At 34.8% G+C, this 57,671-nt stretch carries 41 protein-coding genes, 2 tRNA genes and 1 pseudogene (2 of these 44 running past the window's edge); 14 read left to right on the forward strand and 30 right to left on the reverse strand.

Going from position 1 to position 57,671, the window contains the following annotated elements:
- The 16 genes from JI750_RS01855 to JI750_RS01930 all read right to left on the reverse strand — a co-directional run.
- On the reverse strand, positions 1 to 1,561 hold the 5' portion of the coding sequence (locus tag JI750_RS01855) for an NADP-dependent malic enzyme (RefSeq protein WP_201998593.1). 731 nt of this gene lie to the left of the window's left edge; 1,561 of the gene's 2,292 nt are visible here — the first part of the coding sequence; the start codon lies at positions 1,559 to 1,561; the stop codon falls past the left edge of the window.
- Positions 1,562 to 1,715: 154 nt separating this feature from the next.
- Positions 1,716 to 2,141: a CBS domain-containing protein gene (locus JI750_RS01860; RefSeq protein ID WP_111364849.1), complete on the reverse strand. Its 426-nt coding sequence runs from the start codon at positions 2,139 to 2,141 to the stop codon at positions 1,716 to 1,718.
- 288 nt (positions 2,142 to 2,429) lie between these two features.
- Complete coding sequence (locus tag JI750_RS01865) at positions 2,430 to 4,442, reverse strand: OmpA family protein (RefSeq protein ID WP_201998594.1); 2,013 nt, start codon at positions 4,440 to 4,442, stop codon at positions 2,430 to 2,432.
- An 8-nt stretch (positions 4,443 to 4,450) separates the two neighbouring features.
- Positions 4,451 to 5,362: a PorP/SprF family type IX secretion system membrane protein gene (locus JI750_RS01870; protein WP_201998596.1), complete on the reverse strand. Its 912-nt coding sequence runs from the start codon at positions 5,360 to 5,362 to the stop codon at positions 4,451 to 4,453.
- Positions 5,363 to 5,409: 47 nt separating this feature from the next.
- Complete coding sequence (locus JI750_RS01875) at positions 5,410 to 13,560, reverse strand: T9SS type B sorting domain-containing protein (RefSeq protein WP_201998598.1); 8,151 nt, start codon at positions 13,558 to 13,560, stop codon at positions 5,410 to 5,412.
- A gap of 517 nt (positions 13,561 to 14,077) precedes the next feature.
- The gene (queG, locus tag JI750_RS01880) at positions 14,078 to 15,001 is read right to left on the reverse strand and encodes a tRNA epoxyqueuosine(34) reductase QueG (protein ID WP_201998599.1); all 924 of its coding nucleotides are present in this window, start codon (positions 14,999 to 15,001) and stop codon (positions 14,078 to 14,080) included.
- Positions 15,001 to 16,347, reverse strand: a complete 1,347-nt coding sequence (locus JI750_RS01885; protein ID WP_201998601.1) for a cytochrome P450 — start codon at positions 16,345 to 16,347, stop codon at positions 15,001 to 15,003. The genes queG and JI750_RS01885 overlap by 1 nt, the downstream gene beginning before the upstream one ends.
- Positions 16,348 to 16,357: 10 nt before the next feature.
- Entirely contained in the window at positions 16,358 to 17,380 is a 1,023-nt protein-coding gene (gene ruvB / locus JI750_RS01890; protein ID WP_201998603.1) for a Holliday junction branch migration DNA helicase RuvB, read from the reverse strand.
- A 107-nt stretch (positions 17,381 to 17,487) separates the two neighbouring features.
- Positions 17,488 to 19,290, reverse strand: coding sequence for a cytochrome c oxidase subunit I (locus JI750_RS01895; RefSeq protein WP_111368034.1), 1,803 nt, complete (start codon positions 19,288 to 19,290; stop codon positions 17,488 to 17,490).
- A 30-nt stretch (positions 19,291 to 19,320) separates the two neighbouring features.
- Complete coding sequence (locus tag JI750_RS01900) at positions 19,321 to 20,511, reverse strand: cytochrome c oxidase subunit II (protein ID WP_111368032.1); 1,191 nt, start codon at positions 20,509 to 20,511, stop codon at positions 19,321 to 19,323.
- Between the two features lie 19 nt (positions 20,512 to 20,530).
- The gene (locus JI750_RS01905) at positions 20,531 to 21,925 is read right to left on the reverse strand and encodes a quinol:cytochrome C oxidoreductase (protein WP_201998605.1); all 1,395 of its coding nucleotides are present in this window, start codon (positions 21,923 to 21,925) and stop codon (positions 20,531 to 20,533) included.
- A 27-nt stretch (positions 21,926 to 21,952) separates the two neighbouring features.
- The gene (locus JI750_RS01910; RefSeq protein WP_111379237.1) at positions 21,953 to 22,498 is read right to left on the reverse strand and encodes a c-type cytochrome; all 546 of its coding nucleotides are present in this window, start codon (positions 22,496 to 22,498) and stop codon (positions 21,953 to 21,955) included.
- Between the two features lie 8 nt (positions 22,499 to 22,506).
- Positions 22,507 to 23,031, reverse strand: a complete 525-nt coding sequence (locus tag JI750_RS01915) for a DUF3341 domain-containing protein (RefSeq protein ID WP_008466841.1) — start codon at positions 23,029 to 23,031, stop codon at positions 22,507 to 22,509.
- Positions 23,024 to 24,427, reverse strand: coding sequence for an NrfD/PsrC family molybdoenzyme membrane anchor subunit (gene nrfD / locus JI750_RS01920; RefSeq protein ID WP_008466839.1), 1,404 nt, complete (start codon positions 24,425 to 24,427; stop codon positions 23,024 to 23,026). The genes JI750_RS01915 and nrfD overlap by 8 nt, the downstream gene beginning before the upstream one ends.
- A 34-nt stretch (positions 24,428 to 24,461) precedes the next feature.
- Entirely contained in the window at positions 24,462 to 27,512 is a 3,051-nt protein-coding gene (locus JI750_RS01925) for a TAT-variant-translocated molybdopterin oxidoreductase (RefSeq protein WP_201998607.1), read from the reverse strand.
- Positions 27,513 to 27,544: 32 nt separating this feature from the next.
- Positions 27,545 to 28,879, reverse strand: a complete 1,335-nt coding sequence (locus JI750_RS01930; protein WP_201999755.1) for a c-type cytochrome — start codon at positions 28,877 to 28,879, stop codon at positions 27,545 to 27,547.
- Between the two features lie 220 nt (positions 28,880 to 29,099).
- On the opposite strand from JI750_RS01930, the gene JI750_RS01935 reads away from it, so the two are divergent.
- Positions 29,100 to 29,489 carry an SPOR domain-containing protein gene (locus JI750_RS01935; protein ID WP_201998610.1) on the forward strand — a complete coding sequence of 130 codons (390 nt, stop codon included), beginning with the start codon at positions 29,100 to 29,102 and terminating at the stop codon, positions 29,487 to 29,489.
- Between the two features lie 139 nt (positions 29,490 to 29,628).
- On the opposite strand, the pseudogene JI750_RS22160 reads toward JI750_RS01935, so the two are convergent.
- The 5 genes and pseudogenes from JI750_RS22160 to rimP form a co-directional block, all read right to left on the reverse strand.
- Positions 29,629 to 29,949, reverse strand: a pseudogene (locus JI750_RS22160) (DUF4920 domain-containing protein); the annotation flags it as partial.
- 27 nt (positions 29,950 to 29,976) lie between these two features.
- The gene (locus JI750_RS22165) at positions 29,977 to 30,138 is read right to left on the reverse strand and encodes a hypothetical protein (RefSeq protein WP_369410000.1); all 162 of its coding nucleotides are present in this window, start codon (positions 30,136 to 30,138) and stop codon (positions 29,977 to 29,979) included.
- Between the two features lie 147 nt (positions 30,139 to 30,285).
- On the reverse strand, positions 30,286 to 33,159 hold the full coding sequence (infB, locus tag JI750_RS01945) for a translation initiation factor IF-2 (RefSeq protein ID WP_201998612.1): 2,874 nt from the start codon (positions 33,157 to 33,159) through the stop codon (positions 30,286 to 30,288).
- A gap of 58 nt (positions 33,160 to 33,217) precedes the next feature.
- Positions 33,218 to 34,471 carry a transcription termination factor NusA gene (nusA, locus tag JI750_RS01950; protein ID WP_201998614.1) on the reverse strand — a complete coding sequence of 418 codons (1,254 nt, stop codon included), beginning with the start codon at positions 34,469 to 34,471 and terminating at the stop codon, positions 33,218 to 33,220.
- A gap of 19 nt (positions 34,472 to 34,490) precedes the next feature.
- The gene (gene rimP, locus JI750_RS01955) at positions 34,491 to 34,955 is read right to left on the reverse strand and encodes a ribosome assembly cofactor RimP (RefSeq protein WP_167365417.1); all 465 of its coding nucleotides are present in this window, start codon (positions 34,953 to 34,955) and stop codon (positions 34,491 to 34,493) included.
- Positions 34,956 to 35,129: 174 nt separating this feature from the next.
- On the opposite strand from rimP, the gene JI750_RS01960 reads away from it, so the two are divergent.
- From JI750_RS01960 to JI750_RS01970, 3 genes are all read left to right on the forward strand, one after another.
- Positions 35,130 to 35,954 carry a universal stress protein gene (locus JI750_RS01960; protein WP_201998615.1) on the forward strand — a complete coding sequence of 275 codons (825 nt, stop codon included), beginning with the start codon at positions 35,130 to 35,132 and terminating at the stop codon, positions 35,952 to 35,954.
- 155 nt (positions 35,955 to 36,109) lie between these two features.
- Positions 36,110 to 37,531 (forward strand): aldehyde dehydrogenase family protein, encoded by a 1,422-nt coding sequence (locus JI750_RS01965; RefSeq protein WP_201998616.1) that lies wholly within the window; start codon positions 36,110 to 36,112, stop codon positions 37,529 to 37,531.
- 61 nt (positions 37,532 to 37,592) lie between these two features.
- Complete coding sequence (locus tag JI750_RS01970; protein WP_201998617.1) at positions 37,593 to 38,399, forward strand: AraC family transcriptional regulator; 807 nt, start codon at positions 37,593 to 37,595, stop codon at positions 38,397 to 38,399.
- 65 nt (positions 38,400 to 38,464) lie between these two features.
- Here JI750_RS01970 and JI750_RS01975 read toward each other — a convergent pair.
- Together JI750_RS01975 and JI750_RS01980 are read right to left on the reverse strand one after the other, a co-directional pair.
- Positions 38,465 to 38,535 (reverse strand) — tRNA-Gln (locus tag JI750_RS01975).
- Between the two features lie 109 nt (positions 38,536 to 38,644).
- Positions 38,645 to 38,715: transfer RNA gene (locus tag JI750_RS01980), tRNA-Gln, on the reverse strand.
- A gap of 246 nt (positions 38,716 to 38,961) precedes the next feature.
- On the opposite strand from JI750_RS01980, the gene JI750_RS01985 reads away from it, so the two are divergent.
- Both JI750_RS01985 and JI750_RS01990 read left to right on the forward strand, forming a co-directional pair.
- Positions 38,962 to 42,240, forward strand: a complete 3,279-nt coding sequence (locus JI750_RS01985) for a glycosyltransferase family 117 protein (RefSeq protein WP_201998618.1) — start codon at positions 38,962 to 38,964, stop codon at positions 42,238 to 42,240.
- A 100-nt stretch (positions 42,241 to 42,340) separates the two neighbouring features.
- Positions 42,341 to 42,982 (forward strand): polysaccharide deacetylase family protein, encoded by a 642-nt coding sequence (locus tag JI750_RS01990; protein WP_111368015.1) that lies wholly within the window; start codon positions 42,341 to 42,343, stop codon positions 42,980 to 42,982.
- A gap of 25 nt (positions 42,983 to 43,007) precedes the next feature.
- On the opposite strand, the gene JI750_RS01995 is transcribed toward JI750_RS01990, so the two are convergent.
- From JI750_RS01995 to JI750_RS02020, 6 genes are all read right to left on the reverse strand, one after another.
- Positions 43,008 to 43,310, reverse strand: a complete 303-nt coding sequence (locus tag JI750_RS01995; RefSeq protein ID WP_008466807.1) for a thioredoxin family protein — start codon at positions 43,308 to 43,310, stop codon at positions 43,008 to 43,010.
- A 73-nt stretch (positions 43,311 to 43,383) separates the two neighbouring features.
- Positions 43,384 to 44,619 (reverse strand): metallophosphoesterase, encoded by a 1,236-nt coding sequence (locus JI750_RS02000; protein ID WP_201998619.1) that lies wholly within the window; start codon positions 44,617 to 44,619, stop codon positions 43,384 to 43,386.
- 164 nt (positions 44,620 to 44,783) lie between these two features.
- Positions 44,784 to 44,972, reverse strand: a complete 189-nt coding sequence (locus JI750_RS02005) for a hypothetical protein (RefSeq protein ID WP_201998620.1) — start codon at positions 44,970 to 44,972, stop codon at positions 44,784 to 44,786.
- A 104-nt stretch (positions 44,973 to 45,076) separates the two neighbouring features.
- Positions 45,077 to 46,405, reverse strand: a complete 1,329-nt coding sequence (locus JI750_RS02010; RefSeq protein ID WP_369410001.1) for a sensor histidine kinase — start codon at positions 46,403 to 46,405, stop codon at positions 45,077 to 45,079.
- 10 nt (positions 46,406 to 46,415) lie between these two features.
- Positions 46,416 to 47,090, reverse strand: a complete 675-nt coding sequence (locus JI750_RS02015; RefSeq protein WP_201998622.1) for a response regulator transcription factor — start codon at positions 47,088 to 47,090, stop codon at positions 46,416 to 46,418.
- Between the two features lie 185 nt (positions 47,091 to 47,275).
- Positions 47,276 to 47,488, reverse strand: coding sequence for a hypothetical protein (locus tag JI750_RS02020; RefSeq protein ID WP_201998624.1), 213 nt, complete (start codon positions 47,486 to 47,488; stop codon positions 47,276 to 47,278).
- Between the two features lie 325 nt (positions 47,489 to 47,813).
- Here JI750_RS02020 and polA point away from each other — a divergent pair, with 325 nt between their 5' ends.
- Both polA and JI750_RS02030 read left to right on the forward strand, forming a co-directional pair.
- Positions 47,814 to 50,654, forward strand: coding sequence for a DNA polymerase I (polA, locus tag JI750_RS02025; protein WP_201998626.1), 2,841 nt, complete (start codon positions 47,814 to 47,816; stop codon positions 50,652 to 50,654).
- A gap of 138 nt (positions 50,655 to 50,792) precedes the next feature.
- Positions 50,793 to 51,911 carry a hypothetical protein gene (locus JI750_RS02030; protein ID WP_201998627.1) on the forward strand — a complete coding sequence of 373 codons (1,119 nt, stop codon included), beginning with the start codon at positions 50,793 to 50,795 and terminating at the stop codon, positions 51,909 to 51,911.
- Between the two features lie 33 nt (positions 51,912 to 51,944).
- On the opposite strand, the gene JI750_RS02035 is transcribed toward JI750_RS02030, so the two are convergent.
- Entirely contained in the window at positions 51,945 to 52,970 is a 1,026-nt protein-coding gene (locus tag JI750_RS02035) for a LacI family DNA-binding transcriptional regulator (protein ID WP_201998628.1), read from the reverse strand.
- A 210-nt stretch (positions 52,971 to 53,180) separates the two neighbouring features.
- Here JI750_RS02035 and JI750_RS02040 point away from each other — a divergent pair, with 210 nt between their 5' ends.
- The 6 genes from JI750_RS02040 to tsf all read left to right on the forward strand — a co-directional run.
- Positions 53,181 to 53,927 carry a ferritin-like domain-containing protein gene (locus tag JI750_RS02040; protein ID WP_201998630.1) on the forward strand — a complete coding sequence of 249 codons (747 nt, stop codon included), beginning with the start codon at positions 53,181 to 53,183 and terminating at the stop codon, positions 53,925 to 53,927.
- Positions 53,928 to 53,952: 25 nt separating this feature from the next.
- Positions 53,953 to 54,765, forward strand: a complete 813-nt coding sequence (locus JI750_RS02045; protein WP_201998632.1) for a ferritin-like domain-containing protein — start codon at positions 53,953 to 53,955, stop codon at positions 54,763 to 54,765.
- Positions 54,766 to 54,960: 195 nt separating this feature from the next.
- A complete protein-coding gene (rplM, locus tag JI750_RS02050) occupies positions 54,961 to 55,416 on the forward strand; it encodes a 50S ribosomal protein L13 (protein ID WP_201998634.1) in 456 nt (151 codons plus the stop codon).
- Positions 55,416 to 55,802: a 30S ribosomal protein S9 gene (gene rpsI, locus JI750_RS02055; protein WP_008466792.1), complete on the forward strand. Its 387-nt coding sequence runs from the start codon at positions 55,416 to 55,418 to the stop codon at positions 55,800 to 55,802. The genes rplM and rpsI overlap by 1 nt, the downstream gene beginning before the upstream one ends.
- Before the next feature lie 176 nt (positions 55,803 to 55,978).
- Positions 55,979 to 56,743 (forward strand): 30S ribosomal protein S2, encoded by a 765-nt coding sequence (gene rpsB, locus JI750_RS02060; RefSeq protein ID WP_012023686.1) that lies wholly within the window; start codon positions 55,979 to 55,981, stop codon positions 56,741 to 56,743.
- Between the two features lie 140 nt (positions 56,744 to 56,883).
- Positions 56,884 to 57,671, forward strand: partial view of a translation elongation factor Ts gene (gene tsf, locus JI750_RS02065; RefSeq protein WP_132990828.1) — the 5' portion only. It continues 175 nt past the right edge of the window; 788 of the gene's 963 nt are visible here — the first part of the coding sequence; its start codon is at positions 56,884 to 56,886; its stop codon lies off the right edge, out of view.

Raw genomic sequence — 57,671 nt, forward strand, 5'->3', positions numbered from 1 at the left:
CACCTCTTCTTCCTCTTGCTTCCCAAAATGATTTAGCAAATCTATTACGTCTTTCTGCTTCTTCATCTGTTTTAGGATCAATGATTTCAAGATCAGCATCAAAACCTAATTCTTGTTTCAATTCTAAAATCACTTCTTTGTTTCCTAACAAAATTGGGAATCCGATTCCGTCTTCGTAAACAATTTGAGCTGCTTTTAAAACGTTTAATTGATCTGCTTCTGCAAAAACAATTCTTTTTGGATCTAACTTAGCACGGTTTGTAATCAAACGCACCATTTTGTTATCGTTACCCATACGTTCGCGCAACACATCTTCGTAAGCTGCCCAATCTGTAATAGGATTTTTTGCTACTCCAGATTCCATTGCTGCTCTTGCAACTGCAGGCGCTACAACCGTAATCAATCTAGGGTCGAATGGCTTAGGAATGATATATTCTTGGCCAAAACCTAGTTTTGTTGCACCGTAAGCTACGTTTACTTGCTCTGGAACTGGTTCTTTTGCCAAAATAGCTAAAGCTTTTACAGCCGCCATTTTCATTTCTTCGTTTATTTTTGTCGCTCTTACGTCTAGCGCTCCTCTAAAGATATAAGGGAAACCTAATACGTTATTTACCTGATTAGGAAAATCTGAACGTCCCGTAGCCATAATAACATCTTTACGAGTTTCTACAGCCAAATTATAGTCGATTTCCGGATTTGGATTTGCCATTGCAAAAACAATAGGATTATTTGCCATTGTCAATAACATTTCTGGCGAAAGAATGTCTCCAGAAGATAATCCGATGAAAACATCAGCACCTTTTACGGCTTCGTCTAAAGGAATTTTAGTACCATCAATAGCATACTTTAACTGTAAATCTGATAAAGACGGATTGTCTTTTGTTAAAAGTCCTTTACTGTTGTACATTAAAATGTTCTCTACTTTTACTCCAAGCGAAACATATAAATCTGTACAAGCAATAGCAGCAGATCCTGCACCAGAAACTACCATTTTTACATCTTCTGCCTTTTTTCCTGCCAATTCAAGTGCATTGATTAAAGCTGCAGAAGAGATAATTGCCGTTCCGTGCTGATCGTCGTGCATTACTGGAATATCCAATTCTTCGATCAATCTTCTTTCGATTTCAAAAGATTCTGGAGCTTTGATATCTTCTAGATTGATACCTCCAAAAGTTGGAGCAATATTTTTTACAGTCTGAATGAATTCTTCAACATTTTCTGTATCAATTTCGATATCAAAAACATCAATATCTGAGAAAATTTTAAACAATAAACCTTTTCCTTCCATTACAGGTTTTCCTGCTTCTGGACCAATATTTCCAAGACCTAAAACAGCTGTACCGTTTGAAATTACGGCTACTAAATTTCCTTTTGCTGTATATTTATAAACATCTTCTTTGTTTGCTGCGATTTCTAAACATGGTTCTGCAACTCCTGGCGAATAAGCCAATGATAAGTCTCTTTGGGTTGCATATTTTTTTGTTGGAACTACCTGAATTTTTCCTGGAGTTGGCTCTGCGTGATACAGTAACGCTTCTCTTCTTTTACTCTCTTTGTTCATTGTTTTTAGCTTTTATTCTAGCTTACAAAGATATAAGTCTTGTTTTAAAATGGCGTCTTTTTAGCATTTTCTTTTCCTAAAATCTATTCGAATAAATAAAAAAAGTCCAATAGAAATTGGACTCGTTTGAATTTTTATCGTTTTTAGGTGTGCTTTATTGAGAAATATAAGAATTCAAATGGTTAATTGTGTCTTTCTGAATTTCTATAATTGCCTTCACTACATCACTGATTGAAATGACTCCAACCACATTTCCGTCTTCTAAAACAGGGAGGTGTCTTATTCTTTTTTCGCTCATAAGTTCCATACAATCTTCAAGATTATCTGAAAGTTTTACTGTAAAAACATGACTTTCCATAATCTCATGAACAAAAGTTTCTTTTGAAGATTTATCTTTCAGTACAATTTTTCGAGCATAATCTCTCTCCGATAATATTCCTTTTAAAATATTATCATCCATAACTAAAATTGCCCCAATGTTTTTTTCTCCCATAACTTTTAACGCATCATAAACCGTTAAATTGGAGAAAATAGAATAAACATTTCTTCCTTTTGCTTTAAGTATTTGATCTACAGTCATAATGAAAAATTTTTAGATTTATAAAGTTAAAACAAAAACCAACACAATTGGCAACGAAATCGATTTTTTAAAACATAATCAATTCATTTTAAACATAATACATCAAAATTTATATTTTCAAAATTATAGTGTAAAAAACAAAATCGTTTGGAATGCTTTTTTGATAAAAATTAGATTTTTTAACTATAAGTATTTCGTTACTCTGTAATTTAAAAAATACTTTATAACTAAAAAAACCCCTTTTCTAAAATTTAGAAAAGGGGTTTTATAATTTATAAAGAAGATGTTTTACAGTGATACAATAATAAACTCGCTTCGTCTATTTTGCATGTGCTGTTTTTCTGTACATTTTACTCCGTCTGCACATTTGTTTACTAATTGCGTTTCTCCATAACCTTTGGCACTTAATCTATCTTCGCTGATTCCTTTTTGAACTAACCAGTTTTTGGTTGATTGTGCTCTTTTTTCTGAAAGAATCTGATTGCTTTCTGAAGAAGAACGGCTGTCGGTATGCGAACGAATATCTAATTTCATGGTTGGATATTCATTTAAAAGATTCACCACTTTCATCAACTGTGGTTCTGATGTTTTCTTGATTGTTGCTTTACCTAAATCAAAGAAATTCATAGGCAGATTTAACAGTTTTGCAATATCTACTCCTACTCTTATAGAACCCACTTTTACTGGACTGATTGTCGTTTTTTTAATGGCTACAGTTTTTGCCACAAGAGGCTTAAACACTTTATTTAATGCGATAAGTTGAGTTGTTTCTCCTTTTTCTTTAAGAATTGTTACCACAACTTCTTTGGCATTATAATCGTTTTTAGCCGTTCTAATGGTGTATTTTTTACCACATCTTAAGTCAGGAAAAATGTAGTTCCCTTTTTCGTCTGTAGTAATTGTTCCAACTGGATCAAATTTTTCATTAAACAAAGTCAGAGAAGTATTGGCTAATATCTCATTTGTTTCTGCATCTGTAACTGTTCCAGATAAATTTTGTTCACAGATTAATCTTCTAGTTTCTGTAAATCTGTAAATATCATCTAAACCTAGTCCGTTTTCTCTGTTTGAAGAAAAGTAACCGCTTCTGCTTTTACTGTTAATACTGAAGGCAAAATCGTCTTGTTTACCATTTACAGGTTCTCCAACATTTAGAACATCATCATAAGTTCCGTTAGCTTTAATACGAGAAGCAAAAATGTCTAATCCACCTAAACCTGGACGTCCGTCTGTAGCAAAATATAATTCGTTATCTCCCGAAATAAAAGGAAAAGTTTCTCTTCCTTCTGTATTGATTGCTGATCCTAGATTTTCCGGTGTCCCAAAAGTTCCGTCTTGATTGATTACAACTTTGTAAATATCAGACTGACCGAACGTTCCTGGCATATCTGATGCAAAGTATAATGTTTTTTCGTCAACACTTAAAGCTGGATGTGCCGTACTATATTGGTCGCTATTGAACGGAAGTTCTTTTACATTCTGCCATATATTATCGATAAGCTCAGCTTTGTATAGTTTTAAAAGTGTTACGTTTTTGTCGTTACTTCTTCTTTTACCATCGGTAAAATTATTTCGGGTAAAATACATGGTGCGTCCGTCTTTTGTAAAAATCGGACTTGACTCATTAAAATTGTCTTTTTTTCTTTTTACTAAAAGTTCCGGCTTTCCAACACTTCCATCTGGCATTAAATCGGCTGTATACAATCTAGAAAACGATCTGTTTGTCCATTGAAAATTGGCTTTAACAACTCCGCCCGTATCGCGCGCAGAAGTAAAAATAATTTTATTGTTGTAAACAACGCTTCCGTAATCTGAATATCTAGAATTAACTCCGGCATCAGCAATTTGAAATCGGCCTGAGTTTTCTTTAATTTCTTCCAAATAGTTTTTATCACTTCTGATTAAATCTGCTCTTTTTTCTGCAGTTGCCTTTTGATTGAATTTCTGCAAAATCTCATCAGACTTGCGATAATCTCCTGCTGATTTTAATGATTGCGCATATCGGTATAAATATTCAGCATCTTGGTTTTCATTTATTACAAATAACTGTTCGTACCATTTTAATGCGCTTTTTAATTCTCCATTAAAATAATATGAATTTGCCAAACGCTGAATTATTCCTTGGTCGGTAGTCTGCTCAGTTACCAAACTCTCGTAAACTTTTATTGCATCCGCGTAAGCGTACTCTTCGTATTTTTTATCTGCATATTTTATGTTCATGTTTGTGAATGGGTTTTGTGCATTCACATTTGAAATAAAACTAGACAGTAAAAAGATCAAAATTAATTTTATAGCTTTCATAGGTTGTATTAAAAGAATCTTGGGGATATCATTTTATTGAAATTATTAAAGAATTCGAATCTTAAGAAAATCTCGTGAGATCCAGAATTGTATTTTCTTAATTGTGTCGTTTCATGGTCGTAACCATAACCTATATACATTCCTTTTGTAACTTGAAATCCTGCCATTGCACTCACAGAGGCGCTCCAACGGTAAGCAAGTCCTAAAACGAATTTGTCGTTGAACATGAAATTTCCAGAAACGTCAACTTGCAAAGGCGCTCCTTCTACCATTTTGGCCATTAAAGCTGGTTTGAATTTGATGTATTCTAAACGATCCAGATTAAATACATAACCTGCTATTAAATAGTAATTGATTTTCTCTTTGAAAATAGCCACATCCTCTGAATCATAACGATTTGTTTCTATAAAATTAGGAACCGATAATCCGATGTAAGCTCTGTCTGAATGATAATAAATTCCCGCTCCAACGTTTGGTGAAAATTTATTTTTTAGATTCTGAAATTGCGGATCGTCTTGATCTTCATAACTCAATTTATTAATATCGATATTGAAAAGATTGGCTGTTCCTTTTATACCAAAAGATAAATTCCATGATTCTGAAGTCGGAATTGTATAAGACAAATCTGCTGATAGCGTATTTTCTACCGTTGGTCCGATTTTATCATTTACCAAAGAAACTCCAAGTCCTAAATCGCTATTTTTTAAAGGTGTATTAACAGAAAATGTGCTCGTTTCTGGCGCTCCATCAAGTCCAATCCATTGTGTACGATATAAACCAAAAACGCTTAAAGCTCCTCTTGAACCTGCATACGCTGGATTGACTTCGATTGTGTTGTACATGTATTGTGTGTACTGCGCATCTTGCTGCGCATATGACACAATCGAAAAAAACATAAAAACTAAAATTAACTTTTTCATTTATTAAGTTTTAGAACGGCTTAGCTTTACCTAAGCCGTATTCCATTTTATTTATTAAGGTATAAGTAACCAGATTCTTGGTGAGACTTCTGAGCGCTATCTTTGTATTTTAAGATATAGAAATACGTTCCAACCGGAAGACCATCTGTTTGTTTGATAGTAGAACGTCCGTTAGAATATCCAACAAACACTCGATCGTTATTATTATACTGATCTATATTGAAAACCAAAACTCCCCAACGGTTATAGATTTCAACCGTATTATCTGGATAACATTCAATTCCTCTAATGTAGAATCTTGCATTCTTGTCATCTCCATTTGGAGAGAAAGCATTCATTACTTTAATAGAACATCCGTTTAAGTCTAAAACTGTTGGACTATCTCCGCTGTTACTTGCATCATCTGACTGATCTTCGACAACAACTCCTCTTACACTACTTCCTTTTACAGTTGCCTGATTACTCACACTACCTCGATTAATATCTTCTTGAGTGATTTTGTAGACTGCTGTAAAATTCGTTTCATTAGATTCGTTCACTCCCAAATTAATTGCTTGTCCAGAAACTACCACTCCTGGCAATGGATCGTTTATTGTAATTCCAACTAGAGGTACATTTCCTGTATTGGTTACTGTAAACTTGTATGTAATGGTTTCTCCTGCATTTGCAAAACCACTCTTATTTTCGTCATTGAAAACTGCTGTTTTGATAACCGAAATAGCTGGCACTTCAACAAAAACATTTAATACAGCTGTCGAACAATTTGTACCATTAGCTTTTTCGCAAACCTGATAAGTCAACGGATAATTTCCTCCTGGCGTGTTTGGCTTAACATTTACCGTTCCGTCAGCATTCCATTCAAAATATGGGCTTTCTGTTACAGGTTTAACTATAACATCTGCAGGATTTATTGGCTGTCCGTTTATCAAATCATTTTCTAAAACATTTACAAATTCTAATGAACCATTGATACCGTCTGCACTAACATCATTATCATTATTTAAAGTAATTTCATTAGTAGTTGGCGGAGCTGGATCTGCAACATTGTCAACTGTAATTTTAATTACTGCCTGACTGCAATTTGATGTATTTGCAGCTTCACAAATCTGATATGTCAGTTCGTAAACTCCGTCTGCTGTATTTGCAGCAATGTTGATTGAACCGTCTGCATTCAGTGTAATATTTGGATGTACTACTGGAACCGATAAAACAACTTCTGAAGCTTTAATTTTTGCTCCGTTTAATAAGTCATTTTCAAAAATATTAATGTTAGCATCTGCTCCTTTCTTTACATTTACAGGTCCCGCTTCGTCATTATTTGCTTTAATGCTAAATGTTGGACGTGCATTACAATCTGGCGTTGCTGGCGGATAAGCAACAGAAACGGTAACTGTTGGATTTAATGAAAATTCAATTTTTACTCCATTTCTAGTAGCTTCAAATCCGTCTGCTCCTTCTGACCATATTCCGTTATTTAAAATCCATCCTGGCCAATCTGTTCCATTTTGGTTAATGTCAATCTCTGCTCCTGGCCATAAAATGTTTCCGCTTAATGGTAGATTGGTCTGAGTTGCCACTACATTATTATTGCTATCAATCCATTTAACAGTCAATAAATTATTTGCTGTGAAATTTTCTGGCGAAACTGTATAATTAACATATGGAACATTGTTTGAACAATAGCTATTTGCAACTACTGTCATTTTTGGTTCTGCTACTGTAACTTTTACAGTATTTGAATCACAGTTATTCGGATTCAATTTTTCGCATATTGTATATGTCAGTTCATATTCACCTGCAGGTGCACTAGGTGCTAGTACAACATTTCCATCTGTATCTACCGTTAAATATCCTTTTGGATCAGCTTGAGTTACTTTAAGATCTACGTCTGATGGAGTTAATTTATTTCCATCTTTAGTATCATTCTCAAAAACGTTGATTACTTTCTGCGGAACATTTACTCCAACTGCCGATGGCACTAAATCTTCATTTGCTACAAGGTTTCCACCTGTAACTTTCACTACTGTAATTACCGAATCACAATTTGTTGGATTTGTATTTTCACAGATTTTATATTCTACATTATAATCTGCTGCTGGCGTATTTGGCGCAACAGTAATTGTATAATCTGAATTTAATGTCAATCCTGTCGGAAGCGTTCCTATAATTTCAAACTTAACTTCTCCCGGTGCTGTTCCAACTGTGATTGGGCTTCCGTTTAACTTGTCATTTGCTGTCAATGAAATTGTCGTTCCTCCAATATTTCCGTTAATTGGAGTTATTACATCTACAACTGCATCAATTATTGGCGTACCAACTGTTACCTTCACAGTGTTTGAACTGCAGTTGTCTGGATTCAGTTTCTCGCAGATTTCATACGTCAGCTCATAATCTCCCGCTGGAGAATTAGCTCCTAAAACAATATTTCCGTCTGCATCTACACTCAGATATCCTTTTGGATCTGCCGCTGTAGTTTTAAGCGTAACATCTGACGGATTTAATGGCTGAGCATTTTTTGTGTCATTATCAAAAACATTTTTTCCTAATGTCTGAGGAACATTCGATCCTAAAACTGATGGAATTTCATCTGCATTTGCCACAAGGTTTCCTGCTGTTACAGGTACTGTGATAGTTACTGAATCGCAGTTTGTTGGATTAGTGTTTTCGCAGATTTTATATTCTACATTGTAATTTCCTTTTGGCGTATTTGGCGCAACTGTAATCGTATAATCTGAATTTAAAGTTAATCCTGAAGGAAGCGTTCCGATAATTTCAAATTTAACTTCTCCCGCTGCTGTTCCAACCACAATTGCATTTCCTTTCAATTTGTCATTTGCTGTTAATGCTATTGTTTTTCCTCCGATATTTCCATTTATTGAAGCTATCACATCTTCAACTGCATCGATTACCGGCAAACCAACTGTAACTTTCACAGTATTTGAACTGCAGTTGTCTGGATTCAGTTTCTCGCAGATTTCATAAGTCAGCTCATAATCTCCCGCTGGAGGATTAGCTCCTAAAACAATATTTCCGTTTGCATCTACACTCAGATATCCTTTTGGATCTGCCGCTGTAGTTTTAAGCGTAACATCTGACGGATTTAATGGCTGAGCATTTTTTGTGTCATTATCAAAAACATTTTTTCCTAATGTCTGAGGAACATTCGATCCTAAAACTGATGTGATTTCATCTGCATTTGCAACAAGGTTTCCTGCCGTAACCGGTACGGTAATAGTTACTGAATCGCAGTTAGAAGGAACTACACCTATTTCGCAGATTCTATACTCTATATTATAATTCCCTTTTGGAGTGTTTGGTGCAACAGTAATAGTTCCACTTGCATTTAATGTCAATCCTGATGGCAAAGTGCCAACAATATTTATTGCAACTTCTCCAGAATTGATTCCAATTGCAGCTTGTTTTCCATTTAATGTATCATTTCCTATTAGAGATACTGTTGTTCCACCAATATTTCCATTAATTGGATCAATAGTATCTAGCACTGCGTCTATTGTATTTACAACTTTAACTTCCGCAACTGCTGTTTTACAGTTTGATGGATTCGCAGATTTCTCACAGATTTCATAAGTAATGCTGTAAGTTCCGCTTGGCGTGTTTGCCGCTAGAGTTACGTCTCCGTCTGCATCAACGCTTAATGGCCCTGATGAATCTATTGTAACGACTGTATTTCCAGACGTAACGAATGCTCCGTCTAAAGTGTCGTTTGTTTTTACATTTCCGACAACTGCTGCCGTAGATCCTGAAGATTTTGTTCCGAAATCATCTTTAACAGCCGCTAGATCATTTACTATTTTAACAGTTACAGTAGCCGAATTACAGTTTCCATTATTCGCAATTTCACAAATTGAATAATCAAAAGTATAAGTCCCCGTTGGTGTATTTGGTTTAACTGAAACCGTACCTGTCGTACTATTGAAATCTAGTACTGATGGCAATGAACCATTTATAGTAACATCAACATCATTAATATTTACTTTATTACAATTTAGCACATCGTTATCAAAAATATTAGAAATAACAGTTCCGCCAGATACTCCATTTGATGCAGAGATCGTATCGTCATTTGCTTCAATGATTCCAATTACTTTAACTGTCTGAATGCAGGTCTGCGTATTCCCTGCCGCATCTGTTGCCGTCCAAGTCACTGTAGTATTACCAATTGGGAAACTTGTCGGCGCATTATTTGTCACCGTGACTGCGCCCGTGCAATTATCTGAAGTTACAGGAGTTCCTAAAGCAACACCTGAAGCTGTGCATGAATTGGCATCAACCGAAACTACCACTGCCGATGGACAAGTAATTAATGGTTTCTGAGTATCTTTAATGATCACTTTCTGAATTGCAGTTTCCACGTTTCCGTTTCCATCGCTAAAACTCCAGTTAATCGTATAAGTCCCTTGTGCTGAATAAGTCAGCGGGTCTGTAGTTGTTCCCGTAACTGCTCCTTTACAGTTATCAGTTGTGGTCGGAGCCGTTACTGTTACAGAACATTCGCCTGTAGCATCTGCCAATGTCGGTTTTACAGGTTTCTGCGTGTCTTTAATGATCACCTTCTGAGTCGCTGTTTCTACGTTTCCGTTTCCGTCGCTAAAACTCCAGTTAATCGTGTAAGTTCCCTGAGCATTATATGTCAGTGGATCTGTTGTTGTTCCAGTCACTGTTCCTTTACAGTTATCAGTTGTTGTAGGAGCAGTCACTGTAGCAGAGCATTCTCCTGTAATATCTGCTAATGTCGGTTTTACAGGTTTCTGCATGTCTTTAATGATCACCTTCTGAGTATCTGTTTCTACGTTTCCGTTTCCGTCGCTAAAACTCCAGTTAATCGTGTAAGTTCCCTGAGCATTATATGTCAGCGGATCTGTAGTTGTTCCTGTAACCGTTCCAGCACAGTTATCTGTAGTTGTTGGAGCTGTTACTGTTGCAGAGCATTCGCCCGTAACATCTGCCAATGTCGGTTTTACAGGTTTCTGTGTGTCTTTAATGATCACCTTCTGAGTCGCTGTTTCTACGTTTCCGTTTCCGTCGCTAAAACTCCAGTTAATCGTGTAAGTTCCCTGAGCATTGTATGTCAGCGGATCTGTTGTTGTTCCAGTCACTGTTCCTTTACAGTTATCAGTTGTTGTAGGAGCAGTCACTGTAGCAGAGCATTCTCCTGTAATATCTGCTAATGTCGGTTTTACAGGTTTTTCTGTATCACTAACATTAACTGTAGACACAGCTGATGTTTGCTCGCAACCTGTTACTGTATTTTTAACTTTCACTTTATAATCTCCATCAGAATTTACAACCAGTGAAGAAGAAGTTTCCCCAGAAATTATATCATTATTTTTATACCAAACATAAGTTGGTGAATTTGCATTTGTTGTTGTGGTTAAAGTAGTTGTTAAACACGCTGTTAATATCCCTCCAATCGAAATCGTTGGATTAGGATTCGTTGTTACATTAACTACATTACTTTTTGAAGTACAGTTCGATGTATTAGTAGCAATAACATAATATCCATTTGCTGCAGAAAGATTGCTCCATTCTAATGCAGAACCATTTCCAGTTTTTGCAGATTGAACAGTTGCATTACTAGAATCATATAATTGATAATTAACTCCATTAGCTGAAGTTGATGAAGAAATTGTTCCATTTCCTCCTGGCGAAACACAAATTGTACTTCCTGTTAACGATAAAGCAACTGGTAATGAATTTACTGTTACTACTGTACCTGCAGATGCTACACTTGTACAGTTTCCGTTATTAGTTGTAACTGTATATGAACCGCTCGTTGTCGCACTATAAGTTTTATTTGTTGCACTTGGAATCGCAACTCCATCTTTATACCACTGGTTTCCAGATCCTGCAGATGATGTCAGTACAACACTACCTCCTGAACAGAATGTTGTGCCTGTTGACGCAGCAGAAATTGTTGGTGTTGCAGGTAGTGGATTTACTGTTACTGTAGCGCTAACAGCTAATGCTCGGCTACAAGTTCCATTGCTTACGTTAGTTAAATTTAAAGTACTATTTGAAGTTACATTTGACACCGTAACTATAGCTTTTCCATCAGATCCTATTGTGACCGTTCCAGAAGCAGCCCCTGTATAAGTCACAGCATTTCCTGATGTTCCTGATATTGTAAAAACAGCATTTGATCCTGAACAGACAGGACTATTTGCAGCAAGAGTAGCTGCAACTGGTAGAGTATTTGCTGTTATCATAGCTGTAGCAGTATTATTACCTGTAGGATCATCCACATTAGATGATGTAATAGTTGCGGTATTAGAATAAGCCCCTGTATCTTTAACTGTAGCAGTTATTGTCAATACTGCACTTGCACCACTATCTAAACCAGAAATTGTCCATATTCCTGAAGTGTTATCGTACGAAGTTCCTTTTGAAGCTACCGAAGAAACATAGGTATAACCTGAAGGAAGTTTGTCTGTGACCGAAACACCTTCTGCATTGGAAGGTCCTAAATTTTTAGCGGTTACAGTAAAAACAACGTCTGAACCCACACACTGACTAGAAACATTAACTGAATTTTCTACAGTAACATCACTACAAAGTGTAACTGTAATAGGAGTAGATTGTGAACTAACTCCACAAGATAATGTTGATGTTACAGTGTATGAACCCGTCTTGGTAACAGTTATGGTATTTGAAGTTTCTCCTGGAATAACCGTTCCATTATAACGCCATTGATATGGTGCAAAGTTTGCATCTGTCGTTAATTTTGCCGATTGTTTTAGGCAACCAGCTACACCGATATAAGTTTCTTTAGGCGCTGACGGCTGCTGTGCAAAATTTGAAAAAAAAGCGGCCATTGAATAACCGTTACCTTGTTGCGCTATAGAAACCGTAAGCTTTGAATCACTATTAAGGGAAATTGTATTAGGATTTCCAATTTGATCCCTAGTAAAGTCAATTATGTACCAACCTGTCGTCCCTAATTGACGTCGAGTAGTATGAAGAGTCTGTTCCAAATCAGTGCCATTAATGAAAACTTTATTCGAAACACTTTTTAACAATACATAACCAAAATAATCTAATGAAGCATTGGTATATCCTTTAAATGCAGAAGTCTCAACAAAATTAGACCCTCCACATTCCGAAACTGGTGCAATTGTAGAAATATCAACTTCACAACCATCAGCTGTACCAGAATAAACCGCAACATTATTAGTTGCAGAAATTCTTGACGAAGTAAATGCCGTACCAGAAACTCCGTTTCTAAAAGTATAAGACTGCCCCGCATTTAGTGACGAAGTGACTATTGGAGAGCCTACTACATTTCCGTTAGTTCCATAAGTGGTTATTGTCAGTACAGTATTATCTTTCGTCACTACAACAGTAGTTTGCTCTGCAGTATTATTACCTTTCCCTCTTTCAAGAAAATATTCCGTACCTAAAACAGATGTTGGAGGCAGTTGATCAAAAGTTCCATCACCGCATGCCTCTGGAGTATCTATTCGTACTCCTGTATTCATTACAACAGGTCCAGATGACTCAACCAAAGAGCCGATCGCAGCATTAAACAAATAACTTTGTCCAGCTTTTAATGTTGTTGCTACACTCCCATTTACTTTTACTTGCGTATTATTACCAATTGCCATTACACTGTAAAAAGGTCGCTCTTGGTCTGATGTTCCCATATTACGATAATACCCAACTCGAAATTCTACACCTATCCCAGCATCACCAAAACTAGTTAATGATGCATTACCTTTAATTCTAGAATCTCCACCACCTCCTATTGCGTCTGACGCAATATTTCTTAAATTTACTGAAATAGCTCCTCCGCTAGTAGTACTTGTAACTATTATACCTCTATCATTATAAACTGTACCAGCACTGTTATAAGTTAAAGCATCGGTATTTGGGTCTCCCACGAATCTATAAACCGCTGGAGTTCCTTTAACAGTAGTAAGAGAATTTGAACTAATAGATGTACCATCTTTTGTTAAACTTACAGCACTACCATCACTTTTAGTTATTGTAAAACTAACAGGGGTAGTTGAATTAGTCGCAATTATAATTTCATTTGCTCTACTAAAATACTGCCATGGTGCTGGTGCTATGTAATGTTTTGTAAAAAACTGAGCAGAAGCACTGTGTGCAGTTAGTAATAAAAAAACAATAAGAAAAATTAGTCTAGAAAATCCAGACTTACAAAAAGTAAAGTTACGCATAGACAACTTGAGTTTGTGGAACAGAAATTTTGGACGCTAAAAAACGGATGATCGTTTTTTGCATCTTGATGAGATACGTGAAAAAATAGAAAATGGATTTAAAAAAACTAGAAATAGTTTTTTTAAGACTTACATACAAAAAAGGCATTATGTAGACCATTGTCATATAGTAAATAAAGACTAAAAAAGTCTTTCTGGTTTTAAATTAAGTAGATTTGGAAAGCGCGAAAGTATATCTAGGAACGACAACTATCCTCATTATTCCGACAAAGTGCACATAAACTCGTTAAACAACCGTTTTTAACAATTGTTCATCACTTTAAAATCAAAATTCTATAAACATTTAGCAATAAAACAGTTGAATTTTCTTAAATATTTGCAATAATCAAAAGTTCTTACAGAATTTATTGACAAATAAGTAATTAAACGTAGGAAATAAAAACGATGAAATAGGAAATGACACTTTCAATAAAAAGCACTGAAAACCAACAATATAAACAAAACAAACGTTGATATGCTATTGCAAAAACTTGATGTTACGTTTTAGTCCGTCAAATTTTGTTCTCTTGATAGGTGAATTTTTAAAGACTGTTCGGAAAGTTTCCTCTGTAATCTCTAACCAGTCTTTTTTAGTAAAAGAAAGCAAATCTGGATTCGGATTAAACAAAGGCTCCGAGTGCGGTTTAGAAAATCGATTCCATGGACAAACATCTTGGCAAGTATCACAGCCAAACATCCATTCATCAAATTTTCCTTTCATTTCTTCGGGAAGATTTTCTTTTAATTCGATGGTATAGTACGAAATGCATTTACTTCCATCTACAATATAGGGAGCTACAATTGCCTGCGTGGGACAGGCATCAATACAAGCGGTACAACTGCCGCAATGATCTGTTACAGCATGATCATATTCTAATTCTAAATCAATAATAAGTTCGGCTATGAAGTAAAATGAGCCAACTTTTTGAGTAATCAAATTACTATTTTTTCCAATCCAACCCAAACCGCTTTTGGCCGCCCAAGCTTTATCCAAAACCGGTGCAGAATCGACAAAAGCACGTCCAGAAACTTCACCAATATTTTCTTGAATAGAATGAAGAAGTTCTTTCAGTTTATCTTTGATCACAAAATGATAATCTTGTCCGTAGGCATATTTAGAAATCTTAAAACTTTCGTCATTTTGAAAAGAATCTGGATAATAATTCAGTAAAAGCGACACAACACTTTTACCATCATCAACCAATAAAGTCGGATCTAAACGTTTGTCAAAATGGTTTTCCATGTAAGTCATCTGACCATTCCGATTATTCTTTAACCAATTTTCAAGTCGCGGCGCTTCTTCCTCTAAAAAACCTGCTTTAGAAATACCACAAGAAAGAAAACCAAGTCTTTTGGCTTCTTCTTTTATAAACTTCGAATATTTTTCTTTAGAATTAATCATCACCTTTCAGAAAAAACAACTTCAACATCAACAGGTTTTAAGGTAATCAAAGGATTAAAATTGACCGTATTTCTTACTGAAACAACTTTATATTTTTTAATAATATGGGAAATTGCCAAACACATTTCATAAATAGCAAAACCAGCACCAATACACATTCTTGGTCCTGCTCCAAAGGGATAAAAATATTGCATAGAATGTTTTTTCTGTTCCCCTAAAAAACGATCCGGATTGAATTCTTCTGGATTATCCCAATATTTTGGATTTCGATGCAACTCATAAAAAGAAACACCAATTAAAGTATCTTTTTTTATATTAAACTCACCTAAAGAATCGTCCTCTACATTTTGTCTGTCTGTAATCCAAGCAGGCGGATACAAACGCATTGACTCATTCAAAACTGCATTTATATATGTCATTTTCTGAAGCTGTTCTACAACATCATCGCTTTCCGATTCAACTTTAAGAATTTCTTCAAATACTTTTTGTTGGACATCTAAATGGCTTCCGAGCAATTGCAATGTAAAAGTGAGAGCATTTGCCGTTGTTTCATGTCCAGCAATAAAGAGAATTTTAATTTCATCTATTAATTGTTCAACAGACATACCCTCTCCAGTATCTTCATAACAAGTTTCCAAAAGCATGTTCAATAAATCATTCACTTCATTTTGAGAAGCAACTCTCTCTTCAATAATACCTCTAATGATTGCATCATTTTCCTTCGCTAATTGAAGGTGATTTTTTACCTGACCGCTAATTGAAAACCACCATGCTTTATGTGGCAATCTAATTTCCTTAATTAGAAAATTCTGAACCGCCTCAATAATATATTTTATTCGGTTAAGTTTTTCTTCTTCAATAGAAAATTGAAATAATGATTTAGCGACAACATTAAATGCTACTTCGCTCATCATCGGAAAAAGATCTACTTTTTTATCTGTGACAATTTCATTGAGCTCAGAAACAATAGTTAGCTTCATATTATCAACCAACTGATTCATTTTTTGCTTATGAAAAGCAGGCTGAATAAGTCTTCTTTGTTTGAGCCAAAATTCTCCATCAACCGTTAAAAGACCTTTTCCTAAATATTTAGAAAGATAAACAGACTGGAATTTAGATTTATAATAATTCTTTTGATTTTTCTGTAGTATATACTGAGCAACGTCATTATCTCTTGACAAGATAATATGTCTTGATTTTCCAATTCGTATAGAAAAAGAGTCTCCAAACCGCTCGAAATATTTTTCATGATACGGTATCGGATTTCTACGGACTCCTTCAGCATCCACAAAAAATCTTAAAATAGAGAGCTTTGGCGGATAATTATATTTTTTACTTATAGACATTCTATTAGTATTAAAATAATTCTCCTTGAGTATTTGTATTTACTTTTCCAAGATGTTTATAAGCCTTATCCGTAACTTCTCTTCCTCGAGGTGTTCTCATGATAAATCCTTCTTGAATTAAAAAAGGTTCATATACTTCTTCAACGGTTTCACTGCTTTCACTAACCGCCGTGGCCAAGGTTGAAAGTCCAACCGGACCTCCTTTGAATTTATTAATAATCGTCAGCAATATTTTATTATCCATTTCATCAAGACCATGCGCATCTACATTAAGTGCTTTTAAGGCATATCTTGAAATTTCTATATCTATTCTTCCATTTCCTTTAATCTGGGCAAAATCACGAACTCTTCTTAGCAAAGCATTTGCGATACGAGGAGTTCCACGGCTTCTTCCTGCAATTTCAATAGCTGCCTCTAAATCAATAGGCATTTTTAATATAGAAGCACTTCTTTCAACAATAGTGGTTAAAAGTTCAGTTGTATAATATTGCAATCGAGAAGATATCCCGAAACGTGCACGCATTGGAGCAGTTAATAATCCTGATCTAGTTGTCGCCCCAATCAAAGTAAAAGGATTTAAATTGATTTGAACCGTTCTTGCATTTGGTCCCGATTCAATCATAATATCAATCTTGAAATCCTCCATTGCCGAATACAAATACTCCTCAACAACTGGACTTAATCGATGGATCTCATCAATGAATAAAACATCTCTTTCGTCTAAGTTAGTTAGCAAACCAGCCAAATCACCAGGCTTATCCAATACAGGACCAGAAGTAATTTTAATACCAACCTGAAGTTCATTTGCCAATATATTTGCCAAAGTAGTTTTCCCAAGACCAGGAGGGCCATGAAAAAGTGCATGATCGAGTGCTTCGCCACGCTGATTAGCAGCAGCAACAAAGACTTTTAAATTTTCCAAAACTTGATCTTGTCCAGCAAAATCATCAAATGACAGCGGACGCAATCTTTTTTCAAGATCTAACTCTTCTGAGTTATATCCTTTAGTAGTAGGATCTAGATTTTCATTCATCCCACAAAGATATATAAACTAATCAGTTTGTAAAACAGTTAATCTGAACGATTAAAATTTTAACTATACAAAAAAGGCTGTCATTTCTGACAGCCTTTAATTATTTTTTAGTGGTGTAAAACTTCTTCACCTTCTTTCATTGGTACATTTTGAGGAACAAAATCTACATCATGATTAGGGTTACTGTAGTCATACGGCCAACGATATACGTGAGGAATTTCTCCTGGCCAGTTACCGTGGATATGTTCAACTGGAGTTGTCCACTCTAAAGTTGTAGATTTCCATGGGTTTTGAACTGCTTTCTTACCGTAGAAAATACTGCTAAAGAAGTTGTATAAGAATACTAACTGAAATGCACCTCCTACAAGAGCAAATGTTGTAATTAAAACATTCACATTTTGCAAATCATCAAATAATGGGAAGTTAGTATTTGTATAGTAACGTCTTGGTAAACCAGCTAATCCGATAAAGTGCATTGGGAAGAAAACTCCATAAGCACAAACTGCAGTTACCCAGAAGTGAATATAACCTAAGTTTTTGTTTAACATTCTTCCGTACATTTTAGGGAACCAGTGGTAAATACCAGCAAACATTCCGTAAAGTGCAGAGATACCCATTACTAAGTGAAAGTGAGCAATTACGAAGTATGTATCGTGAACGTTAATATCTAGTGTACTATCTCCTAAAATAATCCCTGTTAAACCTCCAGTGATGAATGTAGAAACCATTCCGATAGAGAATAACATTGCAGGGTTAAATTGTAAGTTACCTTTCCATAAAGTTGTAATCCAGTTAAATGCTTTTACAGCAGAAGGGATTGCAATCAATAAAGTTGTAAAAGTAAATACAGATCCTAAGAAAGGATTCATACCTGAAATAAACATGTGGTGACCCCAAACGATAGTTGATAAGAATGCAATTGCAAGAACTGACATAATCATCGCTCTGTAACCGAAAATTGGTTTACGAGCATTTGTTGCCATAATTTCTGAAACAAGACCCATCGCTGGTAAGATTACAATGTAAACCTCAGGGTGACCTAAGAACCAGAATAAGTGCTCAAACAATACTGGAGAACCTCCTTGGTAGTGTAAGACCTCTCCTGCAATATAGATATCAGATAAGAAGAATGAAGTACCAAAACTTCTATCAAAAATCAATAATAAAGCTGCAGATAATAAAACTGGAAATGAAATAACACCAATAATAGCTGTTACGAAAAATGTCCAGATTGTAAGAGGAAGTCTTGTCATAGACATTCCTTTAGTTCTTAAGTTAAGTACAGTAACAATGTAATTTAAAGATCCCATCAAAGAAGATGCGATGAAAATAGCCATAGATACTAACCATAATGTCATACCTGTTCCTGATCCTGGAATTGCTTGTGGCAATGCACTTAAAGGAGGGTAAATTGTCCATCCTGCAGATGCTGGTCCAGCTTCAACAAATAATGAACATAACATTACAACTGCAGATAAGAAAAACAACCAGTATGAAATCATATTCATAAATCCAGATGCCATATCTCGTGCTCCAATTTGAAGCGGAATCAATAAGTTACTAAACGTTCCACTTAAACCTGCCGTCAGTACAAAGAATACCATAATGGTACCGTGAATTGTAACTAAAGCCAGATAAATATCATTTGCCATTACACCATCAGGTGCAAATTTATCTCCTAATAAAACATTAAATATTTTGAAAGACTCTTCTGGCCACGCTAATTGCATTCTAAAAAGCAAGGACATTGCAATCCCAATTACTCCCATAACAATACCAGTAATCAAGTATTGTTTAGCAATCATTTTGTGATCAATACTAAAAATATATTTAGTAATGAACGTGTCTTTATGATGATGTTCGTGCTCGTGATCGTGTCCGTGATCGTGACCGTGCGCTTCTGCTGACATATATTTGTACTTTAAATTTTCTTAATAATATTATTTCATCGCAACTTTAGCTACAGCCGCTTTAACAGTATCGACAACAGTTTTAACAGTGTCAATTACTTTTGCAGCAGTATCTGTAGTTGGTGCAGCTCCTTCAGCTGGTTTTTCAGCAGCAGCAGCCGCTTTAATATCTTGAGCTAAAGTAGTTTTCTCACTTAACCATTTTTTGTAATCCTCTGGAGAATCAACTACAACTTTCATTTGCATGTTATAGTGAGAAGCTCCACAAATTTTATTACATAATAATAAATAATCAAATGTGTAAGGATCCAAAGCTGTACCTCCTTTTGCAACTAACTCAGCACTTTTTTCAGCTCTAAGTTTGTTGATGTGTGCAACTTTTTCAACCATAAATGGCAACTCTCTATATTCTGCAGTAGTATAAGTTGGAACAAAAGCAAATTCAGTAACCATACCTGGAACACAGTTCATTTGTGCTCTAAAGTGAGGAAAGTAAGCAGAGTGCAATACATCCTGAGAACGCATTTTAAAGTGAACTTTTTTTCCTTTTGGAATGTGTAATTCTGAAACTACAATATCATCTTGAGCATTAGGATCAGACATGTCAACTCCTAATGTATTAACTCCTTCAATTAGACGTACGTTAGCTTTACCTAAAACATTGTCTTGTCCAGCATATCTAGCTGTCCATTTAAATTGTTGAGCGTATAATTCGATTTCGATTACATCTTCATCTTTATCAACAAACATAATGTTATTCCAAGCATATAATCCATAAAGAATCAAACAAGCTAAAACAACAGATGGAATAATACTCCAGATTGCTTCTAGTTTATTACTATCAGCAAAGAATAATGCTTTTCTATCCTTGTTTCCTCTGTTTTTAAAAGAAAACCAGTAAAGCAAACCTTGCGTAATAACTTGAACTGTAAAGATCAAAACCCAAGTAATATTCATTAAATTATCTACTAAACCACCGTGCTCAGAAGCAGGAGTATGAAGTACCAAATTACCCCATTTTAGTAAACCATAAATCGTAAATATATATATGAAAGCTAAAAAGCCAAACATAATATATCCCTGAACGTTATTGTCATTATCTGATGCAACCTGAGAATCATCAGAAGACGATCCCACCTGAGTAAGATCAAATATCTTCGTCAATTGCCATAATGCAACCGCTAATAAAACTAAAACTATAATTACCAACAAACTTGTCATCTGTTTACTTCTTTAAATATTAATAATGAAAATGTTTACTTTCTTCGATGAAAGGATTTCTTTTTGCAAGCAAAGGAGACTTAGTTAATGCAGTAAATACAACAAATATAAATAAACCTAAGAAGAAAAGAATCGATGCAATTTCAGGAACTCCAATAAACCATTTGTCTCCTACTGTACCAGGCATAATCATATTAAAGAAATCAACATAATGACCTAATAATATTACAATACCTGCCATTACAACAACCCAGTTAAGACGTTTGAAGTCAGTATTGATTAGTATTAATAATGGGAAAACAAAGTTCATAACAACCGCTCCGAAGAAAGGAAGGTTATATAATTGAATTCTTGTTACAAAATAAGTTACCTCTTCTGGAATGTTAGCATACCAAATCAACATGAATTGAGAGAACCATAAATAAGTCCAGAATACACTAATACCAAACATAAACTTAGCTAAATCATGGATATGACTTGTATTTACATACTCTAAATATCCTTTTGATTTTAAATAAATTGTTACTAATGCAATAGTTGTAATACCACTTACAAAGAAAGAAGCAAATACATACCAAGCAAACAATGTACTAAACCAGTGTGGGTCAAATGACATAATCCAATCCCAAGCCATGATAGACTCAGATACAATAAAGAATACTAAGAATCCTGCAGAAGCTTTGAAGTTCTTTTTGTAGTAAAGATCATCATTTGCCTCATCTTGCTCTAAACAGTTTTTTCTAGAGTAATAACGGTATAAGTTCCATCCTAATAAAAAGATAGCTGCTCTTACAATCCAGAAAGGGAAGTTTAAATAACCAGATTTTCCAGCAATAATTGCATCATAATTAGCGTTTTTAGGATCTGTTACACCTTCACCTAACCAAACAAAGATATGGTTGAAGTGCAATCCACATAAAACTAAGATGATAAAAAAGATAACAGAACCAGCCGGTAAATAAGCTGTGATACCTTGCATAACTCTAAACAAAACTGGAGACCAACCTGCTTGAGCAACTTGTTGGATAGCATAGAAAGCTAAAACTCCCATTGAAAGCAGTAAAAAGAAAATACAAGCTACATATACAGCAGACCAAGGCTTATTTTGCAATTGGTGCAATACGTGCTCTAAATGTTTTTCGTGCTCATTTGCACCAGAAACTTCAGTATGTGCAGCTCCTTTGTGAGCGTCATGTGCAGCTTCAGCAGCTTCATGATGACCTGCTTCTTTGTGAGATGCCTCCGCTTTTTCTTCATGTGCAGCACCATGTGAACCATGTTCATCTGCAGCTAGTATTTTTTCAACTTCTTGAATATCTTTTGGTGCACTTAAAAAACCATACCCAATTCCTAATAAACCAACGGCCATTAAGATGATAGAAAAAGTTTTTAATTTACTTGAAAATGTATACATATCTATTACGATCAGTTTGTTCAACAATTATAATTGGCTTCTTAGTTTCAGAACATAGTCAGCAACTAACCAACGTTCGTGAGCACTTAATTGATTTGCATGTGAACCCATTGCATTTAAACCATAAGTCTCAACATGAAAAATACTTCCTTCAGTGATCTCTCTGTCTTTATAGCTAGGTACTCCAAGAAATTTCTCTCTTTCAACCAATTTACCTTTACCGTTTCCAGTTGCACCATGGCAGCTGATACAGTAAATTTCGAAAAGTTCTTTCCCTTTTCCAGAGTTTTTCTCTTCTTCTGTCAATGGTGATTTTAAATTAGCTTTTGCTAATTCATAACCAGCCGTTGAATTTTCATATTCATAAGGTTCAAAACCTCTATTGATAGTTCCTGCAACAGGAAGCTGTCCTTCTTTTCCTCCCTTAAATATTTTTGCTTCTGAATATGGCTCGTAAGCAACAGACTCATACATATTTGGGAAATACTGATAGTTCGGTGCCGAATTATTGTGGCAAGATGAAACTAAAATAGTTATACCAACTAAAAGTGTTATTTTATATATCCTTTTCATAGCTACAATTAATTCTTTTCTATTACTTTAACTTCAACAGCTCCAGTTCCTTCAAAGAAAGAAACTAACTCAGCTTCGTTATCATTTACAGCAACCTCCATTAAAAAGTGGTCATCAGTTGTTCTTACATCTGGGTTTTCAGCTTCTTTAAAAGGCCATAATCTACTTCTCATGTAAAAAGTAATTACCATTAAGTGAGCTGCAAAGAATACAGTCATCTCAAACATAATTGGCACGAAAGATGGCATATTTTGGATAAAACTAAAACTTGGTTTACCTCCAATATCCTGCGGCCAGTCATGAATCATGATGTATCCCATCATTGTAGTTGCAACAGAAATACCAACACATCCATATAAAAAAGCACATATTGCTAATCTTGTTGGTGCTAGTCCCATGGCTTTATCCAATCCGTGAACCGGGAATGGAGTAAAAACCTCTTCAATATGATGATGAGCAGCTCTAGTTTTCTTTACTGCATTCATCAAAACGTCATCGTCATTATAAATGGCGTATATAACTTTATTACTCATGATGTGAATCTTTACTGTTTGCTCTTTCTCTAATGTAATTATCTCCTGTTCCTTTCAAAATTGTTTTAACCTCTGCCTGAGCAATTACAGGGAATGTTCTAGAGTATAATAAAAACAATACAAAGAAGAAACCAATTGTTCCAATGAAAATTCCAATATCAACAAATGTTGGTGAGAACATTGTCCAAGAAGATGGAAGGTAATCTCTATGTAAAGAAGTAACAATAATTACGAATCTTTCAAACCACATACCGATGTTTACAACAATCGAAATGATGAATGAGAACATGATACTTGTTCTTAATTTTTTGAACCACATGAACTGAGGAGAGAACACGTTACATGTCATCATTGACCAATATGCCCACCAGTAAGGTCCAGTAGCTCTGTTTAAGAATGCATATTGCTCATATTCTACACCTGAATACCAAGCTACGAATAACTCAGTGATGTAAGCAACACCTACGATAGATCCAGTAATCATGATAATGATGTTCATTAACTCGATATGCTGTAATGTGATGTATGCTTCAAGGTTAGATACTTTTCTCATAACGATAAGCAATGTGTTTACCATCGCGAATCCAGAGAAAACCGCTCCAGCAACGAAGTATGGAGGGAAAATTGTTGTATGCCATCCAGGAATTACAGAAGTAGCAAAGTCCATAGATACAATCGTGTGTACAGAAAGTACAAGTGGAGTAGCTAAACCAGCTAATACTAAAGATACTTCTTCAAAACGTTGCCAGTCTTTTGCTCTACCGCTCCATCCAAAACTTAGGATAGAATAAACTCTTTTATTAAATGGTGTAATAGCTCTATCACGAAGCATTGCAAAGTCAGGTAATAAACCAGTCCACCAGAAAACTAATGATACTGAAAGATACGTTGAAATCGCGAATACGTCCCAAAGTAAAGGTGAGTTAAAGTTTACCCATAACGATCCAAATTGGTTTGGAATAGGTAATACCCAGTATGCTAACCATGGACGTCCCATGTGAATAATTGGGAAAAGACCTGCTTGAACTACTGAGAAAATAGTCATAGCTTCAGCAGAACGGTTGATGGCCATTCTCCAACGTTGACGGAAAAGTAATAATACCGCAGAAATTAATGTTCCGGCGTGACCAATACCAACCCACCAAACGAAGTTAGTAATATCCCAAGCCCAGCCAACTGTTTTATTTAATCCCCATGTTCCGATACCGGTAGATACGGTGTAAATTATACAACCTAACCCCCAAAGGAAGGCTATTAATGCGATTGAAAATACAATCCACCATTGCTTGTTTGCAGGCCCCTCAACAGGTGCAGCTACATCTACAGTTACATCGTGATAAGATTTATCACCAATAACTAAAGGTTTTCTAATGGGTGCTTCGTAGTGAGACGACATAATCCTTTATATTGTTTCTTAATTAATAATTTTACTAAGTATTTCTAACTTTAACATGGTAAACCACATTAGGTTTTGTACCTACATGCTCTAATAAGTGGTATGATCTTTCGTCAGTAGCTAATTTAGCAACTTTACTTTCTTTATCATTTACATCACCAAATATCATCGCTCCTGAAGAACAAGCACTAGAACAAGCTGTTTGGAATTCACCATCTCTAACTGGACGGCCTTCGTTTTTAGCTTTCAATTTAGTTGCTTGTGTCATTTGGATACACATAGAACATTTCTCCATAACACCACGAGAACGTACGTTAACGTCTGGATTAAGAACCATACGTCCTAAATCATCGTTCATATGATAATCGAACTCGCTGTTTTTGTTGTATAAGAACCAGTTAAAACGACGTACTTTATATGGACAGTTGTTTGCACAGTAACGAGTACCAACACATCTGTTGTAAGCCATATGGTTTTGGCCTTCACGACCGTGAGAAGTTGCAGCAACAGGACAAACTGTTTCACAAGGTGCGTGGTTACAGTGTTGACACATTACAGGTTGGAATGCAACTTGAGGATTATCTCCTGCTTTTTCCATTTCATTAAATGTAGATAATGAACTAGATAAACCAGCAATTCCTTCTTTTCTTTCATTATCACCTTCAAAAGTGCTTTCAGAAGAATAGTATCTATCGATACGTAACCAGTGCATATCACGGCTTCTTCTTACCTCTGCTTTACCTACAACAGGAACGTTGTTTTCAGCGTGACAAGCGATAACGCAAGCTCCACATCCAGTACAAGCATTTAAGTCAATTGAAAGGTTGAAGTGGTGACCAGTTGTACGATCAAAAGATTCCCAAAGGTCTACAGTAGTAGCCTCAACTTCTTGGTGATCTAAAGATACCATTGGCTTTTCATTCCAATGTTCAGCATCTTTAGTATTGAATATTTCTAAAGTAGTTTCTTTAATAATATCTCCTCTACCCATTAAAGTTTTCTGACCTTGAACACAAGCGAACTCATGTACTCCTCCAGCTTTAATAATAGATACTGATTGAACATTATTGAAACCTTTATATAAAGCGTAAGCATTTAAACCTACTTGCATTTCTTCTTTTAGAGCTGCTTTACGTCCGTATCCAAGAGCTAGTCCTAAAGTACCAACTGCTTGACCTGGCTGAACGATAACTGGAACATTTTCCAATTTAGTTCCGTCAACAGTAATAGTAGCATAACTACCATTCAAACCTCCGTTTGCAACAATTTCGTTTGATAAACCAAGTTTTTTAGCATCAGCATTAGAAACTGTTACATAGTTATCCCAAGAAACTCTTGTGATTGGATCTGGAAACTCTTGCAACCAAGGGTTGTTAGCATGTTGTCCATCTCCTAATCCTGTTTTAGTATATAATACTAATTCGAATTCACCAGCAGATTTAGATCTTGCAACAGCATTTGCAGCAGTAGCAGCATCAATAGCTCCTCCAGATAATGCTGAAGTTCCTAAAACAGCAACACCGTCGTGTAAAACTTTATTCCAAGAAGCACCTGCAGTGTAAGCACCAGAATTTGCTTTTAAGTAGTCATAATAAGTACCAGCAGTACCGTTTACTGACAATAAGATATCTTGAAATTGTTTTGTATTAAAAATAGGACGGATTGTAGGCTGAGTTAAGCTATATGTTCCACTTGTAAGCTCTAAATCTCCCCAAGACTCTAAATAGTGAGGAGCTGGCGCAGCAATCGAAACAATTGATGCAGTTTCATCTTCTTTTAATGAAAATGCAACTGATGTTTTAACTTTTTTCAATCCAGATACAAAAGAAGCTGAATCAGCTAAAGTGTAAACAGGATTAACTCCGCTCATAATTAAAGTGTGAACACTTCCAGCATTCAAATCTTTAATTAACTGTGCAACTGCAGCATTAGATCCTTTTCTAATTTGTCTTGCTCCAGCAGTACTAAAAGCCTCACTAGCCAATACTTGATTGATAGCTAAAACTAATAATTGAGCATTTTTATCTTCAATTCCAGATACTAAAACTCCTTTTGAACCAGCAGCTTTAAGCTGTTGTGCAGCTTTTACTACTTCAGTTTTAAAGTTTCCTTCTAAAGCTACAGGAATAGAAGCACCTACAACAATATTATAAATTTGAACTAAAGCTTGCTTTTGAGCAGCTACAGTCATTGGAACACGCTTATCAGCAGCAGCTCCAGACAATGTCATGTTTGATTCAAACTGAAAGTGACGAGACATTTTTCCGTTTTGCGGAATACGTCCTTGTGCATATCCAGTATCATATCCTCCACCTTGCCAGTCTCCTAAGAAATCAGCTCCAACAGAAACGATTAAAGAAGCTTTTGAAAAATCATAATCAACTAAAGCTCTTTGACCATAAACAGCTTCAAAAGCATCTAATGCTTCAGATGAAGAAACTGCATCATATACAACGTGCTTAGCGTTTGGATTTTTTGCAATAAACTCTCCAATTAATTTCTCTGTAGATGGACTTGCTAAAGTATTAGTTAATAACACTACTTGACCACCTTTAGCTTTAGCATCTGCTAAACTAGATTTGATTTTCAAATCTACAGCTGACCAAGAAGAATTTTGACCATCTACTTTTGGCTCTTTTAAACGAGCGCTATCATACAGACCTAAGATAGATGCATGAATTCTAGCATTCGCAGAAAATTTAGCTCCAGCAATTGTATTGTTTTCAATTTTAATTGGACGACCCTCACGAGTTTTCACCAAAAGATTAGCAAAATCAAATCCATCAAAAACTGTAGTTGCATAATAATCCGCAACACCAGGAATGATTTGCTCTGGTTGCAATACATAAGGGATAGACTTGTGAACCGGACCTTCGCAAGCAGCTAATGTTACAGCCGCCGTACTAAACCCTACGTACTTTAAAAAGTCACGACGTGAAGTTCCTGATGTAGCTAAAGCCTCAGCATTACCTAAAAATTCATCAGTAGGAATTTCTTCAACAAATTCGTTATTTCTAAGCGCCTCAACAATAGAGCTATTTTCTAGCTCCTCAACACTTTTCCAGTATTTTTTGTTTGATGACATTGTATATATATATTAAAATCTTAATAAATCGATTAATAGTGGCATTTACCACACTCTAAACCTCCCATTTGCGCTGCAGTCAATTTCTCTACACCGTATTTTTTAGAAAGTTCAGCATGAATTTTGTCATAGTAAGCATTACCTTCCATCTTAACATCAGTTTTTCTATGGCAATCAACACACCATCCCATTGTTAATTTAGAGTATTGCTTCATTATTTCAAATTCTTGTACTGGTCCGTGACAAGTTTGACATTCAATACCAGCAACAGAAACGTGTTGAGAGTGATTGAAGTAAACGAAATCAGGCAAGTTGTGAATACGAACCCATTTTACAGGCATTGTTTTTCCAGTATAAGCTTGTTTAGTCTTATCCCATCCAACAGCATCATATAATTTTTGGATTTGTGCATCGTAGAACGCCTTGCTATACTCAGGAGTAGCAGTAGTTTCAGCAACCTCTGAAATGTTTTTATGACAGTTCATACAAACATTTAAAGAAGGAATACCAGCTGTTTTACTTACACGAGCAGCAGAGTGGCAATATTTACAATTGATTTCGTTATCACCAGCGTGAATTTTGTGAGAATAGTGAATTGGCTGAATTGGCTCATAATTCTGATCTACACCTACTTGCATTAAGTATCCATAAACAAAATAACCACTAGCCAAAAGCAAGAAGATTGCAGTTACTAAAACCAAGAATTGGTTTTTAGCGAAAGCTTTCCAAATCGGAAGTCTTTCTTCTTTTGGAGCAACCTCAATACCGTTTTTATTTGCAACTTTAGTTAAAACCTTGTTCACCATGAACAACATCACAACTAAAATAGCCATTACAAGAGCAAGAGCTCCTAAAATAATGTTATTTGAAATAGCACCATCCTGAACATTTGTTCCAGGAGGAGTTGCAGCACCTCCTACAGCCGCAGCTGGTTCAGCCTTAGGCTCAGAAGTATAAGCTATAATATTATCAATATCTCCTTCAGACAATTGAGGAAACGAAGTCATAACAGCTTTGTTATTTTCCTCAAAAAGTTTAACAGCAACAGGATCACCTGACTTAATCATGTCAGAACTGTTATGCACCCACTTGTAAATCCAAGCTTTGTCATGCTTATCAGCAACGCCTCTTAAGGCTGGACCTGTTGATTTAGCATCTAATTTGTGACATGCAGCGCAATTTGCATTAAAAAGTTCTTTCCCTTTTACTGGATCACCGCCTCCTGCAGCTGGAGCAGCCGCAGCAGCCTCAGGCGCCGCCGGAGCAGCAGCATCTTGAGCAAATGAAGTTAGGGAGAAAATTAACGTTAGCGATAAGCCAAGCAGCAATTTTCTTGAGATCGAATTATGGTTACCCACCTTTTTCATATAGTATAAATAATTGTCTACTAATTTTTGGTATGATTTTTTCTGTACTAAATCCAGCAAAAACCTATACCCTCTTTTAAAACTTGCACAAAAATACGACTTATGAGCTATTCTCAAAACCTTAAAATAGTCTTAATTATCAATTTATATCAATTCTAAATAATATTAAAATTTTACACTCAAACTTTAAATAGTATTTTTGCATAAAAACCATCACATTATGAGAATTTTAAGTCCTTCAAAAAGCCTTTTATTAACAATTACAACGATTGCTTTCGCGCACAATATTAATGCTCAAGACCAAAATTTAACACTGAATCAAGATCCTAAATTTGAGCAATTACTAAACGAGAAACGAAAAATTAACACGTCAATAAATACAAACGACACTTACAGAATCCAAATCTTCAGCGGTAAAAGCGATGAAGCAAAAAAAACGTTATCGGATTTCAAAAGAGAAAATTCCAATATTGACGGAACAATCATTTTCAACACTCCAAATTATAAAGTAATTGTTGGAAACTTTAAAACCAGAATAGAAGCCGAAAGAAATTTGGCAGAAATCAAAAAAAGATACAAAAGTGTTTTCCTGCTTAAGCCAGGGAAGTAATTCACAAGAAAAAAAAGCGAGATTTCCATCTCGCTTTTTTTTGTTTCCATCATAGCTCAAACAATCTCATCAATAATCAAACGACATTCATCTGCCATAATCGGCTAAATTTCTAAAATCCTTTTAAACAGTTTTCAAACTAGTTTACCACTTTAATTCCACTAGCCAAAAAACGAATTTCTTCTTTCGGCGCTTTAATAGCCTCAATCTCCGCTTTTGTCTTTTTAGCATCTTTCGCATAGTGCTTTAACTCTTCAACAGATGTTACTTTTCTTTCTACACTTCCTTCTAAAACAACATTTTTTCCTTTTACTGCCATTGGCACAAAAAAGGCATAATCTTTCATTTTAACAAAGAAAGATGTCCCATCTTCTGTTTTAACACTTACCCAACAACCTCTTTTAGGACAAACATCCGTCACTTGCCCTCTAACAGCAATACTTTCAATTTTATTTGCAACATCGAGATTTTTCTCTAATTGCCTAACCTAAATCGCCTTGCTTATCAAAGCATCTGAAACATCCTCTCCATAATAATCTCCAACTAAAGCATTGCCCATTGGCAGAGCCGGTTTTTCCACAGCTTCTTGAGCACAACACAAAGCAGAAAAACACACAAGCAAAACAATCGAGTAAAAACCTTTTTCCATATTTCTTTATTTTAATTCAACATATCAAAACTTGAATAAACTAAAATATACATTTATCCTCAATCATCACTCATTAATTTAAACTCAAAATTCCGCAAACAAAAAAGTCCCAATTTTCATTGGGACTTTTAAATATATCAATTGAATTTATTTCAATTTCTTTTTAATTGCTACTTCGTGGTAAGCTTCAATAACATCATTAATTTCGATATCATTAAATCCTTTTATTTGGATACCACAATCGTAACCTTTAGTTACTTCTTTCACATCATCTTTGAAACGCTTCAAGGCAACTAGCTCACCTGTATGAACCACAACTCCATCTCTAATAACTCTAATTTTAGAAGTTCTCAAGATTTTACCATCAGTCACCATACATCCAGCAATTGAACCAACTTTAGAAATTTTGAAAATCTCACGAATTTCAGCATTACCTAAAACTTCTTCTTTCATTTCTGGCGCTAACATTCCTTCCATCGCATCTTTCAAGTCATCGATAGCCGCATAGATAATAGAATAGTAACGGATATCGATTTCTTCTTTATCAGCAAGCTGTCTAGCATTTCCAGCTGGACGAACGTTAAATCCAATAATAATTGCATCTGATGCAGAAGCCAAGTTAACATCAGTTTCTGTAATTGCACCAACACCTTTGTGGATAATATTGATTTGAACTTCTTCTGTAGAAAGTTTAGAGAACGAATCTGATAATGCTTCAACAGATCCATCCACGTCTCCTTTAAGAATTACGTTTAGTTCTTTAAACTGACCAAGAGCAATACGACGTCCGATCTCATCAAGTGTAATATGTCTTTGTGTACGAACAGATTGTTCACGCATTAATTGAGAACGTTTAGATGCAATTTGTTTTGCTTCTTTTTCATCTTCAAATACATTAAACTTATCACCCGCTGTTGGCGCTCCGTCTAAACCTAAAACTGACACTGGAGTTGAAGGACCAGCAGATAAAATTGTATGTCCTCTTTCATCATGCATTGCTTTCACTTTACCATGATGCTTACCAGCCAACATATAATCTCCAATTTTCAAAGTACCTTGCTGTACTAAAATCGTAGACACATATCCTTTTCCTTTATCTAAGTAAGCTTCAACAACAGTTCCCTGAGCCGCTTTATTTGGATTTGCTTTAAGATCCAAGATCTCTGCTTCTAATAAAACTTTCTCCAGTAATTCTTTTACCCCTGTTCCAACTTTCGCAGAAATATCATGTGACTGAATTTTTCCACCCCAATCTTCAACAAGTAAATTCATACCCGCCAAACGCTCTTTAATTTTATCAACATTCGCGTTTGGTTTATCAATTTTATTGATTGCAAATATAATTGGCACTCCCGCAGCTTGTGCGTGAGAAATTGCCTCTTTTGTTTGTGGCATGATATCATCATCCGCCGCAACTACGATAATAGCAATATCTGTAACTTGAGCTCCACGCGCACGCATCGCTGTAAACGCCTCGTGACCTGGAGTATCTAAGAATGCAATTTTTTGTCCGTTATCTAGAGTAACTCCATACGCTCCAATGTGCTGAGTAATACCTCCAGACTCACCAGCGATAACATTTTCTTTACGGATATAATCTAGTAAAGATGTTTTACCGTGGTCAACGTGACCCATTACTGTCACAATTGGCGCTCTTGTTACTAAGTCTTCTTCTCTATCTTCTACAACTTCTATTGCTTCTTCAATATCTACTGTAATGAACTCAACATCATAACCAAACTCATCAGCAACAATTGTCAATGTTTCAGCATCTAGACGCTGGTTCATGGTAACCATGATACCAAGAGACATACAAGTTCCAATTACTTTAGTAATCGGCACATCCATCATAATTGCAATTTCACCTACAGTAACGAACTCAGTAACTTTAATTGTTTTACTTCCTTCATCAAGAGCTCTTTGCTCATCATCAGATTTCTGACGGTGCGTTTCTCTTTTATCTCTTCTATATTTAGCCGCTTTAGATTTTCCTCCTTTACCTTGAAGTTTTTCAAGAGTTTCTCTAATTTGGTTTTTTACTTCTTCTTCTGTTGGCTCAACTTTAGCCACAATTGCAGGACGGTTTCCTTTTACAAAACCAGGTCTTTGGCTTCTGTTAGCATTAAAACCTCCGCCATTATTACCTTGAGCAGGCTTATTTGGATTTGGCGTTCCAGGCGCATTACCTGTAGCAGGTTTTGGCGCACCAGGCGTACCCGGTTTTGGACCAATTCTTTTACGCTTGTTTTTATTTGCGTTATTATTATTGCCAACTCCAGGAGCTCCAGGTTTATTCTGAGCCGCTTTAGGATCTTCTTTCTTTTTCTTAGGTTTATTAAATTGAGATAAATCAATTGTTTGACCTGTAAGAGTAGTTCCTGTAAGCTTTTGATATTGAGTTGTAATAGTTTCCTCTGAAGTTGTTGGATCAGTAGACACGATAGGCTCCTGAGCAACTTTAGATTCTGCTTTAACTTCTTTTTTCTCAGTAATAATAGGTTCTTCTTTTTTAGTTTCAGAAACAGGAGTTGAAACAACTGGTTCAGATTTTACTGTTTCATTTTGAACAGGCTTTTCTGGCTGCACAGGCGCAGCAACAACTTTTGGTTCTTCAACCTTAGCCGTTTCCTCAGAAGGAGTAATCGCAGGTTTTTTTGGATTTAAGTCAATTTTACCAACTTGTACAGGTCCCGAAACAACTGCTCTTGCTTTAATTATTTCTTGCTGTTTTTGACGCTCTTCTTCTTGTCTGCGTTTGTCTTCAATTTCTTTCTCACGCTCTACACGTAATGCTTCTTTTTCTTTTCTTTTTTCTTCTCCAACCTCTTTAGAAGCCTCCTTGTTCCCCTTATCGCCCGCAAATTGGCTTTGAAGGATATTAAATTCGCTATCAGAAATTTTTGCATTAGGATTTGCATCAATAGCAATTCCCTTATCTTTTAGATAATCTACAGCTCTTTCTAACGAAATATTTAATTCCCTTAAAACCTTGTTTATTCTTATTACTCTCTCTTCAGACATATAACCTTTTTATTATTACCTTTTTCGTTGTGTTGTTAGAGCAGATGTAAGCTATTGCTTAATTATCAAACTCTTCTTTTAGTATCTTCATAACATCTAGAATAGTTTCCTCTTCTAAGTCTGTTCTTCTTACTAAATCTTCTACATCGTGTTTCAAGATACTTTTTGCAGTATCCAAACCGATTTTTGCAAACTCTTCAATTACCCACTCTTCGATCTCATCTGAGAACTCTGTCAATTCAACATCGTCTTCATCTGCAACAGTACCGGCAACATCTCCTTCACGAATAACATCTAGCTCATAACCTGTCAATTGACCTGCTAATTTGATATTGTGACCACCTCTACCAATTGCTTTAGAAACCTCTTCTAATTTCAAGAACACTTCAGCTCTTTTGCTTTCTTCATCAATCTTGATAGAAGAAACTTTAGCAGGGCTTAAAGCTCTTGTTATAAATAATTGAATATTGTTTGTATAATTGATTACATCAATATTTTCATTTCCTAATTCGCGAACAATTCCATGAATACGAGAACCTTTCATTCCCACACAAGCTCCAACCGGATCAATTCTATCATCGTAAGAATCAACAGCTACTTTTGCTTTTTCACCAGGAATACGAACTACATTTTTAACTGTAATTAAACCGTCAAAAACCTCTGGAATTTCTTGCTCAAATAATTTTTCCAAGAACTTCTCAGAAGTTCTAGACATAATAATTTGAGGCTTGTTTCCTTTTAATTCAACGCTTTCAATAATTCCACGAACATTATCTCCTTTACGGAAGAAATCTGATGGAATCTGTTTTTCTTTTGGAAGCACAATTTCATTTCCTTCATCATCAACTAAGATAACTACTCTTGGACGTACGTGGTGCACTTCTGCTGTATAAATATCCCCGATAATATCTTTAAACTGCTTGTATAAGTTTGTATTATCGTGTTCGTGAATTTTAGATATAAGATTCTGACGAAGCGCTAAGATAGCTCTTCTTCCTAAATCAATCAATTTTACTTCTTCAGAAACTTCTTCACCAATTTCAAAATCCGCTTCAATCTTTCTTGCTTCAGTCAATGTAATTTCCTCATTTTCAAAATCAAGATCCTCATCGGCAACAATTACTCTTCTTCTCCAAATTTCCATATCACCTTTATCAGGATTAATAATGATATCGAAATTTTCATCTGAACCGTATTTTTTCTTTAATGCATTTCTAAATACGTCCTCTAAAATTGCCATAAGCGTTACACGATCAATAAGTTTATTGTCTTTAAACTCTGAGAATGAATCGATTAATGCTAAATTTTCCATGCGAATTTTTTAATTAAAATTAAAATGTTACCGTAACAACTGCCTCTTTAATTTCTGTATAAGGTATTTGTTGCTCTTTTTGAACTGTTTCTTTTCCTTTTCCTACTTTTTTCGGTTCTCTTGCTTTCCAAGACAAAATTATGAAAACATCATTAGCTTCTACCAATTCCGCTTCGATTTTTTCTGTATTTGTGGTAACAATCAACGTTCTACCAACATTTTTCTTGTATTGTCTTATCATTTTAAGAGGAGTTCCTACTCCAACCGATGCTACTTCAAGCGAAAAATCCTGCTCTTCACGATCCAGATTATTCTCGATTGCACGACTAACGTCGATACAGTCTTGTAGCGCCACTCCATTATCTCCGTCTAAACCGACACTAATTTTAAAAGAATCCGAAACCGCCAAATCAACCAAAAAGACTGATGGTTTTTCCAGAAGAGCTTCCGTAATTAATCCGTTTACTTTTTCTTTAAATGTCATAATTTTATAAAAAGAGGGGACACTTAGTCCCCTCATTATTTAGATTTTAATAAATAACAGTGCAAATATAGTGTTTTTTTTATAAATCAAATAAATTGATTGCTCTAAAATAATTTCTTATCTTTATATAGCATTAAAAACGCGAATTATTCATAATTTTTAACCCTCAAAATCATGAAACGAATTTTAGTACCTACCGACTTCTCAGAACATGCAGAAGACGCTTTAAAAGTTGCCTCTCAAATTGCAAAAAAGAACAATTCTGAGCTCATTCTTCTTCACATGCTTGAATTGCCCCAGCAATCAAACGATGCCATATTAGGAGGAACCAGCATTCCTGAAACCATGCTTTTTATGAAGAAAGCAAACGAAACGCTTGACGAAATCGCCTCTAGAGATTACCTAGAAGGAATTCCGGTAACTGAAATTGTAAAGATGGACAAACCCATACACGGCATCACCCAAATTAGCAAAGATTACGACATCGACCTAATTATTATGGGCTCTCACGGATCTTCTGGTGTTGAGGAGCTATTAATAGGCTCCAACACAGAAAAAGTAGTAAGAAACTCAGAAATCCCCGTTTTAGTCATCAAGAAAAATATTCCGAATTTTAATGCATCTAATATTGTTTTTGCTTCTGATTTTTCAGACGAAGCAAAAAAACCATTTGAAAAGCTTTTAAGTTTCACCAAACTATTTGATTCAAAACTCCACTTAGTCACCATCTGCACACCTAACAGCTTCAAACCAACTCACGTAAGCGAAAAAGCAATGAATGATTTTGTAGCAGAATTTGACATTACTAATTATACTACTCAAATTTACAACGATACCAATATTGAAAAAGGAATTATAAATTTCTCCAATAGAATAGACGCCGATATTATCGGAATGTGCACACACGGCAGAACTGGTTTTGCACATTTCTTTAATGGAAGCATTAGCGAAGGCCTAGTCAATCATGCCGTCAAACCCGTTATAACACTAAAAATCTAACATAATTATTTTCTTCTTAAAGCTTCTCCAATGAGAAGCTTTTTTTTATGCAAAAAAATGAGCTCCTCAACAAAGCACAACTGAGCTTCACAACAAAATCACCAGCCTATATAATGCAGAAATTTGTCAAATAGAAATTCATTAAAAACAACAACATGAAAACAATAGACAAAATTTACATTAATGGAGAATTTGTTACTCCAAATGGGACCGAGTATTTTAATTTAATTAGCCCTACAACAAACGAAGAATTAGGACAAGTTCGTCTAGGCAACACAGAAGACACTCAAAACGCAATTGAAGCCGCAAAAAACGCTTTTAAAACTTTTTCAAAAACAACAGCCTCAGAAAGAATTCAATATCTAAAAAACATCAAATCTGTTATCGAAAAAAGAAAAGATGACTTTATCAATATAATGACAGAAGAATATGGAGGAACATTTCAGTTTGCGAGCGTGAGCTACGATTATATGCTAAAGAGTTTTGACTCCGCAATAAACCTCCTTAACTCTTACAGCTTCATTAAAACAATGGGAGAATCTGAAGTTCAAATGACACCAATAGGCGTTGTCGGAATCATCATTCCTTGGAATTCAAGCAATGGTTTTATATGCAGCAAACTATCTACAGCAATCGCAGCTGGATGCACAACTGTAATTAAGCCTAGTGAAATGAGCGCCCAACAAACGCAATTAATCTTAGAATGTCTTCATGAAGCAAACCTCCCTAAAGGCGTATTTAATATTGTAAATGGATTAGGCGAAATTGTTGGTGCCGAAATAAGCAGAAATCCAGATATCGCCAAAATATCTTTTACAGGATCTACAAACGTTGGAAAAATAATTGCAAAAGAAGCTGTCAATACCATGAAAAGGGTCACTCTTGAACTTGGCGGAAAATCTCCAAACATTATTCTAGACGATGCCGATTTCTCAAAAGCGATTCCGCTTGCACTTGGCGCAGCATTTATGAATAGCGGACAAGCCTGTATTGCAGGAACCAGGTTATTAATCCCAGAAGACAAATTAAACCAAGTAAAATCTCTTATCAAAGAAACAATTCCAAATTTCATTACTGGAGATCCCAAAAATCCAAACACCGCAGTTGGACCAATGGTTAGCGAAAAACAGTTCAATCGTGTTCAAGATTATATTCAGACCGGAATCAATGAGGGCGCAGAAATACTAAGCGGCGGACTTGGAAAACCTGAAGGATTAGAAAACGGAAATTTTGTAAAACCAACTGTTTTCATCAACGTAAACAATCATATGCGTATTGCAAGAGAAGAAATATTCGGACCTGTTTTATCTATTATTACTTATAAAACCGAAGAAGAAGCAATTGAAATTGCAAATGACACCACTTATGGACTGCAAGCTTATGTAAGTTCATCAGATTCGAAAAGAGCTTACACTGTCGCCTCACAAATTAACGCCGGACGTGTACAAGTTAACGGAATCGGTCACGACCCAATGGCACCTTTTGGCGGATTTAAACAATCTGGAATTGGACGCGAATTTGGAACAATTGGCCTTGAAGCTTATTTAGAGCCAAGAGCATTAATTCAGCCAAAATAATCTTCATCAATCTGGAAATCTTTAAACCAAAGATTTCCAGATCTTTTAGTATTTTTACAATATGAGCATAAAACCAAATACAAAGCCCAAAATTCTCTACTCTTGCTATTACTCACGCAGTCGAGAGGGCGAGCATTTCATTCCCGAACATGTTTTTAGTTATCAGATTTCTGGTGAAATGATTGCTTCAGACAGAAAAAACACTTTTCACTCAAAAGCAGGAGATTTTCGCTTTAGCAGAAGAAATCATCTAGCGAAGTTCATCAAGATTCCGCCAGAAGGAGGAGAATTCAAAACGATTTCTCTTTTTCTTGACCAGGAAATTTTAAGAGAAATCAGCAAAGAATACAATTTAAAATCAGATAAAAAATCCGATTCAGAAGCAATGTTTTCATTAGCTCCCCACCCACTTTACAAATCTTTCATGGAATCATTGATTTCTTACCTTGAAGTAGAACAAGAAAACAACGAGGCTTTATTCAATTTAAAAATTAAAGAAGCCATTCACCTTTTATTAAAAGTAAATCCAGAACTAAAAGATATTTTATTTGATTTTAACGAACCTGGCAAAATTGACCTTGAAGCTTTTATGAATAAAAATTTCCACTTCAATGTTCAAATGCAGCGATTTGCATACTTGACAGGCCGAAGTCTCGCCACATTTAAAAGAGATTTTCAAAAAGTATTTCAAGAAACACCCGGAAAATGGCTTTTAAACAAAAGACTTCAGGAAGCTTATTATTTAATTAACCAAGGAAATCCACCATCTGAAGTGTATATCGGTGTTGGCTTTGAAGATCTCTCGCATTTTTCCTTTTCATTTAAAAAGAAATTCGGAATCGTTCCTTCTTCTTTAAATCATAAATAATAAAAAAACTCCCATTTAAAATTTACACAATAAAAAAAGCCTCTCATTTCTGAGAGGCTTTTCTGTTGGTCTACTAGGACTCGAACCTAGAAAGACGGCACCAAAAACCGTAGTGTTACCATTACACCATAGACCAGCAGTGCGGTTAAGCGGGTGCAAAATTAAAACTTTATTTAATTTATGCAAATTTTAAAGCAAACTTTTTTTAAATAAAAAAAGTCTCTCATTTCTGAGAGACTTTTCTGTTGGTCTACTAGGACTCGAACCTAGAAAGACGGCACCAAAAACCGTAGTGTTACCATTACACCATAGACCAGCAGTGCTGTAAAGCGAGTGCAAATTTAAGTCTTTATTTAGTTTGTGCAAACTTTTTGGCCAAAAAAAATCATTTTTTTTGATTTTTTTTACATTCAAATCCGCTTCAACTTCAAAAACTCCTCATAGACAATACATTACTTTTCACTTATAGTTTTGTAGAATTTTTTGTTAATGCTCGTTTCTTTAAGTAAAAAAACATTTTCTTTGTAGGATAGAAAAACATTCAAATTTTTAACACCTAAATATGGCACAATTCAATTTCAATAAATGGAATACAATTATTGGTTGGTTTGCATTTGCAATCGCTTTAATAACTTATACATTAACAGTAGAACCTACAATGAGCTTTTGGGATTGCGGAGAATATATTGCTACCGCAGCTAAACTTGAAGTAGGTCACCCACCAGGAGCTCCACTTTTCCAGATGATGGGTGCGTTTTTTGCCATGTTTGCAATAGATGCTCAGCATGTGGCTCTTATGGTCAACATGATGTCTGTTTTTTCTAGCGCATTTACCATATTATTTATGTTCTGGTCATCGTCTATGATTTTGAAAAAGATCGTAGGTCGTTTTGCTGAAATTGATCAAAACAATTCGATTGTTATTTTAGGAAGTTCTTTTGTAGGCGCCTTAGCTTATACATTTTCTGATAGCTTTTGGTTTAATGCAGTAGAAGCCGAAGTTTATGCAATGGCTTCTTTATTAATTGCTCTGCTTTTCTGGCTTGGTTTACGTTGGGAGCAAGACATGGATAAGCCAAAAGGAAACAAATGGCTTTTAATCATTTCATTGGTTATTGGTCTTTCGTTTGGAGTTCACTTCATGGCTCTTTTGACTATTCCTTCTATTGGATTCTTATACTATTTCAAACACTACGAAAAAGTTACTATCAAAAACTTTCTAATTGCTAATGTAGTTGTTATTGGAATTTTATTATTCATTTTCAAGTTATTGCTTCCATTAACTATGGCATTTTTCGGAAAAACCGAGATTTTCATGGTAAACAGTATGGGACTTCCATTTAACTCAGGAACTATCTTTGTAGCATTATTATTTGTTGCCTTTTTCTATTTCGGATTAAAATATACTAGACAGAAAGGTTTAATATTCTACAACACTATTATATTGTGTATTTTATTTATCCTAATTGGTTTCTCAACTTGGTTAATGCTTCCTGTTCGTGCAAACGCCAATACGGTTATTAATGAAAACAAACCATCAGACGCTACTGAGGTTTTGGCATATTATAATCGTGAGCAATATGGTGTAAATCCTTTATTTTACGGACCTCAATACACTGAACTTTTTGCTGGTCTTGATGCTAAAACTCCTTATTTAGACAAAAAACCAAACTACGAGAGAGATTATAAAACAGGCAAATACATTATTACCAACAATTATAAAAATGCAGAACAAAATTCTGACGACAATCAGAAAGCAATTCTGCCAAGAATGTGGAGCACAGAAACGGGTCACATTCAAAACTATATCAACTTTACAAATCCTCCAAAGTTCCGAATCAATCCTAATTATAATTATGATGAAGATTTGGCAAAATACGGAATCGATGCGAGCCAATTGAGCGAAGATGAATACAATAAAGCTACAGCTCAATTGCGTAACGAAGTTGAAAAAACAGTTTCTGAGTTCAGAAAAGCTTATGCTCAAAAACAAATTGATAACGAAGGTTACGTAAAATTCTTAAGAAGCTACGGCGAATATTTACTTATCGAAAAACCAACGACAGCAGACAACTTCAGTTTTATGTTTGAATATCAATTTGGATATATGTACTGGAGATATTTGATGTGGAATTTTGTTGGACGCCAAAATGATCAGCAAGGTAAATACGATAATTTGGACGGAAACTGGATTAGCGGCATCAAAGCTTTAGATTCTGTACATTTAGGTTCTCAAGACAATCTGCCAACAGATGTTTTAAACAACAAAGGTCGTAACGCTTATTATTTCCTTCCTTTTATTTTAGGATTAATTGGTATTATGTACCACGCAAACAAAGATTTGAAGAGCTTCTATGTTCTTTTGGCTTTATTTTTATTTACAGGAATTGCACTAAAAATATATTTAAATGAAAGACCTTTTGAACCTCGTGAAAGAGATTATGCGTTAGTAGGCTCCTTCTATGTCTTTGCCATTTGGATCGGATTTGGTGTTTACTCACTCTATGAAAGTTTATATAAATACTTGGCTCCAAAAATTGCTGGACCAGTAATTATTGCCGGAAGTTTATTGGCAGCTCCTGTTTTAATGGCTTCTCAAAACTGGGATGATCATGATAGATCTGGAAAATACACTGCTGTTGCAATGGCAAAAGCTTACTTAAGTTCTTGTGATAAAGATGCAATCTTATTTACCATTGGAGATAATGACACCTTCCCTCTTTGGTATGCACAAGAAATTGAGCATTTTAGAACCGATGTGAAGATTGTAAATACAAGTTTATTTATGACAGATTGGTATATCGATCAGATGAAAGCGAAGTCTTATGAATCGAATCCGTTGCCTATTTCTTTTGTACATAGCCAATATGTAGGAGATAATTTGGATTACACGGCTTACATTCAGAAAATTGATACTCGTTGGAATATTAAAGATTTTATCGATTTCATCAAAAATCCTAAATCTACTGTTGGCTTACAAAACGGACAAACAATCCATTTCTATCCAACAAATAAGATTAGAGTAAATGTGGATAAAAATACTATTATTCAAAATAAAGTAGTTAATCCTAAATATTACGATTCTATTGTTCCTTATTTAGACATTGACATCAAAGGAAGCGCATTATACAAAAACCGTTTAATGATGCTTGATATCTTAGCAAATAACAATTGGAAGAGACCAATTTACTTTAGTGGTGGTGCTTTTGATGATGAAGATTATTTATGGCTAAAAGATTATCTGCAATTGGACGGAATGGTGTATAAATTGGTTCCAATCAAAAATACTCCTTCTAAAGATGGCGGGCCATTAGACATGGGACAAATCGATGCAGATAAAATGTACGATATTGTAATGAAATGGGATTGGGGCAATAGCAATGGAAACATCTATCACGACCCTGAAACTAGAAGAAATAGTATTACGTACCGTACCAATCTTTCGAGATTAATGAACCAGCTTATTGCTGAAGGCAAAATTGACAAAGCTAAAAACGTAATCAATTTAGCAATGACCAAAATGCCTTTGGACAAATATGGCTACTATTCATTGGTTGAAGCTTTTACTGATGGTTATTATAAAGTTGGCGAAAAAGCTAAAGCACAAGATCTTTTAAACAAATTGGTTCAGAAATATAAAGAAAATCTAAACTATTACAGTACATTGACTCCTTCTGACCAGACTGATCTAGCTGTAGATATTATTACAGATATCGAGCGTTACAGAAGCTTACTGCATGTAATGGACGATAATAAAGACACTGCTTTTTACAACCAGCACAAAACTACATTTAACACTTACGTAAATGTTTTTGAGCGTTTCGGACGTGAAAAAGAGTAAATAATATACGAAAATCTTACTTATTAAAAAAATGCAGCGCTATTTGATAAATAGCGCTGCATTTTTTAATTTTATACATATAATACAATTTTAATTCAAAATGAGCTTCTATTGGGTAAAAACTAACGCATTTATTAAAAAGGTGTTTTCTAAATATTGCTGGGACATTCCTAACAACGAAAAGAAAATATACCTCACTTTTGATGACGGCCCTACCCCAGAAATTACAGACTGGGTTTTATCTGAATTAAAAAAATTTGATGCAAAAGCTACTTTTTTCTGCATCGGAAAAAACATTAAAGCGAATCTGGCTTTATTTGAAAAGTTAATTACTGATGGACATTCAATTGGCAACCACACCATGAATCATGTTAATGGATGGAAAATCCATACGAATGAATATATCGAAAATGTAAAAAACTGCGCTGCTGTTTTAGATGAACAGGAGAAAGCTCCTCATCGTCTATTGTTCCGCCCTCCTTATGGAAAAATCAAAAAAGCACAGTCTAAAATCCTTAGAAGTTTAGGATATAAAATAGTAATGTGGGATGTTTTAAGTGCCGATTTCGATCAAAGCATTACTCCAGAAAAATGTCTAGAAAATGTAACCAAAAATGTAAAATCTGGTAGCGTAATTGTTTTTCATGACAGTATTAAAGCTTCTCCAAATTTAAGATTTGCTTTGCCTCGTACACTGCATTTTTTGAAAGAAAATGGATATAAATTTGATATTATTCACTAAATAACATCAACAAAAGAGAAGTTATTTAGACGTTAAATTGTTCCTGAACAATTCCTATTATAGTATTGGCATCAAGCTCTCCAGATTGCCTCCAGATCATTTGTCCTTCTTTGTAAATCATTAAAGTTGGAAGCCCTTTAATACGAAGTGCTTCTGCTAGTTCCTGATTTTTATCTACATCAATTTTGATTACTTTGGCTTTATCGCCAAGCGCAGCAGCTACGTCCTTAATAACAGGATGCATAGAAACTGAAGATTCATTCCAATCTGTGTAAAAATCAATTAACACTGGAACTTGGGCATTTATTAGTTCTCCAAATTTTGACATAAAACCAAAAAATTAAGTTTTTTAAATCTCTTAAAAGAAATAAATATTATACAAATGTAGCATTTTTAACGAATTAACCGACATTACGGCCTTTTTTTAGTTCAATTACTGTTATTTCAGGCATAATTCCTACTCGTCCAGGATAAGCATGAAAACCAAATCCGCGGTTAACATAAACGTATCTTCCGACGTTTTCGTACAATCCTGCCCATTGTTTATAAATATACTGTGCCAAACTCCATTTAAAGTAACCCGGAATCTCAATCCCGAACTGCATACCGTGCGTGTGGCCTGCAAATGTCAGATGGAAATTCTTCGGGTGATCTTTAATTTCGGCATCCCAATGGCTTGGATCATGGCTCATTAAAACTTTAAAATCGTCTTTATGTACGTTTTCAGAAGCTTTGTTTAAATCACCTGCTTTTTTAAAATTCACTCCCCAGTTTTCTACACCAATCAGAGCAATTTTATCATCACCTTTCTGAATATAAGTATGTTCGTTCAGCATTAATTTAAAACCAATTTGGCCATACAAATTTTTAATTGCCTTAAAATTTTCGTCTTTTTCTTTTTCAGACGGCCAAGTCACATATTCGCCGTAATCGTGATTTCCTAAAACTGCAAACTTTCCATATTTATAATCTTTAATACGACTAAAAGTATCCAGCCAAGGATGCATTTCTTTAGCATGCGTGTTTACAATATCTCCTGTAAACAAAATCAAGTCTGACTCTTGTGCATTGATCAAATCAATGGCATAATTTATTTTCTCAGGATTATCAAAACTTCCGCTATGGACATCTGAAATCTGTGTGATTTTAAATCCATCAAAAGCATCTGGAAGATCAGGAAAAAATACAGTTTGTTTGATTACTTTGAAATTATATTTCCCTTCAAAAATTCCATAAATAATAGAAAGAAACGGTATTGCAGCTAAACCTAAAGCGATCTGACTTACAAACTTTCGTCGATCAGGCATCATCTCTTTTCGAGGAGTATTGTAAACAAAATAATTTAAGATGCTTGCCCCTATTCTAAAAATATCCTCTCCAAACATTATTAGCGTAAGCACAATTTTTGGCACATATACCGTCAGCATCAAACCTGTGGTAAACATAAATTGTCTTGTTTGTCCAACAGAGCGATCTACTTGCGAAAAAGAATAGATAATAAAGACTAAGACCAGTAAGCTTATAACTTGATAACTAATCAAAACCCAACGAGTTTTGACTAAAGTTCGAAAAGCTTGATATGAATAGAACTCAATAAATAATAAAAGAGCACATAGAATTACAAAACGAAGGATCATTTAATTTTTAGTTTTAAACAAAGTAACAAAGAATGCGAATTCTATTTCTTTTTATTATAAAAATTTTAACGCTGTTAAACATAAAAAAAGCTGAAAGATGTCTCTTTCAGCTTTAAACCTAACCAACCTTTAAAACTATTTAATCTCAAGACTTAAAGTCTCGTTTACTTTGCTTTTGGAGCCTCTGGTTTTGCAGCTTCTGCTTTTTTCTCACCTTTAGCTTTTTTGTTTGCTTTTTTATCTTGTTTTTCAGTTTTCACTTCTTTTGTTTTTGCTGGTGCTGGAGTTGTTTGTGCACTTGCCATTGCAACTGTTCCTAAAACTGCTACTGCTAAAATTGCTAATTTTTTCATGACTTTAAATTTTTATGATTGTTATTTTCATTATTTATAAGTCAAAGGTATAACCACAAAATGAAGACAAAATGAAGAAGAAGTCTTACAGAGAAGTTTAACTTTTAATTGTGATTTTGAAACCGTAATTTAAAAGAAGTGCCTTCTCCTAGTTCAGATTCGACCGTGATTTCTATATGATGGAAAGAGGCAATACTCTTAGCAATCGCAAGACCTAAGCCCTGCCCTTCCTGATCATAACTTATTCTAGTAAAACGACTGAATATTTTTTCTAGTTGCGATTCATCCATCCCAATTCCAGAATCTTTTACCAAGATAAAATAATGATTATCATCATAACCGTCTTCAACGATAATCTTTCCTTGTGGTTTATTATACTTTATGGCATTGGTCACCAAATTATAAATTAGAATATGAATCAAGGTTTTATTTCCAGTGAAAACAAAAGTGTTTTGCATTCTATTTTGAAATTGAATTTCTTTATCATCTATACGATCCTGAAGGTCTTCTTGCAAATCAGAAACGATTTCACGAAGATTAATCTCTTCATTCAATTCATATTGATTATTATCTATTCTGGAAATCAGCAATAAATTATTAATGATTTTTTTCAGCATATCCAGCGTCTTTAGAGAACCCGCAATTTTATCAACCGCATTATCATCTAAAGATTCGTTCTGCAACAAATTTTCAAGCTTATTTTTAAGTAATGCGATCGGAGTTAAAAGCTCATGCGAAACATTCGAAATAAACTGCTTTTCTTTTTTAAAAACTTCGGCAATACGATCCATCATTTGATTCAAAACAAAATCCAATTCCCGAAAGTCTCTTGAAGCCGCTTTTATCGGAGTATGATCAAACATTTCAGGTTCGTTTACACGCCTAATCTTCGTATCAATAATTTTATAAAATGGTTTTAAAAGATATTCAATATAAAAAGTATCAGCCAAAAAAGTAATAAATAGGATGACCACAAAAACAATGATAATAAAAAGCTTTATTACAAAAGTCAAATCGTTTACCTCACTTAAGCTGCTTCCAATTTCAAGCTGATAATCTTGTCCTTCGTAAGTAAAATGATGCTGCAATATTCTGTATTCGCTTTCTTCATTTTCAATCTTGCGATATTCATTTGTAAAAGTTGTTTTCTTTTGATGCGGTTTTATTGGCATTTTTGAAAGCACCAAAAACTCGCTGTGAAGTGTCGAAAACTCAGAAAAAGTTTGAGTCGAATCATCTTGATTTTCTATAAAATCATTGATTTCCTCTTGATTAAGATGCTCAATAAACTTTTTCTTTTTCTCCAGCAGACTATTATTAATGTGATGGTATACCACATTTTCTACCAAAATAGGAAGCATCAGCCATAAAATCAAAATGACCAGCAGTCTGGTCATGGCATTAAAAATGGCTAATTGATGTTTTATTTTCACAAGAATAGATTTATTCGTTTATACGATAGCCAACATTTCGAACAGTTTCAAACCAATCTATCGAAGTATGTTTGTCTAATTTTTTACGAAGATTTCGAACGTGAACATCGATAAAATTGGAATCTGAATTGACTTCTAGAATGTCACCCCAAATATGTTCTGTTAATTGCAATCTTGTAATGACACGATTTTTGTTAAGAACTAAATACTGAAAAATATCAAATTCTTTTTTAGTAAGACTTAAAGGAGTTTCATTAAAACTCACTTTATAATCTTGCAGTTGCAATAAAAAGCCATGAATACTTAAATTATTTAAAGTAAAACCATGAATCCTGCGAATTACAGCAAACAATCTGGCTCCCAATTCTGTTAAAGCAAAAGGTTTTGTGAGATAATCATCGGCTCCAAGATGAAGTCCGTTAATTCTGTCATCCAATTCTCCGCGTGCTGTAAGTACAATTACAGCAATCTTTGATTTTGTTTTTCGAATCGTCTGCAAAACTTCAAAACCGTCTCCATCAGGCAAACCCAAATCCAACAGCATCGCATCATAATCATTGCTCCCAAATTCTTCCAAAGCATCGGCACAGCTATTGGCAATTTTACAGATATAACCTGCATTGCACAGAAAATCGTAAACTTCTACGGCAAGTTCTTTATTATCTTCAACAATTAAAACATTCATAAACAAAGCATTTAAGCACAACTAAAATTAATCAATTATCAAAAGTCCAGCTGCACATTATTAAAAAATTAACGAATGAAAAAAGCTGATAAATTTCTTCATCAGCTTCTTCAATCGCATTCTCATAATCATTATTCCTGTTTTGCTTTCGTTACAATGCTACAAAAACAAAACGAGAGCAATTTTTATTTGTTAGCTTTTGCTGTTTCTGGCTTAGCCGCTTCTGTTTTTGGAGCTTCAGTTTTTGCTGATTTTGCTTTTTTATCAGATTTGTGTTTAGGATGTTTCGTTGCTTTTACTTCTTTCGCCGGAGCTTCTTTTCCATCTTTTGCAGGAAATGCGTGAACCATTGCACTTGTTCCTAAAACTGCTACTAGTAACATTAATAAATTTCTCATGATTTCTAAGATTTAAGAATTAATAACCTTTTAATTACAGATCAAAATTACTTTCGTAACATGAAGAGAAAATGAAGAAATCACCGAATAAAAATTTTTAACTTGATATTAACTTTTGCGATTTTTTCTACCATATAAGTTATATCAGTTCATTTAAAAACTCTTCACAAATATGTAGACGCACTGCAGTGCATCTCTACAAGCACATCTCTACAGGCGCATCTCCGCTAAAATCAACTTATATAAGTTATATGAGTAAAAAATTTCTTTTTTGATTAATTTTTGCAACCTCAATTGTTTATTTTTACAGACTAATATTTTTAATATGTCAACTCAAAAACGCCTTTTTCTTCTAGATGCTTACGCATTAATTTTTCGTGGTTATTATGCCTTCATAAAAAACCCGAGAATCAACTCAAAAGGAATGGATACATCTGCAATTATGGGTTTTATGAACTCACTTTTGGATGTTATTAAAAGAGAAAAACCAGACCACTTGGCCGTTGCTTTCGATAAAGGCGGAAGCCATGTAAGAACAGAAATGTTTGTTGAATACAAAGCCAATCGTGATGCTACACCAGAAGCAATTAAAATTGCTGTTCCTTATATTCAAGAATTATTAAAAGCCATGCATATTCCGATTATCGAAATCGAAGGCTGTGAAGCCGATGACTTAATTGGAACAATCGCTAAACAAGCAGAAAAACAAAATTACAAAGTCTTCATGGTAACGCCTGATAAGGATTTTGCACAACTAGTTTCTGAAAATATTTTTATGTATAAACCTGCCCGAATGGGTAACGGAATCGAAATATGGGGTGTTCCTGAGGTTTTGGCAAAATTTGAAATCGAAAGACCAGAACAAGTAATTGATTTTCTTGGAATGATGGGCGACGCTGTAGATAATATTCCTGGATTGCCAGGTGTTGGTGAAGTTACAGCTAAAAAGTTCCTGAAAGAATTTGGAACCATGGAAAACCTTTTAGAAAACACGCATTTACTAAAAGGCAAAATGAAAGAGAACATCGAAGCTAATAAAGAAAAAGGGATTCTTTCTAAAAAATTAGCAGCAATTATTACCGATTGTGATGTTACTTTTAATGAAGAAGACTACGAACTTTCTCGCCCAGATATTGAAAAAACTGATGCTATTTTTCAAGAATTAGAATTTAGAAGAATGGCAGAACAGTTTGACAATTTATTTAAAACCGATGGCACGCAAACTGCTGCTCCAGCTCCTGATGCCAAATTATACAAAAAAGTACAACCTAAAAATGAAGACCAATTTGATCTTTTTGGAGGCGGAAATACGAATGGAGAAAACGCTGAAATCGAAAGAACTTCGTTTTATAACACTTTAGAAAACACAGAGCATTTTTACCAAACCATTCAAGGCGATTTAGGCATTAAAATGCTTTTGCAGAATTTACAAAAACAGACTTCGGTTTGTTTTGATACTGAAACCACAGGAATCGATGCTTTGCACGCAGAATTGGTTGGAATGTCTTTCTCTTACGAAAAAGGAAAAGCATTTTATGTGCCGTTTCCAGAAAGCCAGGAAGAAGCAAAAGCTTTAGTAGACAAATTTGTTCCGTTTTTTGAAAATGAAAACATTGAGAAAATCGGACAGAATTTAAAATACGATCTAAAAATTCTTTCTAATTATGGCGTAACCGTAAAAGGAAAACTTTTTGATACGATGATTGCGCATTATCTGATTAATCCAGATATGCGTCATAATATGGATATTTTGGCAGAAACGTACTTGAAATATTCTCCAAAATCTATTGAAAGTTTAATTGGTAAAAAAGGAAAAAATCAGCTTAATATGCGCGATGTTCCTTTGGAAGATATTAAAGAATATGCTGCTGAAGATGCCGATATTACTTTACAATTAAAAGAAATATTCACAACCGAATTAGACAAAACAGAAACTAAAAAGTTATTTGACGAAATCGAAATTCCGTTAGTAAGCGTATTGGCAGACATGGAAACCGAAGGAATTCGTTTGGATGTAGATTTCTTAAAAGCAATGTCTTCTGAAATGGAAGTTGAAATCAAAGCTTTAGAAGAAAAAATATATGAAACTGCTGGCGAAAAATTCAACTTGGCTTCTCCAAAACAATTAGGAGATATTTTGTTTGATAAACTAAAAATTGGCGGCGCAAAGCAAAAGAAAACCAAAACGGGACAATATGCAACTGGCGAAGAAGTTTTGACTTATTTGGCCAATGACAACCCAATTGTAAAACAGATTTTAGATTGGCGCCAGATGGTAAAACTGCAAAGCACTTATATTTTGGCTTTACCAGAACAAGTTGATAAAAAAACGTTACGCGTTCATACCGATTATATGCAGACTGTTGCGGCAACTGGACGTTTGAGCTCTAATAATCCGAACTTGCAAAATATTCCGATTCGTACCGAAAGAGGCCGTCAGATTCGTAAAGCTTTCGTGGCACGCGATGAAAATTACACTTTAATCTCTGCCGATTACTCGCAAATTGAATTAAGAATTATCGCTGCTTTGAGTGGTGAAGAAAATATGATTGCAGCTTTCCAAAATGGAGAAGACATTCACAAAGCAACCGCAGCAAAAGTTTTTGATGTTCCTTTAGAAGAAGTTTCCCGCGAACAAAGAAGTAATGCAAAAACAGTAAACTTTGGAATTATATATGGTGTTTCTGCTTTTGGTTTGAGCAACCAAACTTCACTTTCTAGAAGCGAAAGTGCTGCATTGATTGATGCTTATTATAAAACATACCCTCGCCTAAAATCTTACATTTCAGAACAAATTGAATTTGCACGCGAAAAAGGTTACGTACAAACTATTTTAGGACGTCGCAGATATTTAAAAGATATTAATTCTGCTAATGCTGTTGTGAGAAGTGCTGCTGAACGAAATGCAGTAAACGCTCCTATTCAAGGAAGTGCTGCCGATGTCATTAAAATTGCGATGATCAATATTCATAAAAAACTTCGTGACGAAAACTGGAAATCAAAAATGTTGCTTCAGGTGCATGATGAGCTTGTGTTCGATGCTCACAATGATGAACTCGAAAAAATCCAGCCAATGATTAAACATGAAATGGAAAATGCTTTTAAAATGTCAGTTCCTTTAGAAGTCGAACTTGGAATGGGTAAAGATTGGTTAGAAGCGCACTAAAAAAATTATTCTTCATACTTAAAAAGCCGTTCAAAATTGAACGGCTTTTTAATTCACCAAAAACAACATTGTAAGAATTTTACTTTTACTACATTTACAACTTTTATAACAACCTTTAAAGATTTAAAAGAAAGTAAAATGAAGAAATATTTCTTATCCCTATTTCTACTTTATTCAACAATTGCAATTTGTCAGAGCAAGATTTATTATCTCGAAGGAACTTTAGGCAAAAGCACTATTTTTATGACTGTTCAAGTTTATAAATCGGACAATGAAGCCAATCTCAATGCCGTATATTTCTATAAAAGTTCATTAAAAGATATTAAGCTGGAAGGAAAATTAAAGGACGGTAATAATTTTACTTTCTACTTTAAACCTGGCGATAATATTACTGAGAAATTCTACCTGAAAAAATCGGGCAATAATTTTGATGGATTCTGGTATGATGCTAAAGAAAAACAATTGGCTGTTCATCTTGAACCTGTAAATTTTGATAACTATAAATCAAATCTCAAAATTAGATTTGAGGATGAACGTCTCAATCTGGTGAAATATAAATTCCTTGAATTTAAAAAACAGAAAACCACAATTTACAATAACAAAGAATTTGTTTGGTATTCTGAAAAACATTGCGATACAGATTTCTTTAGATTGGGAAATAATTTTTCAGAGAAAAATAAAACTTTGATTAATCCTGTTTTAGAGAAAATACATATTGAAAATACATTAGCTCAGCTTAATTGTGCATCTAGTTTTGGATATAGCCAAGGGAAAGGCATTGAAGGAAATACAACAATTAATTTTCTGAACAATGACTTATTAGGTTTTCAAGTTTCGATGTTTTGGGATTGCGGAGGTGCTCATCCAGATTTTGGAAGCAGTGGATATCTAATTGATTTAAATAATGGAAAACAATATGGAATTGATGACATTCTAGCTTTTGACAAAAGCGTGACTGGAGACAGTGAAAATAATTTTGATGCTTTTTCAAAATATAGAAATGACTTTTTTTCTCCTAAATTACTTGCTGTAATTAATTCTCAGGAACATTTTGAAAAACCAAAAAATGAAGATGATTATTGCGATTACACCAATGAAGAATATTGGGATTTTCCATCTTGGAGTTATACCGAAAAGGGAATTGAATTTACTCCAATCTTTTATAGAGCCGCAAGATCTTGCGAAGAACCTTTTTTAGTTCCTTTTGAGAAATTGAAAAAGTATAAGAACCCTAAATTTCCTTATGAGTTTAAATAAAAAAATCCCTTCGCTATGAAGGGATTTTTAGTTTTATTTTTTTCGAGTTGACTCTCTTTCTTTCAATTTTGTCTTAATGACGATTGTTTCGTATTCTGAAACTGTTCCTTCAGGCTCTTCTAACCTTTCGATTAATCTTTTTGCAGCCACTTCTCCAATTTCAACACCATGCTGACTTACTGTTGTCAAACTTGGCGATAAACGTCTTGAAGCTAAAATTCCGTCTGCAAAACCAATAATCGAAATATCTTCTGGAACTCTATATCCTTTTTTCAAACTTACTCTTAAAGCTGCAACCGAATCATTTTCGTCCAAAGCAAAAATTCCATCAATTTTATTGTCAAAAATTGCATCAATTTTACTTTTCATATCTTCTTCAGAATCGGTACGAAGAATAATTTTTTCATTAACCGGAATATTATTGTCTGCTAAAGCTTTTAAATAGCCATCAGCTCTTAATTTCCCAACACTTAAATTATCTACAGAAGATATTAAGGCAATATTTTTACATCCAAGATTAATTAAATGCTGTGTTGAATTTAGTGCCGAATCAAAATCATCCACAACAACCTTATCACAATCTACTTCATCAGCAATACGGTCAAACATCACGATTGGTGTTCCATCATTAATAATTTCCGAAAAGTGATTGTAATCTTGAAGTTTTTGAGCTTCTTCAGAAACCGAAAGGATAAATCCGTCAATGGTTCCATTACTCAACATTTCAAGCGTGTGGATTTCCTTTTCTAAAGATTCGTTAGAAATACAGGTAATTACATTATATCCTTTTTTATCGGCAACTTTCTCAATACCGCTAAAAACTTTCGCAAAGAAAGAATTTAGAATATTAGGAATAATTACCCCTATCGTTTTGGTTTTACGATTTTTTAAATTTAGACCAATAACATTCGGCTTATAATTTTTGAGTTTGGCATACTCCTTAATCTTAACCTTCGTTTGCTCACTAATTTCCGGACTATCATTCAGTGCTTTAGACACTGTTGACACAGAAACTCCTAGTTCTTTCGCAATTTGTTTTAGAGTTGCTTTAGCTTTCATCTATAAAAGTTTATGTAATTAATACAAATATAGTAGAATTACCGAAAATAAAACAAAAAACAACCATTTGTCTTTCAAATTATACCATCTATTCGAAAAAAAACTATAAAAGAAGATTTTTCTGAAACCGCATCTCCTAAAATTTCGTTAATAATTAAATACCAAAGAACTAACAAGACCAATGTTGTTAACCTAATAAAAAACTTGATTATGAAAAACGAAGTTAAAATTCATGAAGTTGACCCTTCACTGAATAGCAGAAGGAGCTTTCTTAAGCTCAGCGGATTAACATTAGTAACCACAGGTTTGGTTCTAGCTGGATGCAGCGACAATGATAACGACAATAATATGGAAGACACTTCCTTGCCAGGAGTTAGAAATGGCATTTTTGACTTAGGTTCAGGCGACTTCGGTGTTCTTACTTATGCTTATGCCCTCGAGCAACTAGAAGCAGACTTTTATACTAAAGTTGTAAATTCCACAAACTTTAATACAGTATTTAATGACACTGAGCGCCAAGTTTTGACAGACTTATATCATCATGAAGTAGTTCACAGAGATTTTTTCAAAGCGGCTTTGACAGGCGCGCTTCCAGATCCTGGTTCGCAATTACTCCCAACTTTGTCTTTTACATATGGCTCTTTAAACTTTAACAGTCGCAACGAAGTTTTAGCTACTGCAAAAGCTCTTGAAGACACAGGAGTAGCCGCTTACAACGGGGCAGGAAGATTAATTAAAACAGCAGATTATTTATTATTAGCAGGAAAAATTGTTTCGGTTGAAGCCAGACACGCATCTGCGATAAGAAGTTTAATCAACCCAAATTCTAAAGATTTTGCTGGAGATGATATTGTAAATATGTCAACAGGATTAGATGACGCAAAAGATCCTTCTAAAATCCTGCCGATTGCCGCCAATTTTATTACTACAAAATTTACAGCTAAATACTTGCCTTAACCACAACCAGTAAAACTTAGAAATTATGAACATTTTAAAATTTATAGAATCCTTTACTGACGATAATTTATTGAATAGTACTGGTTCTCGCAGAGACAGTTTTTCGCAGTTTGGAAATATTGGAAAAAATTTAGCCTTAGCATCAATTCCTTTTGGATTGTCGGCTCTTACCAATAAAGCTTTCGCTAAAGACATTACAGCAACTCCTGCAACTCCAATCGGAGCTTTGCAATTTGCTTTGACATTAGAATATCTTGAAAACGAATTTTATTCGATGGCATTAGATTCTGGTGTCATTCCTGCTTTAGAAAATGGAGGAAGAGATTTAAAAGTCTTTCAACAAATTGCAGATCATGAATCTGATCATGTTAAATTTTTAATAGCCGGTTTGGGCGGTACCGCAAGCCCCAACTTTGTTCCAAAACCAACTTTTGATTTTACTGTTGGCGGGACATTTGACCCTTTTCACGATTATCCGACATTTCTAGCTTTAGCACAAGCCTTTGAAGATACAGGAGTTAGAGCATATAAAGGTCAAGCCGCAAACTTGATAACGGCACCCGATTTATTGACTGCAGCATTACAGATTCATTCCGTTGAAGCACGCCATGCTTCTGAAGTGAGAAGATTACGAGGTTTAAAAGGATGGATTTCAAACGCTGAAAGAGGCGCTGGCATGCCAGCAGCAACTCAAGCAGTTTATGATGGCGAAGGCGTAACGGTACAGGCTGGGTTTAATACCGCCGCCGCTTTTGGCTCCGCAGCAGGCTCAGAAGCTTATGATGAGCCACTTACAACACAACAAGTAGTTGACATTGCCAATATATTTATTGTGTAATAGTTTTTTCTTTCTAAATATTTAACCGTCTTTACCTTATTGTAGAGACGGTTTTTTTAGTTACTAATTAATTAAAAAACTGAGTCCCTGATTTTCAGCAGATAAAATATTCTTTCAGGTATTTGGTTTTAAAATAATTAATTGTACTTTTGCATCCCCTTTATTGGGGATGGAATGTTTAATTAAAATAATATTATGGACGCATTAAGCTACAAAACAGTTTCAGCAAGCAAAGCCACTGTAACTAAAGAGTGGATTGTTGTTGACGCTGAAGGTCATAACTTAGGACGTCTTGCTTCTAAAGTTGCAATGATCTTAAGAGGTAAGTACAAGCCAAGTTACACACCGCACGTTGACTGTGGAGATAACGTAATTGTTATCAACTCAGAGAAAATTAACCTTACAGGTACAAAAATGAATGACAAAATTTACATGCGTCATACAGGTTACCCAGGAGGACAAAGAACTTTAACTGCTAAAGTATTGCAAGCTAAAAATCCAGCTGCATTAGTAGAAAAAGCTGTAAAAGGTATGTTACCTAAAAACAAATTAGGTGCTGAACTTTTTAGAAATCTAAATGTTGTTGTAGGATCTGAGCACACTCACGGAGCTCAAAAACCTAGAACTGTTAACCTAAATGATCTTAAGTAATGGGAGTTATTCACAAAATCGGTAGAAGAAAAACCGCTGTTGCACGTGTATACGTTTCTGAAGGAACTGGAAACATCACTGTAAACAAAAAAGAATTCGCAACTTACTTTCCAACTGCAACTTTACAATACAAAGTTTTACAACCGCTTTCTATGACAGAAAACGCTAGTAACTTTGACGTAAAAGTAAACGTTTACGGAGGTGGTACAACTGGTCAAGCAGAAGCTGTAAGAATGGCATTAGCACGCGTAATGTGTGAAGTTAACGCTGAAAACAGAGCTATCCTTAAACCAGAAGGTTTATTAACAAGAGACCCAAGAATGGTTGAACGTAAGAAATTCGGTCAGAAGAAAGCTCGTAAGAGATTCCAATTCTCTAAACGTTAATATTACCTGTCTTGTTCAGATGGGACAAGACATTATCAATTATTTATTGAAATTAAAAAACACAGTTATTGTTGCTCTCCTATCGAGGTAGGATATAGTTTAGCATCTAAATGTATGAAGCCAGAGAAATCGCCATTCACACATTGCTAATCAACAGAACGTAAACTAGTACAAAAATGGCAAACAAAATAGAAGTAAAAGAATTACTAGAAGCAGGTGTTCACTTCGGACACATGACTAGAAAATGGGATCCAAACATGGCTCCTTACATTTATATGGAGCGTAATGGTATTCACATTATCAATCTATATAAAACTGCAGCTAAAATCGAAGAAGCTAATGAAGCTTTGAAAAAAATCGCTGCATCAGGTAGAAAAATTTTATTCGTAGCTACCAAAAAACAAGCAAAAGACATCGTTGCTGATAAAGCAAAAGCTGCAAACATGCCTTACATCACTGAAAGATGGCCAGGTGGAATGTTGACTAACTTCGTAACTATCAGAAAGGCAGTTAAAAAAATGTCTTCTATCGATAAAATGAAGAAAGATGGCACTTTCAACACTTTATCTAAAAAAGAGCGTTTACAAGTTGATCGTCTACGTGCTAAATTAGAGAAAAACTTAGGTTCAATTGCTGATATGTCTAGACTACCTGCAGCATTGTTCGTAGTAGATATCAAAGCTGAACACATCGCAATAAAAGAAGCTCAAAAATTAAACATTCCAGTTTTCGCAATGGTTGATACGAATTCTGACCCAAGAGAGGTTGATTACGTGATTCCTGCAAATGATGACGCTTCTAAATCAATTGACAAAATTTTATCTTTAGTAACTACTGCAGTAATCGAAGGTCTTTCAGACAGAGGTGCTGAGAAAGAAGTTGAAGCTGCTGAAGAAGCTCCTGCTGCTGAAGCTGAAGCTGCTCCTGCAACTGAAGAATAAATCAAATTTTAAATTCCAAATTTTAAATTCCAAAGTCCAAATACAAAATTAAAAACGTTATGTTGATAATTTATTAAAATTGGAGTTTGGGATTTAAATGCTGGAATTTTTTACTTTTAACATTAAAAATTCAAAATATTATGTCAACAATTACTGCTGCAGACGTAAATAAATTAAGACAATCTACAGGTGCCGGAATGATGGACTGTAAAAAAGCTTTAGTTGAAGCTGAAGGAGATTTCGATAAAGCGATCCAAATCCTTAGAGAAAAAGGACAAAAAGTTGCTGCTAACCGTTCTGACCGTGAGTCTGCTGAAGGAGCTGCTGTTTCTTTTATCAATGCTGACAACACTAAAGGAGCTATCATCACTTTAAACTGTGAAACTGACTTCGTAGGTAAAAACGAAGCTTTCGTTGCTTTAGCTAAAGATTTAGTAGAAAGAGCTATCAACTTCTCTTCTAAAGAAGAATTATTAGCTTCTGATTTCAACGGAATTACAGTTGCTGAGAAATTAATCGAGCAAACTGGAGTTATCGGTGAGAAAATCGAAATCGGTGGTTTCGAAATTTTAGAAGGTGCTTACGTTGGATCTTACGTTCACGTTAATAAAATTGCTGCTTTAACTGCAATTTCTGCTCCAGTTGCTAATGCTGAAGCTTTAACAAAAGATATCTCTATGCAAGTTGCTTCTATGGGAGCTGACACTTTATCTTACAAAGATTTTGATCCTGCTTTCGTTGAATCTGAACTTGCTGCTCGTATTGCTGTAATCGAAAAAGACAATGAAGAAGCTAAACGTTTAGGAAAAACTTTGAAAAATGTTCCTAAATACATCTCTTTCTCTCAATTAACTCCTGAAGTTATCAAACAAGCTGAAGAAGATGCAAAAGCTGAATTAAAAGCTGAAGGTAAACCAGAGCAAATCTG

The organism is Flavobacterium tagetis (genome assembly GCF_016735615.1).
Taxonomy (GTDB): domain Bacteria; phylum Bacteroidota; class Bacteroidia; order Flavobacteriales; family Flavobacteriaceae; genus Flavobacterium; species Flavobacterium tagetis.

Bases quoted from the DNA above. Each gene is read 5' to 3' on its own strand.
- JI750_RS01860 (WP_111364849.1), bottom strand. From the start codon at position 2,141: ATGACTGTAGATCAAATACTTAAAGCAAAAGGAAGAAATGTTTATTCT.
- JI750_RS01865 (WP_201998594.1), bottom strand. From the start codon at position 4,442: ATGAAAGCTATAAAATTAATTTTGATCTTTTTACTGTCTAGTTTTATT.
- JI750_RS01870 (WP_201998596.1), bottom strand. From the start codon at position 5,362: ATGAAAAAGTTAATTTTAGTTTTTATGTTTTTTTCGATTGTGTCATAT.
- JI750_RS01875 (WP_201998598.1), bottom strand. From the start codon at position 13,560: ATGCGTAACTTTACTTTTTGTAAGTCTGGATTTTCTAGACTAATTTTT.
- queG (WP_201998599.1), bottom strand. From the start codon at position 15,001: ATGATTAATTCTAAAGAAAAATATTCGAAGTTTATAAAAGAAGAAGCC.
- JI750_RS01885 (WP_201998601.1), bottom strand. From the start codon at position 16,347: ATGTCTATAAGTAAAAAATATAATTATCCGCCAAAGCTCTCTATTTTA.
- ruvB (WP_201998603.1), bottom strand. From the start codon at position 17,380: ATGAATGAAAATCTAGATCCTACTACTAAAGGATATAACTCAGAAGAG.
- JI750_RS01895 (WP_111368034.1), bottom strand. From the start codon at position 19,290: ATGTCAGCAGAAGCGCACGGTCACGATCACGGACACGATCACGAGCAC.
- JI750_RS01900 (WP_111368032.1), bottom strand. From the start codon at position 20,511: ATGACAAGTTTGTTGGTAATTATAGTTTTAGTTTTATTAGCGGTTGCA.
- JI750_RS01905 (WP_201998605.1), bottom strand. From the start codon at position 21,925: ATGTATACATTTTCAAGTAAATTAAAAACTTTTTCTATCATCTTAATG.
- JI750_RS01910 (WP_111379237.1), bottom strand. From the start codon at position 22,498: ATGAAAAGGATATATAAAATAACACTTTTAGTTGGTATAACTATTTTA.
- JI750_RS01915 (WP_008466841.1), bottom strand. From the start codon at position 23,031: ATGAGTAATAAAGTTATATACGCCATTTATAATGACGATGACGTTTTG.
- nrfD (WP_008466839.1), bottom strand. From the start codon at position 24,427: ATGTCGTCTCACTACGAAGCACCCATTAGAAAACCTTTAGTTATTGGT.
- JI750_RS01925 (WP_201998607.1), bottom strand. From the start codon at position 27,512: ATGTCATCAAACAAAAAATACTGGAAAAGTGTTGAGGAGCTAGAAAAT.
- JI750_RS01930 (WP_201999755.1), bottom strand. From the start codon at position 28,879: ATGAAAAAGGTGGGTAACCATAATTCGATCTCAAGAAAATTGCTGCTT.
- JI750_RS01935 (WP_201998610.1), top strand. From the start codon at position 29,100: ATGAGAATTTTAAGTCCTTCAAAAAGCCTTTTATTAACAATTACAACG.
- JI750_RS22165 (WP_369410000.1), bottom strand. From the start codon at position 30,138: ATGGAAAAAGGTTTTTACTCGATTGTTTTGCTTGTGTGTTTTTCTGCT.
- infB (WP_201998612.1), bottom strand. From the start codon at position 33,159: ATGTCTGAAGAGAGAGTAATAAGAATAAACAAGGTTTTAAGGGAATTA.
- nusA (WP_201998614.1), bottom strand. From the start codon at position 34,471: ATGGAAAATTTAGCATTAATCGATTCATTCTCAGAGTTTAAAGACAAT.
- rimP (WP_167365417.1), bottom strand. From the start codon at position 34,955: ATGACATTTAAAGAAAAAGTAAACGGATTAATTACGGAAGCTCTTCTG.
- JI750_RS01960 (WP_201998615.1), top strand. From the start codon at position 35,130: ATGAAACGAATTTTAGTACCTACCGACTTCTCAGAACATGCAGAAGAC.
- JI750_RS01965 (WP_201998616.1), top strand. From the start codon at position 36,110: ATGAAAACAATAGACAAAATTTACATTAATGGAGAATTTGTTACTCCA.
- JI750_RS01970 (WP_201998617.1), top strand. From the start codon at position 37,593: ATGAGCATAAAACCAAATACAAAGCCCAAAATTCTCTACTCTTGCTAT.
- JI750_RS01985 (WP_201998618.1), top strand. From the start codon at position 38,962: ATGGCACAATTCAATTTCAATAAATGGAATACAATTATTGGTTGGTTT.
- JI750_RS01990 (WP_111368015.1), top strand. From the start codon at position 42,341: ATGAGCTTCTATTGGGTAAAAACTAACGCATTTATTAAAAAGGTGTTT.
- JI750_RS01995 (WP_008466807.1), bottom strand. From the start codon at position 43,310: ATGTCAAAATTTGGAGAACTAATAAATGCCCAAGTTCCAGTGTTAATT.
- JI750_RS02000 (WP_201998619.1), bottom strand. From the start codon at position 44,619: ATGATCCTTCGTTTTGTAATTCTATGTGCTCTTTTATTATTTATTGAG.
- JI750_RS02005 (WP_201998620.1), bottom strand. From the start codon at position 44,972: ATGAAAAAATTAGCAATTTTAGCAGTAGCAGTTTTAGGAACAGTTGCA.
- JI750_RS02015 (WP_201998622.1), bottom strand. From the start codon at position 47,090: ATGAATGTTTTAATTGTTGAAGATAATAAAGAACTTGCCGTAGAAGTT.
- JI750_RS02020 (WP_201998624.1), bottom strand. From the start codon at position 47,488: ATGAGAAATTTATTAATGTTACTAGTAGCAGTTTTAGGAACAAGTGCA.
- polA (WP_201998626.1), top strand. From the start codon at position 47,814: ATGTCAACTCAAAAACGCCTTTTTCTTCTAGATGCTTACGCATTAATT.
- JI750_RS02030 (WP_201998627.1), top strand. From the start codon at position 50,793: ATGAAGAAATATTTCTTATCCCTATTTCTACTTTATTCAACAATTGCA.
- JI750_RS02035 (WP_201998628.1), bottom strand. From the start codon at position 52,970: ATGAAAGCTAAAGCAACTCTAAAACAAATTGCGAAAGAACTAGGAGTT.
- JI750_RS02040 (WP_201998630.1), top strand. From the start codon at position 53,181: ATGAAAAACGAAGTTAAAATTCATGAAGTTGACCCTTCACTGAATAGC.
- JI750_RS02045 (WP_201998632.1), top strand. From the start codon at position 53,953: ATGAACATTTTAAAATTTATAGAATCCTTTACTGACGATAATTTATTG.
- rplM (WP_201998634.1), top strand. From the start codon at position 54,961: ATGGACGCATTAAGCTACAAAACAGTTTCAGCAAGCAAAGCCACTGTA.
- rpsI (WP_008466792.1), top strand. From the start codon at position 55,416: ATGGGAGTTATTCACAAAATCGGTAGAAGAAAAACCGCTGTTGCACGT.
- rpsB (WP_012023686.1), top strand. From the start codon at position 55,979: ATGGCAAACAAAATAGAAGTAAAAGAATTACTAGAAGCAGGTGTTCAC.